The following is a 54634-nucleotide window of genomic DNA, read 5'->3' as shown; positions in this document are numbered from 1 at the left end:
CAGCTAATCGTCTGGCCCATCGTTATACTCGCCATCGGGCTGAATGTCAAGGACCAATGGCTCCTGCCTCTCTTGTCGATAGGAGCCGGGATGACAGCTCTCGCCGTCCTTGGAGTCCTGTTCAAAGAGAGATGGCAGGAAAACGCTATGGTTGGAGCCGTAATACTGCTCTCCAGCATTCCATACCGGATGGTTCCCATAACAAAGGGAGCTTACACTACACTCGTCCTTTCGGCGGCTTTTGGGTTTGCTGCATACTGTAGCCTGAGAAAAGCGATGAGGGAGTGAGATGCTCGATGAACTGGCCAAGCTTTCAAAATCGCCTCTTGGCAATCCGACGAGGCTGGCAATAGCCCTCTACCTCCTGTCGAGGGAGAGAACAAGCTTCACCGAGCTTAGAAAGGCTCTAAAGCTAACCGCCGGAAACCTTGAGTTCCATCTCAAAGCGCTTGAAGATGCCGGAATCGTGAGAACCTACTACGGCTTCGGCAGAAGGCCGAGGAAGTTTATCGAGATAACGGATGCGGGTGTTGACGAACTAAAAAACGTTCTCGGAATCCTCAGGGAGGTTGCTGGCTATGATTGAATTTGCCATCTTGCCTGAAAATCCTGCTGAAAAATTTTTCCTGCTTCTCATCATGGCGCCACTAAGCGAGGAGATTCTGAACAGAGGATTGATTGAAGGGTATCTACTTCAACACGGTTACCTATGGAGCGCAATACTCTTCCCGGCCTTCCTGTTTGCCTTACATTTTCCTTTTTGAAAGCCTCGCCCTTTAGGGCGGGATGCAGTAAAAACCCAAACAGCCTCTTAACAGGAAAGCAACAGAAAATATTAAATACACTAATCACTCATACTCACCATTAGGTGGGTAACGGTGGGAAGAATCGACATCTACCTGAGGGACGACGTGGAGAAAAAGTTCAGAGAACTCGTTGAGAAGCTCTATGGGGGAAGAAAAGGAAGTCTGAGCATAGCCGCCGAGCAGGCAATCCTCGACTGGATTAAAAAAGTTGAAAGCGAGGAGTAATGAAGCGGACGATAACCCTCAAACTCCAACCCTCAAAGGAGCAAGCAAAAACCCTTTCCGAGTTAGCCGACCTTGGGGCTAAAGTCTGGAATAGAGTAAACTACCTCCGCAGGCAACAGTTCTTTGAGGGCAAAATCGTGGACTTTAACGGCACGGAGAAAACCATTTATGAAGAGTTCAAAAAGGAAATCGGCTCTGCGACAGTCCAGCAAATCTGCCGGAAGAATGCTGAAGCTTGGCGTTCGTTCTTTGCCCTCCTTCGGAAGAAGCGGAACGGTGAACTTCCCTCGTGGTTAAAACCAAAACCGCCAAACTATCTCAAGGAAGACGGGAGAAGAAAACCCTTAATCGTTTTGAGAAACGACCAATACAAGATTGAAGGCAACAAACTAATCCTTAAAGGCCTTGGGAAGTTCAAACGCCTCGAAGTTCAGTTCAAGGGGAGAATTCACCTGAAGGGCAGGCAGGGGCGGTTAGAAATAACCTTCGACCCTGTAAAGCAGAAATGGTATGCTCATCTAAGCCTCACAGTTGAGGGAAAACTCGAAGGGGAGGAGTGGGTTAAACTCCCGAGGACTCCAAAAGGAAGTCTCTCGGCGGGAGTTGACTTGGGAGTGAACAATTTAATGGCTGTTTACGTTGAAAACGGCCAGAGCTTCCTCGTGAACGGGAGGCCTTTAAAGAGCATTGACTTCTACTGGAGGAAAAAGATTGCAGAATACCAGTCCAAACTCAACAAGAGTGGAGCCAGAACGAGCAGAAAACTCAGGAGAATGCACGAGAAAGCGAAACTTCAGGCGAAGCACTACATTAACACGGCAGTTAGACAAACTGTTAAAAGGCTTTATGAGCTTGGAGTCTCAAGGATTGTCGTCGGTTATCCCAAAGGCATTGCAAGGAACTCTAATAAGGGTAAAAAGCAAAACTTCATTCTCTCTCACGTCTGGCGATTCAATTACGTTATCAAACGCTTGAAGGAAGTTGCTGAAGAGTATGGTATCTCTGTTGTGGTTGTCAATGAGGCTTTTACTTCAAAGCTTTGCCCCGTTTGCGGGAAGCCCCATGAGGGGGCAAGGTTTATCAGAGGATTATTTAAGTGTCCCACAACGGGGCTTGTCTTTAACGCTGACTTAGTTGGAGCGTTTAACATTTTGAAGAAAGCGGTAAAAACGATAACCCCGAGCCTGCCTGCTCTGGCAGGTAGGGGTAATGGGGGGAAGACCCTCCCCGAGGGGTTCAGGGAACCCTTGAAAGGGTTCCCGATGGAGACCCCTCAAACCTCCCCGTCAATAGCGAGGGGTTAGCTCGTTGGAACCCTCGCCCTTCAGGACAGGGAGGAGGTCAGCCCATGGAGTCGCTTTTGATGAGAAAAAGATGTTTGTTCTGGGTGGCGCTTTTCTGCTCGGTTCATTAACCGGCTATCTCTTTGCATTAGGGGGTATAATTCCGGCCTTCATTGCTCACTCTTCCGCAAACCTCGCCGGAGTTCTGAATCCCAGAGAAAGGCCGGGTTATAAATAGGTGGATGCTCAATGTTAATTGAGGTGAGAGCATGGAGGAGGTTAAGGAACTTAAGAACGTCCTTGAGAGGGTTGAGGGTAAACTGATAGCGGCCGGCAGCATATACGGCGCCATAAACTTTGCGTACTGGCTATTTGTGATGTCGCTCTCCTACGTCATAAACGCAGTCGTGAATCTCCCCGCTGTGCTGGTGGGTCTCTACTGGGGTGCGGCCATTCTTGGGGGCATCGCAGTTGCTGGAAGGACCTTCAGGAGGCTCATAAACCTCTACATAGCCTCAGGAAGGAGGGTAAGGGGCTTTCCGATGTGGAGGCTCATGGTTCCGTGGGGCACCGGGGCGGTAGCGGGATGGGGAGTTATTCCAGCGCTCATGAGCGGCACCCCTGATGTCAGATTCGCGCTCGGGCTTCTCTCGTTCATAACCATAGCCCTCTTCGGCCAGTGGGCACTGGTAACCAAGGACAGGGAGTCCGTGCCCGCATTCCTGATACCGGCACTGGCAATACCCCTTGTCCGTGGAATGGAGAGCGATGCAGCCGTGCTTGCGGGCTTCGCAATAGCCACCGGCTTCGCCCTGACGATACTCCTGTACCTCCACTCGGCCTTCAGAGCCATAGAACGGTGATAGCATGGAAAAGCTGAGGGAGCTGACGAAGAACAGCGTGCTCGGTAACCCCACACGGCTGGGAATAATGCTCTACCTGCTTCCCAGGGAAAAAGCCCTGTTCAGAGATATCCTTGGAGTTCTTGAAATCACCCCCGGAAACCTTGACTCCCACCTGAAAGCCCTTGAGAGGGCGGGCTACGTTAGGATTTACAAGGTCTTCGCGGACAGGCCGAGGACAGCGGTGAGGATAACGGAGAAAGGGGCGGAGGAAACGGGGAGATATCTGAGGATGTTAAGGAGCATTCTTGGAGATGCCATTTAACCTCAAATTCAGATATTGGGTTCTAACAGTCGGGGGCTCAATTACGAGGGCTATCCCCTCTTCTCCCTCGGGACGATAAGCATTGTGCCATTCCGTGATTATATATAAGCAGTTTCTCCTCAAGGGAATCTCCTTCAGCCCGGCACCATTCTCACTTAAAACCAGTGTGATGGCACCTTTTATCAGAAGAAAAGCTTCGGGATGATCATGTTTTTCGAGATACTCTATCTCACCAGCGGAGGTAAATTCTGGCCGGTATATACCGCACTGCCAGGCCATTGTCTTAAAGACCACTTTCCATCTTGAGTTTACGGAAAAAGGGATTTCAATCATACCCCTCCCTCAGCTCGTACCCCTTCACTCGCCTGAACAATATAATATCGGGGATTCCATCTGAAACGCTTTTTATACTCTCTCAAAATAGCTTCTGCTATTTCTAAATCCTTCCCTTTTTCTACAATTATAATGGCAGCTCCCCCAAATCCGGCACCTGTTAATCTTGCTCCATATGCTCCTAACTCGCTGGCTTTTCTCACGATGAAATCCAACTCCTTACAGCTGACTTCATAATTTTCTGATATATCCCAGTGTGCTTCACTTAGGATTTTACCAAAACCCTCTATATCTCCACTTTTGAGAGCGTCCTTTGCGGACAACACTCTACCATTCTCCCTAACTATATACCCCATACGCTTTCTATGGGTTGATGGCAACGTGTTCAAATCTTTAAAGGATACTTCTTTTGATGACGACTTACCAAGCATTTTAAGAGCCTCCTCCACTATTCTGCGTCTTTTAATATATTCAGAGCCTGCGAGGGTTCTTTTTATTCCGGTGTGAAAAACCACCAATCGAGCGTCACTGGGCATTGGAATATATTCATACTCCAGCGTTTCCGTATCAAGAAATATCGCGTGGCCTTTTTTCCCAAAAGTTATGGCAAATTGATCCAAAATGCCACACGGAACATTCACGAATTCATTTTCCGCTTTTTTGGCTATAAACACCTTTTTAATCCTCGACAGTCTAATGGAATATGCCCTATTGAGAAATTCCAAGATTGCAAGTTCAAAGCTTGCCGAAGAACTCAGACCAGCGCTTACAGGGAGATCTCCATAAATCCTTCCCTGCATACCACCGACCTGAAAGCCCTCTTCCCTCACAGCCCAATAAATACCCTTAACGTAATCTATCCATGTCCCTGTTTTAATGGAAATTTCATTTAAATCAAAACCCCTTTTTTCCTTGAAATACTCGGAGTATAGCTTTACAGTTTCTGATATTTCCGCATCAAGCACGGTATATAGAGTTACAGCCAGTGGCATTGCATATCCTTTGCTGTAATCTGTATGCTCCCCAATCAGGTTTATTCTACCCGGGGACAACACCTTCAAAGTCATTCCCCCCTCACCTGCATTTTCCGTTCTTTACGAGGTGGGTTCTTCTGCAGGCCTCTCTAAGCCTTTCTGCATTCTCCTCAGGCAAACCATCATATGTGAACTCCCAAGTTGTGGTTTCTATACCAGCAGCATATTTAATCTTGCTTGCATCCCGAAGTATAGGATAGAATTCAATATGAAGATGATAGAACTCCGTCCTCTCATTAAAGGGTGCCTGAAATATCCCCATTATATACGGCATCTGCCTTCCGAAGAGCGTGTTAAGTGTGGCCGTTGTTACTCGTATTACATCAGCTAAGTTTTCAATCTCTCTCCTGTTTAACTGGGTTAAAAACTGCACATGTCGCTTGGGATATATATGACTCTCGAAAGGCCAGTTCGCAAAGAAGGGCATGAAGAGGACATAATCCTGATTTTCATAGATAATCCTTTCATTCGAAGCAAGCTCCTCCTCCAGAATACGACAGAAGAGGCACTTTCCGTTATTCCTGTAATATTTCCTAGAGTTATCAATCTTTAAACGAACCTTTAGTGGAATAAATGGAAGGGCATAAAACTGTCCATGTGGATGAGTTAGACTAACTCCTATCTCCTTTCCTTTGTTTCTAAATATCATCAGATATGCTATACGTTTATCTTTTGAACTCTGCTCAGTTATTCGCATCCATGCTTCCACAACTCGCTTCATCTGTTCAAGAGAAAGCTCATCTAAATCCTCCACATTATGTTCAGGAGTTTCAACTATAATGCCACACTTTCCTACTGCCCTTGCTTTTTTATAGAATCCTTTATCTTCAGGGTTTTCAGGGTTATCAGCAGATAAATCCAGAACCGGATATCTATTGGGTAGAACAAGCACGTCCCACCCATATCCAGTTTCTTCGGCTCCAGGACAAAAGGGACAATAGCCTTCAGGCCTCCAAGGCCTTTTTTTCCTAACTGCAGATACCATCACCCACTGCCCGGTTAGAGGATTATACCTGAGCTCTCGCATTGTATCCCCCCAGCAGTTCTTTTACTGTTTTCCTTACCGCTTGATAGCTGTTCAGTTTTGGTTTCCAACCTGTGCGTTTAGCCCTCTCTATGCTGAGGAGCATGAGCTTAACGTCACCCTTCCATCCTCTACCTCCGTCAACTCCTCCTGTAAATCTAAACACAGGGCTAAGACCCATTTCCTCACTCACTATCTTGGCAATCTCCTTAACAGTAATCCAATCTTCATTGCCAAGATTATAAACCTCAAAACTCTTGCTCCTTTTCATGAAATGTTCAAAAATGTGAAGGATTCCCTCTACAGTATCACTCACATGGAGATAGCTCTTCCTTTGCGTTCCATCCCCTAGAATCTCAAGGCTCTTTGAGTTCTTCCTCAATTTTTTTATGAAATCATAAATAACACCATGAGTGGAACGTTCTCCAACTATGTTTGCCAGCCTGAATATTAAAGCTCTAAAGCCAAAGGTATGGGCGTAGCCGCTTATCAAAGCCTCAACTGCAAGTTTGGCACCACCATAAACGCTGATCGGCTCAAGCCATGCATCTTCAGGCGTGGGGATAACTCTGGCATCTCCATAAACCGTTGAAGAGGATGTGAAAACGAGGTATTCTGTCCCAGAATCCTTAATCGCCTCAAGAAGATTATACGTGATAAGAACGTTAGTCTCGTAGAGCAACTTAGGATTCTGGTCACCAATCCTTACCTCAGGATTAGCAGCAAGATGAAAGACAGCATCAACCCCCTCGACAGCTTTCCTGACGGTATTTAAGTTTCTCATGTCTCCTTTAATGAATTCAAAACCTTCATGAGTTACCCACTGTTCTATATTCTCCACACTCCCCGCGCTTAGGTCATCTAGCACCCTAACTTCATGTCCCTTTTCCATAAACCCATCAACCAGATGAGAACCAATGAATCCAGCACCACCAGTAACTAAAATTTTCATCTCAGCACCTCCCTATATACACAAGGGATCATATTAAACTTCGATAAACTCAAAGCCCATTAAATCAGCAAATCTTCTCAAAGTATCCTTGTATCTTCCATATACCAACACGATATGATGGCCAAATCCCATCCTACTGATGGTCTTAGAGTCTTTCACTTTAACCCCTATTGCAATACGGCAGTGAACTGTATCCTTGGTCCAAGCAATTTCACCTTCAGTAGCCCATATCTTGTTCATATTCCAGTGTATTCCTGCCACTGTAACAGGAGCTCCTTCTATGAGATCCGAATATAATGTTGCCCCTACTTTCATCCCATGATAGTCCTTCACCTTAATCCTACACATTGGACATGCGTATGAGGGAGGAATAACATCATGATTTATTGTTATGATGCCCTTCTCAATATCCCAGTGAGTTACATTTTCATTTAAGTTACCCATCAAAGCCCCTTTGCCGGAGATCGCCATTAATACTGTCATTGTAAAGAGGGCAGGTAAATCTCCCTCACAGCCACTTGGTATTCCATCGTCTATGAGGAGAGAAAACGCCATACATGGTACGTATTCAATTGCAGGTATCGCCGGACATTCTACCGTCAATGCATTCGCATTATATTTCTCCAGTAATTTTCTTAGTGCCAGATATATTTTGGCAAATTCTGTGAAGTTTGTGCCTATCTTGTTTTCTATTTCAAACTGGGTTTTCCAGTTTTCTGCAAGTTCCTCAGCTTTACTGTCATCAATTTTCCATATTGTATCTAGATATTCATCCATGTCTATAACCCGAATCTCAGGACCTATTTTTTCGTGTATATATCCAAGTGTAATTTCTTTGGGTACAGCAACACTCCTGGGAGGGTATTTACCTATATAAAGGACTTTTAACGTTTTAAGAGCCTTAACTCCTTTAATTGCCGAAATTGTACTAAGAACATCATCTGCCCCCATAGGAATGATATGTTTAACATCTGAATATTTATCAAATCTAAATTTCGAAAGCCTGCCATGAATTGAATATCCCCATGAATCCCATTCTGGCATGATAGGCTTTTTTAACAATGCCAGTTCATCAAGTATTTCCTCCGGAGCCATCCAATCCTCCATATCACCAATCACTAAGAGATCAGCATCCTCAGGGATATTCCTTACATCCTCACGTTTTTTTATTTTTATCTGAGGAAGCACATGTATAAGGCCGCTTTCTACAAGCTTTTCAATATGGACATCCTTCGGAGGTAATTCCTGATTTCTCAATTGATCCCTTGGTTTTTTAGGGCCAAAAACCCATGTCTGCTTGGCTATCGGAGTTTCATCCGATAACCATCTTTCTAAGGCACTTTCCATTTTCAATGGCTGTAATAAAACAGGTAAGTCCCAAATTTTTTTAAGAGTCATGGCTTCTTCCTCCATAACCTGTTCTATAGTTCTTGACCATCTTTAGTTTAAATGTTTATTTTACACATTAGACAAGTTTTCTCCTCAGATAACTTCACATTGTACAAATAAAAAATATAAATGTTTAACCTCAAAGGGATATCGATTGTCGTATGGGGGTAGACTCCAATGAGACTCCTGCACAAAAAGGTTTTGGGGACTTTAGTTGTGTTGTTTTTAGTGGCTTTAGTAACTTTCTCAGCCGGCTGCACAACAACTTCTAAGAGCTCCAGCACAACTTCTTCCACCACATCATCAGCTCCCGCAATCAAAAAGCCCGGAGAAGGCATGACAGTTTACTGGATTGGAGGAGCTGCCGGGGATCCCTTTGATGCGAGATTGTATAAAGGAGCCAAAGATGCTGCCGCCCTGTTAGGAGTTAAATTGATTTATGTCCATACAAAGTGGGACCCAGACAAAATGGTTCAGGAATTTAAAAAGGCAATATCAATGGCACATCCAGGAGATGGTATTGTCGTCATGGGGCACCCAGGATATGATGCCCTCGCTCCACTCTTTGAGGAGGCTGCAAAGAAGGGAATCTTTGTAACACTGGCAAATGTTGACATACCAAAACTTAGGGAAAAATACTGGTTCACAGGTTATGTTGGGCAGAATGTGTATCAGGCAGGTTATAATTTAGCATCTGCGGCCCTTGAAAAGTACAAGGATCGTCTTAAGCCTGGAGCAAGGGTAGCTATATTCTCAGGGAGCTGGGAGCAGCCAGCTAGGGCTCTCAGGGCAAGAGGAATGGAAGATGCGTTTAAGAAAGCGGGCCTGATAGTTGACGAAGTTTCTCATCCTCCTGAGGTCTATGGCAATCCTTCCGAGGGCATACAATACGTTACAGGCTATCTGGCCAAGCATCCAGACGTTGCATTAATAGCATTTGATGGTGGTGGCACCACAGCCACAGCAGAAAACTATATGAAAGCTGCAGGCAAGAAGCCAGGAGATATTATTGTCATTGGATTCGACTTAACTCCCGGCTCAGTCAAGGGTATAGAAGATGGATATGTGCAGATGGTCATTGACCAACAACCGTACCTTCAAGGATTTATGACAGTTTTGAATCTAGTCCTGAGCAAAGATTACAAATTTGCTGGTTTATACATTGATACAGGGGGATCAATAGTAGATAAGAGCAACGTTGGAACAATAGCCAAACTCGTCCAAGAGGGTTATCGTTGATTATCCTCTGCTTCATTTTTATTTATTTTAGTATATTGGCTTGACTGTTATGAGAAATTTAGTGCTGCATATAAGAGGGAGGGATTATGATGAAGGCAGATTCAAAGCATGACTATGTGATTTATGCTAAGAACATTACAAAAAGATTCGGGAACATAATAGCACTCAATAATGTAACTTTTAAAGTTAGAAAAAACGAGATAGTTGGGGTTGTTGGGGATAATGGTGCAGGAAAATCTACCTTAATGAAAATACTCTTTGGGATACACAAGCCAGATTCAGGTGAGCTGTATATTAAAGGCAAACTGTATAATAATCTCACTCCCAAAAAAGCCTATGAACTGGGAATCGTGTTGATACATCAGGAGAGAACCCTATGCTCTCATCATTCTGTATGGCGAAATATATTCATGGCAAGAGAAATCACAAACCGTTGGGGATTTCTTAAAATAAATGAAATGAGGAAGCGCTCAGAGAATGCACTGAAAGAGCTGGGTCTTACATCGAGAATATCTTCTGTAGACACTCCGGTAAATTATCTCTCCGGCGGTTATCAGCAGGGAGTTCAAATTTCGAGAGCATTAGTGTTTGATGCCGACGTTGTCATACTGGATGAACCCACTAACGCCCTTTCCCTTAAAGAGGTTCAGAAAGTCTTGGAATATATCCGACAGCTAAAAGAAAGAGGCAAATCTGGAATTATGATAAGTCATAATGTATATCATGTTTATCCAGTTGTGGATAGATTTGTTATTCTCAATAAGGGGAGTATAGTTGGAGAGTTCCAGAAAAAGGACCTTGATATTGAGGATCTCTCTCACATAATGCTATCTATAGCAGAAACCGGAAGGATACCTCCCGAGTATTCCAATCTGAATCTGGCTGAAAACTCTGAGGCATAGAGAGGTGGTGAGGTATGAAGAACATCAAAAAGGTTATTGAGGCTCATAAACTCCAATTCGCCATACTTGGGATATTCTTGACGCTGTGGTTGATATTCTATGTAATCAATCCATATGCATTTTCAAATCCCTACACCTATACTGCTCTGTTATCCGTAACTCCATTTACAATACTTCCTGCTCTTGGTTTGACATATATAATAATAGCCACCGAAGTGGACCTATCCTTCTCTGCGATAATGGCGGTTGGAGCAGTAACCTTTGCATACGTGTGGCAGAACACCGGTTCATGCCTGCTGGGCCTTGTTGCCCTCTTGATTGCCGGGCTCATTGCAGGTGCATTCAATGGAATACTTGTGGCAAGGCTCAAAGTGCCATCATTAATAGGGACAATTGGAACAATGTTTTTCTGGAGAGGAATTGTCTTAGTAGTCACCGGGGGATATGGGATAAGCCTTCACAATATTGAAAAGACATATATACAGAAACTTTTTGTGGGGACTCTTTTAGGGATCCCTGTCCAATTTCTCTGGACAATTTTAATAACCATCATATTTTGGTTAATCCTTAATAGACATAGGTTTGGTGCATACGTTTATTACATTGGTGACAACAGAGTTGCCGCAAAGATGGTAGGAATAAACACAGAAAAAACACTGCTATACATCTTTTCCCTAGAAGGCATGATTGCCGCCTTTGCAGGATTCTTAGTTGCCCTATCCTTGGGCACCGTATGGCCAGCTCTTGGTGATATCTACATGCTAAAATCTATAGCTGCTGTTGTTATTGGAGGAACCCCCCTGACAGGTGGAGTTGGGACAATCTTTGGAACATTCATGGGAGGGCTTATGCTAGATTTAATAGAAACAGGGATTCTAGCAATAGGAGTCTCGGGATTCTGGATAAAGGTTGTCGATGGAGTAGTTATAGTGATAGCACTGGTGGCCCAGGCCCTCATAAGAGAGGGAGAGCTGGCGAAGATAAGGAGGAGAAAAGAGGCCTTAGCAAAAGAGTAATCCTTTGCCTTTGTCTTTTTAATTTTGTAACAGTTCATTTAAGGACATCCAAGAATACAACCCCCTCAGATTTTAGAGTTTTGACTCCCATCAGTAGTATATAGTCCTGGATGTATTCCCTTCCACGTAAGATGCTGTCGATCTCTCGAAGTAGGGATTCCCGTTCTTCAGAGAACACCCCCACTAGCAGGGTATAGTTTCCCAAAAGCTCCACTAACGTAAAAACACTTTCCATATCCATAAGTTCTTTTTCAAACAATAGCAGTTCTCTCCGTGAAATATCAGCCTTAATTTTCAAGAGAATATACGCATATGGATACTTAAGCTTATCAAATCTCAAGAATGCAGTGACTTTTAAGTATCCCTCATTTTGAAGGTTCATTCTCCTCCATCTTACTGCAGACTTAGACAGCCCCAGTTCTCTTGCAAGTTCTGCATCACTTAGCCGGCCATCGTCCCGAAGCAGCCTTACTAACTCCCAATCTCTTTTTGTCAGGGCTTTCATTTTTAAGTTAGCCCCCAAAGCATGAATACTGTTATTTAATACACTTCCCCAACTAAAATTTAAATTTAAACTTTAAAGATTTAACTGCATGAACTAACTTCGAGTTCTGGTTTTGGCTTCATCCTCAGCCCTCCTCATGAGTTCCTTAACACGCTCTATTCTGTACTCCTCAACAACCCTCAGAAACTTCTGAAGCTCCCTCTCCCTGTCCTCCTCATCCCAGATGGCAAGCCTGTGTTCTATGGCCCTTTCGAGCTCCTCCCTGTCGACGATTGCAAAATCATCGACCCTCTTCACTTCAATCTCATCCGTATAGAACACGGGTAAATGGGCTTCCCTGAAGACCTTAAACGCATCATCCGGGAATGTTTTACCGCTCACAATTGCTCTTATCCCCTTCTCAACAAGATACTCGGCTATGCTCCTCCCTGCCCCCGCGGGATTCACCACGAAGAGAACATCACCCCGCTTTATACCGGTCTCCCCCTCAACCCTCTCCACCTCACGCCAGCTAAGGGCCTCAAGAACCTTCAGCGGAAGAGCCGATCCCCTGAGCTCAAGAAGGTGCATCCTCCTTGCAAGAACCAGATCCCTGCTCAGCTTCTCAATTATGGCCTTTGCATCCCTCAGTTCTTTCTCAAGGGCCTCTATGCGCTTCACCTTGGCCTCGAGCTCCCTCTCCTTCATCACCCTCGCCCTAATCTCATCATCATAATCAATCAAACGCCTCTCCAAGCGGCCTATGATCCTCTTCTGCTCCTTTATTATTTCCCTGAGCTCATTATTCTCACGCTCAAGAGTCTCCACGCTCCTCTCCAGCTCGCGGATTCTCCTCAGATATGGCTCGATATCCACACTCCTCTCAGGTGAAGGTTTTTCCTCCTCCTTCGGTCTTTCACGTGCTGTTATTCTCGTTATGGCCTCACCGAGGTTGTAGCCCTGAATCACAAGTGCCTTAACCTCCTCTCCCCTTCCAGAAAGTCCCAGCTCCCTTAATTTTGCTTCCACGTGCTCCAGCTTCGGCTTCAAACGGAGATAGGCCTTGTATGCTGCGGCCAGCGCATCACGCTGGTGGTCGTCATCAACCGATATCCCAAGATTTCTCAGCAGCTCATTCTTCTCATCCACCCTGAGACTTTCCCTTGGGACGAAAAGATTGGCTTTAAACGAGCGGGCAAGCTTCTCCACAAGACCTGGGGCTGGACTGACATCGGTGGCGATTATTATGGGATGCCCGATGTCGCTGATGAACCTGAAAATTTCGCTCACGGCCATGTTCCTCTCGCTGTAAACGGCAAGGATGTTCCCGTTCAGGTCTATCGCAGCTATCCCAACGGTTATTCCCGGGTCTATCCCGACTATCACACTCTTCCGTTCTTCTATCGCTCTCTCGCTCTTCAGAGGGGCGAATTCGAGGCTTTTCCTCTCCACAGGATAAATCCTTATCTCAACATCACCGCCATGGGCAGGCCTTATGAGCCCTGCGAGCTCTTCCCTGCCGGCATACACCCGGAACTCTCCTCTGGCAAGTCCATAGTCCTTCTCCTCAACCTCCAGATCAAAGGGTATATCGGCTTTCCTCAGCCTGTCCTCAATCTCCCTCACCTTATTCTGGATCAGGTTGTGGACCCTCCTCCTATAGCGATCCTGACTCCAGCCTCCCTTCCCCTGGCTCCTCCCGCGTGAGACCTTTATGACAACCTCATCCTCGAAGGCGAGCACCTCGTAACCAACACCCCTGGAGGCCAGAAGCGCACAGACCTTGGCCTCCTCATGGGGGTCAAACCTATCGGTTACCCTTATTCCGTTCTCCCTCGCAAGAGCCCAGAGGGGCTTCTGCTCCCCCGGCCTGCCCGTTACCTGAACCAGCTTCGTCCCCTGGGGCAGGGCGCGGAGGAACTTTCTCAGATCATCTCCGAGCTCATGTATATTATCCATGGCAACTAGCTTCGGCCTTTTTGCCTTTATAAAACGAATCAGCCTGTAGAGGGTGAACTCACCCTTCTTCTCAAGCCTCCCGTTCATCCAGCTCACAACTGCAAACCTCTTCGGGTTCTCGCCGATTACATCAACACCAAGGATTAGAATAGGCACCACCTCTGCATCGTTCACAGCTCTGGAGAACTTCTTAAAAATTTATCTAAGGGAGCAGAGAGGTTCGAATTGAGACCTCAATGGCCTTTTTTATAGTTTCAATGGGCATGGACGGCACTGTTCTTTCAAGAGCCTGTTCATATGAATAGGGCACGTGAATGAAACCCGCTTTCACCGGCAGATTCCTGATCGCTATTGTGTGGAGGGCTGTGAACATCGCTGTGTTGCACACATAGGTTCCGGCGCTGTTTGAAACCATTGCGGGAATTCCCTCACTTCTCAAAGCTTTTACAATCCTCTTTACAGGTATCGTGGCAAAATATGCCGCCGGAGCATCTTCAAAAATTGGCTCATCCTCGGGTTTGTAGCCTTCGTTATCTTCCTTTGTTGAGTCCATAACATTTACTGCCACCCTCTCAACGGTAATGTTCGGCCTTCCCCCTGCCTGACCGGTTAGAATCACAACCTGCGGACCGATTTCTTCGATAAGCTCCGGAATAAGGGCTCTGACGCCCCTGAATGTCACCGGGAGCTGTTTCTTTACTATCTCTGCCCCGTGGAGCTCATCCGGCAGTTCCCTGACTGCTTCCCATGAGGGGTTGAGCTTTTCCCTGCCAAACGGCTCAAAACCCGTTACCAGAACCCTCAACATCACCACCATTAAAGTTAAGCTTCACAGAATTTATAAGGTATGATGTTAATTGCCGGCTGTTATTAATAGATGCAGAATCCTCAATCGTTCTGGTTGTCCGCTACGTTTGGCAATCCCACCCCATCACAATTAAAGCTAAACTTTATAGGGTTTAAAAGGAATAGGTTCTGGGGAGGGCTATGAAGTATGATTACGATGTCGCAATTATCGGAGGCGGACCGGTTGGCAGCTATCTGGCAAACCTTCTGGCGAGAAACTTTGATGTTGCTGTTATTGAGGCAGGGAATTCATTCGGGGAAAAGGCATGCACAGGGATAATCGGTAAGGAGAGCTACGATGATTTGAAGCTCCCGAAAAAAGCTGTTCTCAACGAGCTCAGGGGAGCTGTTTTCTACTCCAAGATACAGAGCTTTGAGATTAAGAGAAGCTCGCCTCAGGCATATCTCGTGGATAGGAAAGCTCTCGAAAAAACACTCGCAGAGAAAGCCATCAAAAAGGGGGCGGAGTACTTCATGGGGACGCGCTTCATGGGCTTCAAAAATGGCAGGGCAGTTCTTCAGAGGTTCAACCGGCAGTTTGATGTTGAAGCCCAGTTTTATGTCGGCGCCGATGGAATCAGGAGCAGGGTTGCTCAGGAAATGGGAGCAAAGACGAAGGCGGAGTTTTTAAGCGGGTATGAGGTTGAGGTCGTCGGGGAGTTTGAGAGGCAGGATTTTGTTGAGGTCTGGGTAAACAAAGAGCTCAATGAAGAATTTTTCTTCTGGGTCGCACCTGTAAACGAAAGTCTTGCCCGTGTAGGCACGTTTGGAAGCCTCGATTCCCTGTTCAAGTTCCTGAAAATGAGAATGCTGAAGGCCGGGAACATCGTGGAGTTCAGGGCGGGAAGTGTGGGATTTGGCTGGAGAAAACCGTGGATTAAAGGCAATCTCGCCCTTGTCGGCGATGCCGCACTCCAGATAAAGCCCACCACTGCAGGGGGAATAGCCTACGGTATGTTCTGCGCCCATGCACTGGCGTATTCCCTCATAAACGGCAGACCCGGTGAGTATGAAAAGCTCTGCAGGGACATCAAAAAGCAGATTTCCTTCGGAATGAGAGTCAGGAAAATGTTTCTGGGACTCACCCAGGAGCAGATTGAAAAGATATTCGAGGTTCTCGGGAGCAGAGAGGCCGTTGAGCTGATTGAGAGGACAGCAGATTTCGATGACCATGTAAAGACCGTGAAGGCCATAATAAGGAGCCCCCGGCTTCTGGCAAGGCTTCTGAAGATATCGCCAATGCTACTGAGGCATCTGGTGTGAGCCATGGAGTGGAGAATGGGACTTCAGGAGGAGTACCTCAAAGCCATAGCCGAGGGCAGGAAGAGGATTGAGGGCAGATTATACGACGAGAAGAGGCAGGGGATAAGGCCGGGGGACACGATAATCTTCGAGAACAGGCTGATGTGTGTTGTGAAGGACGTGAGGGTTTACTCGTCCTTCAGGGAGATGCTGGAGAAAGAGGGACTAGAGAACGTCCTCCCCGGAGTGAAAAGCATCGAGGAAGGAGTAAGGGTTTATAGGCGCTTCTACTCCGAGGAGAGGGAGAGGAAGTACGGCGTTGCGGCGATAGAGGTCGAGCCGGTGGGGTGGATCGAGGAGCCGTTAAGTGAGGTCCCAAAAAGTTAAAGTCTCCTTTCCTATTTTTAACATGGTGTGCGGTATGAGAGAGAAGCTCCCCATCATTCTTCTTCTGGTTTTCATCCCCGGTTTCATATTGCCGCCAGCTGGAGCCAGTTCATTAATTGGCAGAGGTGCGGAGCACTACATAAACGAATATCAGCTCCGAACCCTGAACCATGCGTGGAACACCGAAAGCGTCTCCGGATGGGAGGCATTCAGGGAGAAAGAGACGTTCTACCTCACATGCCTCAAAGTTATAGCCCTCGCAAGGAGCGGCTACCCGAGGAACTCCACGGAGTTCCGGGAACTCGTTGAATGGATAAAGTCAAAGCAGAGCGAGGACGGTTCCTTTCCGGCAATAATAACCGACGACTATCCAGAGCCGGACTCGGAGTGGTTCTACTGGGAGCTTTCAAAGTCAGCTGGAACCGGACTGGCGATTTTAGCCCTCCTTGAGGCGGGAGAAAGCCCCAATTCCATGGAAATACAAAAGGCTGCCCAGTTCCTTCTGAGGAACGAGAGCGGGAACCACTGGGGGAGCACGGTTTACCTGTTCTGGGAGCAGACGGGGCTCAACAGGGTCAACGAGTCGCCAAGCATCGTTGCCACGGCTTACGCCGTTGCGGCGCTCTCAAGGATGGGATACGACGTCTCCAGGGAATGGGAATGGCTGGAGGAAAGGCTGAGGCCGGAGAGGCTCGTGGGGCCGTATCTGGACAACTTCTTCACGGGCTTTGTCTCCCCCATGCCCTACCGCGATATTAGGGCTCCATACGAGAGCATAGTCCTGCCGTTGCTCTTTCTGAGGGAGGGGAAGGTGAGCCCTCCGAAGGAGACGCTTGATTTTATATCCTCTCTTCTCGAAAGGACGCAGTACATTGGAAACGCAACGCTGAGGCTGAGCTTTAGGGGGATTACCAAATACACGGTTGAAGAGAGGATTTATACCGCAAACGGCTGGGAAACCCTCAGAACATGGGGCGGAACCGGAAGAAGGGCCGAGATAAACGTCAGCCTGGGGCCCCCAGACCGGGGGAGTATCTTCCTGATACGCTCGGGGAAAGCCCTCCTAGAAAACGAGTCCGGCTTCTTCAGGGACGGGATGAAGCTCTACCCAGAGCTTCCGGAAAACTACTTACTCCTCATCGGAACCTCATATGCCGAAAGGGAGCTCTTCCAGTTCAGAGGCAGAGAGAACTACGCGGTGATTGAAGCCCCAACTCTCGACGGCTCCTGGAACCACGACGTCTACTCCACGGCGATAGCGCTGATATGGCTCCACATGGCCGGTGCGAAGAGAGGGAATGTAGACGAGGCGTTGAGATTCCTTGAGCTCGCAAGCCCAAGGAATAGCATGACCCTCGACGGCGATGCCTACGCGCTGATAGCCCTGAGCCTGTACGGAGGAAAGTGGGAAGGCAACGGACCTGAACCGGTGGAGAGTGAGTCAAAGGCCCGACCAGAGATTTCATGGAGCCTGCCGGCGGTTTTTGCCGTTGGTGTTGTTATCGGAATCATTATTGGATTAGCAGTCAAAAAAGAAGGTTAAGACCGTTTCAAGGTCATTACATCAAGTCCCATCTCTTTCAAGACCTCAAAGTCACTATCTAAAGTTATTACCGGCAGGCCATTGAGGATCGCAATTGAGGCTATGAACAGGTCCCTAAAAGACATGGGACTTCCTTTTCCTTGAAGTTTTTTGTGGAGGTACGCCGCCACCTCTGCACATTTTCTATCAAACGGGAGCTCAATGAGTGTTTCAAGCCATATGAGCTCGTCTTTCTTGGGCATTCCGAGGAGAATCTCGAACTTGGTTATTGAGGTTATGTAGAAAGTGTTGTCCAAAGCCGTGATTTTTTCAAAGACTTCATCGTTGCCCCTGGCGATCTCGATTATCACGTTTGTGTCAAGGACTGCCCCCATTTTTCAAACTCCTCCTCGATCTCTTTGAGCTTCCTCTTTGTTTCCCTGTACTCCTCCTCACTCAATATCCCATACAGGTGACGCAGGGCGTCGACGTTTCCCTTTCTTTCCCTTAAGAGCTCCCGAAACAGCTCGCTGAAGGATTTTTGCCCCTAATCCTGACGGACTAACCATAAACGTCATTCAAAATCATTATCGTCTGACCAATACACTATTTGCATGCGTCATAATTTAAGGCATTATGAGATACGAAAAAGCATATTAAGGTCAATCCCTAATATACAAACATGATGATTGACGACAGAATCGAGATAAACCCCAAGAAGATGGGTGGGAAACCCGTGATAAAAGGGACGAGGATTCCCGTGTACTTTATCCTTGAACTGCTGGCCAACGGCTGGAGCTTTGAGGAAATAATTGAGAACTATCCCCAGCTGACGAAAGAAGACATACTCGCGGCCATAAGGTACGCCAGTATGATATTGAAGGAGGAACAGTACGTTGAAGTTTCTGGCTGATGAGAATATTCCATACTCAGTCGTTAAACGTCTCCAAAAAGAAGGATTTGACATACTGTCAGTCTATGATGTAAAAAGAGGAATTCCCGACCAAGAAGTGGCCAGAATATCCAGCGAGGAAGACAGAATCCTCATAACCTTTGACAAAGATTTCGGAATGATACTATTCGTTGAAAACCTTAAAATGCCCGGATTGATACTTCTAAGATTCCCTCCAAAGAGTGCTGAGTATATTTACTCAAAGCTCAAGACAACTTTGTCGATGGGAGTTGATTTTAGGGGCAAAATTGTAAGCGTCCACGAAGATAAAACAAGGGTTGCAAAAATATGAAAATCACAGATACCTCTCCTTCACCCACCTTATGAAGTAGTCCGGGTTCAGCTCCTCGCCGATGGACTTCTTAAGAAGCTCCTTCGGCGGGTAGATTGAGCCGTACCTGTGAACCTTCTCGCGGAGCCAGGCCTTTATCGGCTCGAAATCCGCATTGGCGATGTGCTCTTCCACGTTGAGGTCCCTCTTCATGTGGTAGTAGAACTGCGCCGCCAGGAGCGTTCCGATGCTGTAGGTCGGGAAGTAGCCGACCGTTCCGTGGGCCCAGTGGATGTCCTGGAGGATTCCCTCGACGTAGCTCTTGGGTCTTATGCCGAGGAGGTTCTCCATCTCGTCGTTCCAGAGCTCCGGGAGGTCTTTTGCCTTAACACCCTCGTTGAGCATCATCCTCTCAAGCTTGAAGCGGAGCAGAATGTGGAAGTTGTAGGTGACGACGTCGGATTCAGTCCTGATGAAGTCCGGGCGAACCATGTTGAAGTAGAGGTAGACGTCATCCGGAGTGTAGTCCGCCATGAAGGGCAGGTTCTCCCTCAGGACGGGGTGAATGAGCTCTGCAAACTCCCTGGAGCGGCCCACGATGTTCTCCCAGAACCTGCTCTGGCTCTCGTGGATGCCGAGGCTTACTCCACCCGCAATCGGGCTGAACATAAAGCGTTCATCCTGCTGGAGCTCGTAGAGTGCGTGGCCGAACTCATGGACGGTGCTGAGTATAGTCCTCCTGAAGTCGTAGCCTTCGTATCTGGTGGTTATCCTGACATCACGGATACCGAACTCGGTGGTGAACGGATGAGCCGAGACGTCTAAGCGCGAGCGAACGCCGAGCGGGTAGCCGAACTTCTGGAGTATCCAGACGTTTACGCGCTCCATCCACTCCTTCTCATAGCGCTCCTTCTCAAGCGGGTGGCTCTGCGGGACTTTACCCTCTTCCATTATCCTCTCAAGGAGCGGCTTGAGCTCCTTCTCAAGCCTGCCAAACATCCTCTCAACTTCTTTCGTTGTCAGCCCTTCCTCGAACATGTCGAGGAGAGCGTCATAGGGCTCGTCTTCGTAGCCAAGGTAGTCTGCGGCGCGCTTTGCGAGATCTATAATCCTGTCCAGCCACGGCTCGAACTTGGAGAAGTCGTCCTTTTTCTTGGCCTCCTCCCAGGCCTTGGTGGCCTGACTGGTCACCTCGCTCATCTCTCTCAGGAATTCCGGCGGGAACGAGCGGCTTATCCTTATCGAGCGGTCGAGAACCCTGACAACGCCCCTCTCGTACTCGTTGAGGTCTTCTATGGATTTGGCCTTCTCGACGAGCTCAACAAAATCCGGCTTGAGGAGGAACTCCTGGGAAAGCACGGAGAGCTCGCCCTGGGCAACGGAGCGCTCAAGGATTCCCTCCTTCGGCATGTTGACCTCCATATCCCAGCCCAGGACGCTCTGTGCATGCCCTATTGCCCAGATGCGCCTGTATCTGGTTAAAATTTCCCCGACAACCTTATTCTGAAACGCCCCCTCCATTCAAATCACCTCTTCAGTTTGACAGAATTTTTGAGCTGAGCTTTTTAAACCTTTTCGATGAACATCTAAACGAAAGGGTAGAAATCTATTACTCCCACCGCAAATCGCTTAAAGGGTTGCCCTGCTAACTAACCCAAGGTGCATGCTCATGAAGCTTGACCTGGCTGTCCTCGGTCACGTCTCAATAGACCACATCAGATTTCCCGGACAGAGAGAAATACTGTACCCAGGGGGAGCGGCCGCGGCGGTAGCCACATCGGCCGCCTTGGCGGGGGCAAAGGTGGGCCTGATAACGAAGGTCGGTGAGGACTTTCCAAGGGAATGGCTCGAAAAACTCTCCTCGGTTCTCGACATTAGGGGCGTTCAAATCCTGCCCGGCAGGACGATTCACATATACATGATTTACCACGAGGACGGAAGCGTTGATGCCCCTGTTGAGATAGGAGTCGCTCGGAAAATGGGCGAGACCCCAATTCCGGAGGAATACATGGAGGCAAAGCTGTTCCACATAGCCCCTATTCCACCGGAGGAACAGCTCAAGGCTCTGAAGAGGCTCGAAGGCAAAAGGCTAAGCCTGGACTTCAACCCGACCTACATTGAGGACTACAGGAAGAAAACCGGGCTTATGAGGGAGATAGTATCGAGGGTCGATGTCCTGTTTCCCAACGAGAGGGAGGCCTTAACGATAACCAAAGCCTCAACTGTGGAAGAGGCCGCCAAAATTCTGCACAGGTGGGGGGCAGGGCTGGTTGTAATAACGCGCGGTGAGAGGGGGGTTCTCGTCTACGATGGCGAGTTCAGGGAGTTTTCCGCGCTCCCCATAAGCCCGGAAGAAATCGTTGACCCCACTGGTGCCGGGGATGCCTTCGCGGGCGGCTTTCTGGCGATGTACTCCAGGGGCGCAGCCGTTGAGGACTGCGTTAAAAAAGGGCTGGAGAGGGCAAGGGAAGTGCTGAAAAAAACCGGGAGCTGGAGCGTTTAGTCCGCCACCACCTTTGAGAAGGCATAAAGCAGCACGAGAATCAGGGCCGCCAGCGCTGTGGCCTCAAACCCCGGCATTAGGGGAGCTATACTCTTCATCAGGACAAATGTTGGCAGGGAAAGAAGAACGGCCAGCAGGAGGATGGCATAGTGCTCCAGCGGGGCTTTTTCCCTGTCGAGGTAGGCGGATTCCACGAAGAAAAGGGCCAGCGCCATTATTCCCAGTCCATAGATATCCCCCGTTTTGTGGTAGATCAGGAAGAATGCGGTCAGTATGAGAAAAACCGAACCTACAAAATACGAAAAGAAGGCAAGAAATGCCAGAGGAATCAGGAATACAAGTCTTCCGTTAAGGGCGAAGAGGAATAGGATGACCACAAACGGAATCAAGGAAACCCTCGGCCTGAGCTTCATAGCTTGATCACCTCGGCTATCGCGGTTTTCAGGGGTTTATTCACGTCCCAGTCAACGACCACACCGTATGCAGAGAGCTTTTTGAGATGGGCCTTTCTCTGAAGGGTCAAAAGCTTCAGGGCAAGCGCCTCCTCCCTGTTTTTCGGCTCAATCACAGAATACGGATTCGGACTTATAACAACAACGTTGTAGCCGTAGCTGTAGAGTATCCTCAGGGCGTCCTTGCTCTCCGGTGTTATCAGGGGTGAGAAGTAGAGAATCTGGGCTCTGGCAGGGAAGCGGCTCCTTACAAGGTGCTCCACCTGGTATGCTATCATGTTGTTCTTATCCGGCCTTGCGGTGCTGAGGAGGTCTATGCACTTGAAGAAGTGCCTCTTCCCGTAGTCTATCCGGACCCACAGGGGCACCTCCCCCGCAAGCAGAAGCCCGAAGCTCGTGCCGTTGTTGAGGCTGTCGAGCATAAGCGAGGCGGCCGCCCTAACGAGGTGATCAAAAACCTCCTTCCCGGCATATGCCGCATCCACTATGAGGATAACATCCACCTTCCTCTCGCTTTCGTACTCATTCGCCATTATCCTCCCTGTTCTGGCCGTTGCCTTCCAGTTTATTATCCTGAGAGGGTCTCCGGGCTGGTACTCCCGTATTGCATGGAACTCAACACCCTCGCCGACCCTCGGGGAAGGCAGAGGACCGACGGTTATCTTCGTCCCCTTCGTTGAATAGGGTGTTTGAACCTCCTCAATCCTCGGGACGCCAATAAGCTCGCTGTAAAGCTCCACAGTTTTTTCCTGCTCAAAGAAGCCGAAGGGGTCTCTGTATCTGAGCTTCACAAAGCCGAACTCATGTATGCCCCGCCTGACCTTCACCCTGTATGAAAAGACCCTCTCCTCGCCGCGGCTGAACGACGCCACAAATGACGACCTCCCCTCAACGACCTCAAGTCCTTCAGGGAGGTTATCCTCAATCTTCAGGCTGGGTATTCTCTCATTGGCTTTTATTCTGAGCCTTATCTCAACGATCTCCCCTTCGAGGATTCTGTCATGGGATAGAATCCTTTCAACCTCAACATCCAGCGCGGGCTTGAAGAATGCTACTGCAATGAATAACAGCCACAGCATCGGGAGGGAGAGATAGGCCATATCCCACCTGAGGAAGAAGAAAGCTAGCACCACAACTCCCCAGAGAGCTATTAACAGATGAACCGCCTTGCCCGTTGGATAAAACTCCCTCTCCATGTCCATCACTCAAACTTTGGAACAGGAACCTTCTCAAGCAACCTCTGCATCACATTCTCCTGGCTCACCTTGGTATACCAGAGCTCCCTTTTGAGGATGAGCCTGTGGCTTAAAGCAGGAATTGCCACCGCCTTAACATCATCGGGAATCACATAGTCCCTGCCCTCCAGAGCCGCATATGCCCTTGACAGCTTTAACAGGGCCAGACTTCCCCTCGGGGAGGCCCCGACGTCTATCTCCCTCTTGTTCTCTCTTGTTGCGCTTATGATGTCGGTTATGTACTCAAGAACCGCATCGCTCACATAGACCTCTTCTATTGCCCTCTGCATATCAACAACCTGCTCAGGGGTCGTGATACGGTCTATATTCACACCCTCCTTTTTCCTCGCAATCCTCCTCTTCAGGATTTCAATCTCCTCGTCTTTTGATGGGTATCCAACCCTGAGCCTCACCAGGAACCTGTCGAGCTGCGCCTCGGGCAGGGGATATGTTCCCTCCTGCTCTATTGGATTCTGGGTGGCTATAACTATGAAAGGCCGCTCCAGAATGCGGGTTTTTCCCTCTATGGTAACCTGCCGCTCCTGCATTGCCTCAAGCAAAGCGGACTGTGTCTTCGGAGGGGCACGGTTGATCTCGTCCGCCAGCAGTATGTTCGTGAAGATTGGTCCCTTTTTGAACTCGAACTCAAGGGTTTTCTGGTTGAAGACGCTAACACCCAGAATATCCGAGGGCAGCAAATCAGGCGTGAACTGAACCCTTCTGAACCTGACTCCAAGCGCCGAAGCAAAGCTCTTGGCCATGAGTGTCTTGGCCAGACCGGGAAGGTCTTCGATCAGGATATGGCCGTCAGCGAGGATTGTTGTCAGCAGAAGCTTCAGAACTTCTCTTTTTCCAACTATTGCCTTTTCAACCTCCGCCAAGATGCGGCTTCCTATTTCATGCACTTCCTCAACTTTCATTCAGATCAGCCTCCAGAATTTCTAAAGCCTTTTCAAGATTATCGAGGAAATCTCCATCCGAATGCAGGGCCCTGAGGGCTGCGTTGGGCTCTGATTTGAGCCCGGAAACCTCACGGTTGTAGTCATCAGCCAGCACCGCATATGAGTCAATTATCTTCTCCTCAATCAGCGCTCTGGCCACAGCTCCGGAGCGGGCCCTGGAAATCAGCATAACAGTCCTTTCAAATTCCGACTTCCTCTCCCTGGGAATGAAGCGGGTTCTGGGCAGATATCTGAGCTTGATTTCAAAACCGAAAAGGGCAACACCCAGAATCAGCGCTGCCAGCACAACAGCCATCCATCTCAGAATGTATGAGCCGGCGAATATGGCAATCAGAACGAAAGGCAGGGCCGCCCAGCTAACCCTCACCTTCACCACCCCGTATTTTCATGTAGAGTTCATGCGCCTTGTATGCATCCTCCCTCGTGACCCTCTCGGGGGCATATCTGGCTTTTTCAAATAGTTTCGTGAGCTCGATAAAGGCGTCGTGCTTGTACCTGACCCTATCCGCATGCTCCCAGTGCGTCCAGCTCTCTTTATAGGGGATTCCAAGTATCTCAAGCCAGAGGACGGCGTTTTTATAAAGTTTCACCACAGCCTCATCCGGGTCACCGAGAAAATCTATGCCCTCCTCCCGGAGCCTCATGTCGAAAGCTTCCACCTTTTTCCTGAGTCTCTTTATTCTCCTTTTCGCGAGCATGTCCCTGTAGAACACGAAGGCCGTGTATGATGCGGCAATAGCAAAAACTGCAAAGAGCCCGTAGAGGTAGAGGGAGGGGTTGCTTACGGCAAATCTCCCTGTGGGCTGCCCGAGGGATTTGTTGTAATACGAAACATGGTAGGTGCCGTTTATCAGGGTTTTATTTACGGTGGCGTTCCCCTGAGGCGGCAGGGGTTTTGTATAGGCATAGTAGAGGAGGGGAGAGAAAACCAGGACGGCTGCAACCGCTGAGTAGACCACCCATTTAAGGACGGAGTAGTTATAGCTGTCGAGCCTTTTGCTTGCGACAAAATCCCCCTGTCCGATGAGAATAACGAGTATGAAAACAGCTGCGGCTATCACAAACAGTCCAAAAAACGCTCCGATAAAATAGTAATTCCCGCTCCCCCTGCGGATTTCCGAGATGGAAGAGTTGTAGTTCAGCATCAGGGTCATCAGTGCAAACAATGCGATGAATAAAGGAAAAGTTCTGACCCTCGGGTTCATTTTAATCCACTAAGGTTTTGAGGATTATATTTAAAAGCTTTTACATGTTAGTAAAACGGGGGTGGAAAAATGGAAAAAATTCCCGAGCTTTATGTTGAGACTGATCCCGGGAACCTCATTGAAAACGGAAAAACGCGGGAAAAGTGCATAATCATTCAGGGGAACGTTGAGGTAATCCTGAAAAAGGGCGAAACCCTGCCGGAATTCATTGATATCAAAAAATCAAGATTCCTCAAAAAAGAGGTTTATGACAGGTTTCACCTCTATGTGGATAAGCACTCCCAGGAAATGCTCTGCGATGCCGTAATAGTTCTCCCGGACAGAAGAACCAGGATAATGCTCCGGAAAGGGGATAAGCTGATGCTGCTGCCGGTGGAGGGGTTTGTAAAAACCCTGATAGCGGATGTGGGCAACAGGGTGAGGAAAGGCGATGCGTTTGCCGCGGTAACAACCAAAAAAGGCGAGGTGCATTATTTAAAGCCCCCCAGGAACGGGACGGTGATTTACATAGACGAATTCACGAACAAGCCGCACTACATATACTACCTGCTCCCTGAGGAGTGATCACTCAATTCCCTCGATTATCGACTTTATGTTTGCCTTTATCCTCATCTTCATGCCCTTCATGTTATCCATTCCCCTGATGGTTCTGGTGTTTCTGGCGCTTGTTATTATCAGAGACCATAGGTATATTCCTCCCTTCTTTTCCTCACTCTGAAACATGGCCAGAAACTGCTCTTTACCCACGAGAACCTCCAGTATCTCCACGCTCCTCTCCCCAAGCTCCGTGGAATACACCTCATTTACCTTCAGGTTTCCAAATTCCTCCTTAAGCATGTCCAAAAAATATCCCATATTACTCACCCAGTTTTAGTATATTTTCAACCCTTATATAGTTTCCCCAGCCTATTCCCTGAGAAGTCCCGTCGGGGGAGCAGGGATGAGTTTTAGAAAACCCCTTTGAAAAGGCTGCATGGAAACAATGCTTGGAGGTGAAAGCTCCACAGATGCCTGAAAAAGAAAAAAAATATTCGGGCAAAAACGTTATAAGCCCCGGGGATAACGGACTGGCAGGTGAGTTTGATGAAGATTGAAAAAGGAGATTTTGTGGTTTTTAACTACACCGGAAGGTTTGAAAACGGAGAAGTTTTTGACACGAGTTATGAGGATATCGCAAGGGAAAACGACATATACGTTGAGGAGAGGCAGTACGGCCCCCTTGGGGTCAATGCCGGAGTGGGAGAACTCATTCAGGGTCTGGATGAAGCCCTCATCGGCATGGAGACGGGTGAGAAGAAAACCGTTATTATCCCCCCTGAAAAAGGCTACGGGATGCCAAATGAAGACCTCATCGTTGATGTCCCCCGCTCTGAATTCGAAAACGCCGGTATAGAGCCGGTAAAGGACATGTATGTGATGACGGACAGCGGAATGGCCAAGATAGCGGATGTGAAGGAGGAAGCCGTTTCTCTGGACTTCAACCACCCTCTGGCGGGCAAAACACTCATATTTGAAATTGAAATCGTGGACGTACAGAAAGCAAATTCAGAAGCTTAGGTTTATCAGTGCTGAGCCCTTGAATACCAGGAGACCCATGATGGCAAGGAATGCACTGTATTTAAGACCGGCGCTGAATTTTCCCTCCCTTATCACCCCTATACCAAGCCCCGAAACCATCGCCTGAATAACTATGAACATCATGACCAGAAACCTTATTGACTCCACCGGAAGGGAGATGGAAACTGCGCTGCCGCTTATGCTGTCCATGACCTTAATCACAATACCGAGGATCATGGGGCCTATAATCCCGCTGGACATTATGAAAAACATCGTCTGCATACCTGTTGATGCCTTTCTTTCCTGTTTTATCTTGAGTATTTCACGCACATCGTTTGCAACCGAGACCAGCACATCAGCCATTGGAGCACCCCTGTCCAGGGCTTCAATCAGAATCTTAACTGACCTGTAAAGGACGGCCGATTTCTCGTTTCTGATGGCAAAAGCATTGAGGGCTTCAATAGTTGGTCTGCCCTTCTTGATTTCAGCGACGACCCGCCTGAACTCCTCGGTTAGAGGTCCGAATTTTGAGGTGGTTAGCTCCTCAAGCGCCTCGGAGAAGGAGATTCCAGCCCGCAGGGAGCTTGCCAGGTAGAAAAAGGCATCCGGCAGCATCTTCTCCATTTCACTGATGCGTTTGTTTATCCTCCAGTAGGGATATATGACAGCCATGCCGACAAACACCGCCAAGAACGTAACCGCTCCGTAAAAGGTGTTGAAGAATGCAACAGCTGTGCCCACAATGATGCCGAGCAGCAGGGATATGGTCAGATATTCAACAGCTAAGAAACCGATTCCGGCGGAGTATATGAAAATTTCATACCTCCTCAAGAGTCTGGAGGGTATTATCCGCCTCAGGATATTTATCAGTGTGGATGATATGGATGCCATTTTTATCACCGGGGCTCTCCGCGTTTTATCATTATCACCATCAGCACGGACAGGGCGGGAAATGCAAAGAGGAGTATGAGGGCGAGACTTTCCACGGGCAGGATGAGGCTCCGGGCCATTATGGAGCCCGCCAGTATTCCCACGACAAACATCGTTGGCATGACTATCGTGAGGAACATGTACACGAAGGAGATACCGTTTATCTTCTGGACATACTCAACGAGCTTCATCCTGTAGTCGAACGCAAAGTCCTCTGCAAGCTTGTACAGTATATCCGCCAGGTTTCCGCCGAATTTTATCGCCCTTATCATCTGCTTGACAGTCCTGCTGACGCTTTCAGAATCCATCTTCTCCTCAAATTTTGCGAGGGCTTCTTCGAGGGATGCACCTGTGTGCATATCCCTTATCATCAGCTCGAACTCCTCCGAAATCACACCATAGTTGGCAGTTGCCACCGAGACCATGGCCTCCGTGATGCCAACACCAGCACTGAGGAGGGATGCCATGTGTCTAAGCGCATATGGTAATTCCCTTTCAACCTCGGCAACACGGGTTTTCCAGACGATTTTTGGGTAAATCCTCATATACATGAAGCCAAACATAAATCCCAGCAGACCGAAGAGCAGGGAAAGGGTGTACGGGAAGTAAGCCAGCACACCAACCGCAAATGCAAAGAGGGAAAGAAAGACCGAAACAACAATCGTGAGGGCGACGTAGCTGTCCCTGCTCATTTTCATGTTTGCCCTGTACAGGTCATAATCAAGCCCCCTGAATGAGGCTGAGAGCGTTCTAATCGGGCCGCTGAAGTGTTTTAGCATGCCCTCTGCAAGCCTCTCAGAGAAGGGCTTCTGAAGTTCCTGCCTCCGCCATTCAATAATCTCCGCCATTTCCTTTTCCGATTCCTTGATCTTTTCCTTTTCAACCTCTATCTGCATCTGCTTGAGAACCCTCAGACGATCCTGAATTGACCTGCCGGAGGGTATGCGGGAGATAGGCCTCTCGGCCACCTCAACGGTTTTCCCCCCGATCTTCTCTAGGATGTTAAGGAAGACATCAGCAACTCCCATTGAGTATCACCTTCAGAGCAGATCACCAACCTTGCTGCTGCTCGTGCTTAAGAGACCCGTATCCGCTTCTATCCTTTTCAGGAGGCTCTCCTGATCTATGTAGAACTGCCTTATATAATGTCCCACCTTTTCAATTCCCCTTATGCCCCTCTCAATCATCCAGTCGAGTATTATCTTACGTTTTTCCCTTTCCACCTCAAGCTCCGCTATGCTCATGCCGGTGTGGTGGGCAAGATCAGCCATAAACCTGCTCGGGACACCCGTCGACTCAAGCTCGTCCTTGGCAGGGTCATACTTGTAAAGTTTATTTAGCTGCACGCTCTCACCCTCTATCCCCGAAACCTCTGCAATTTCCGTAACACGCCTGATGACGCCCTTCTTCCTGCTGTTAAAACGAATGAGCATCAGAATGATATCCAGCGCCGGGATCATAATCCTCGGAACATTCATGGGCGGGCTTTCCAGCCTTATTATGGTTTCACGGGCGGAGTTGGAGTGGATTGTTCCCATGCAGTTGGAGACGAGTATGCCGTTGGCAACGTAGTTGTGATCTCCGTCAACCGTCAGGTCATAGAGGTATTCGATTCCAAGGGCTTCGGGGTCAACCTCCTCAACGCTCACAACCTCGTCCCAGTAGACGTCTCCCTCGGCTATGAGCTGAAGCCTCTTTGCCTGAACCCATGAATCTTCATCTCCTACGTCCTCAGCCACCCTCTGGAATGCCAGCGCTATGCCCTTCAAAGCGGAACGCCTTATCTCGCCCACCCTGCCCTTTTCGATGTGCCTTATGAGGCTCTCCGAGACTTTTTCACCGGCGTAATGTGAGGCGAGCTTTGAGAGCTCTGCAACAGTTAGACCGAGCTTCTTCCTCAGGGGAAGGAGCATGGAGCCTGAAATCGGCACACGATATGTCCTTCTTCCGCGATAGGGCTTTTTGCTTCTAAGTATCTCCTCAAGCTTTGCCCTTTTCCTTGAGTGCTGAAGCGGTATTAACCGATGGAACTTTTTGAGATCGTCAATGCTGCTTATCACGATGCGGTATATGATATCCTCCTTGAAACCTCTGTTCCTCACCCTTGAGACCGTGCTCACTATGCCAAGCCTCTGGAGGGCATACCATATCTTTCTCGCCGCCTTCTCGCTCTTGGTGGTCAGGATCACCGAAGGTCCACTCTCATCCACATAACCATCCGCATCGAAGAGTCCTGCAATAAAGTATCCCATTAGCTCATCGTTGGACAGAACAATATCGGGAACATCCCATATCTCCGACTTCCTGCCCTTGGGTATCCCGAATATCCTTGAGAGCATTTCGGCGAAAATCTTTGAACCGATTGTAACGACAGTGCTTGTGCCATTGGTTTTTATCTGGGGTGAATACCCGGGAAGGAACTTTGAGGTGGCGTTTATGAAAGCATTCATATAACCTTCATCATCAAAGGTCGCCGAGATGTAATACCCGGTTGATGCTATGTATCCGTCGCCCAGCAGAACCCCCGTGAGGTATGCCAGGTCTTCATTAACCTCTCTTACGAGCTTTACAGGATTGGAGTTGACGGAGAGCAGGAACCGGGCTCCCTCCGGTGGAATTCCATCGTTGGGAACTTTAACCCCGTTGGGAACGAGGTAGTAATCGCTTATCCCCTTGTAGAGCCCGGGATTGATTGTGGCCCTTTTCTGGGGCGGCCTGGGAGGCCTCATCATGATTGCAACTCTATCGCCCGGCTTCAGCTTCCCCGCCTCTTTCCTCATGACATCGCCATCGGAAAAGACGAAGAAAGGATGCGTCTTTGTGAGCACCACCTCATTGCCCGTGTGCGTCTTTATACGCATCAACCTCTCGCCCTTTCTAACCCTTCTGCGCCAGACCCTTGAGACGACATGCTTCCCGGCCTTCAGGTCGGTGCCGACGCTAACGACCTCGAAACGATCCTCCTCGTCGAGAACTATATACTCCAGATCCCTGTATGTCTCAATCCTGTCAGAGTACTTCTCAAAGAGCTTCTCCACGACATCCCCTATAAGCTCAAATCTGCCGTCGGGGAACTGGATCACCGAAAAATCATAGAGCGCGCCATTATGCCCGGTGTTCATTGCTGTGAACATGGTTCTCGCTTCGGGGCCACGAACCTCACCGACTATAATCCTGTCCGGACGCATACGGAGGGTGTTCCTGACGAGGTCATCCATTGTGACCTCTCCCCTGCCTTCGAGGTTGGGTGGCCTCGTCTCAAGCCGCACCCAGTGTTCTATGGGCAGCTGAAGCTCCGCCGTGTCCTCTATACTGATGACCCTCTCGCTGGGAGGTATGAACATCGCCAAGGAGTTCAGCATGGTGGTCTTTCCGGAACCGGTTCCGCCGGCAACCAGGATATTGGCGGGTTTAACACCGAGGCCGTCAACGAAGATCCAGAGCAGGGCCGCTATATCCGTGTTCAAGGTACCATATTTTATCAGATCGATTATGGTCAGCGGGTCCCGCTTGAACTTTCTAATTGTTATGGTGGGCCCTTCAAGGCTTATCGGCGGAATGGTGGCGTTGACTCTGGAGCCATCGGGCAGACGGGCATCCAAAAGAGGGCTCTGCTGGTCTATTCTCCTCCCAACCTCCCTCGCAATCCTCTCTATGATGTTCATAATCTCCTTCTCGTTCTCAAAGAGGATGTTCGTTTTGCACATGTTAAAGCGCCTGTGCCACACATAAACTGGCTTGCTGGTTCCTATGACCATTATCTCCTCAAGGTTATCGTCCCTGACAAGGGGATCGAGCCTGCCGTAGCCTATCATGTTCTGGACAATGTACTCAGAGAGAAACTCAATCCTCCCCTCTGACATGTGGGGATTTACCTCCTTTATCATGTCGCGCACGGCTTTCAGAAAAACCCTCCGCCGCGTCTCGAAATCAGGTATGCTCTCGGGATCAATCTGAATCTCGGAGATAGCCCTCTCCTTTATCTTCTTCAGAAGCCTTTTTTCATCGTCGCTCAATCTGGGCATGCGGAGCTCATATATAGGAACAGGCTCTCCCCTCACCTTAAGTATGCGCACATTCCCGTATACATCGAGAACCTTAACTTCCCCGGAGTAAGTTTGATAGACTGACTCGGTTCCTTCCCTTTTTGCCGTTCCGAGGAGGTCTCCCAGTGAGGGGGCGGGTTTGGCAGGCTCGGAACTCTGGAGGATGCTCTCCAGGGAGCTTCCTCCCTGCTGGTAATAAGGAGCTATCGGCTTTCTCTCTTCTTTTTCTCTATGTGGGGCCCTTTTTTCAACCCGCTGCGCCTCACCACCCTTAAGAATGTCCGCAAGCATGATGTGGCCTGAAGGCATGGTTTTTCTGACTTTCCTCTCCTTTCCGGCCTCTTTCCCTCTCTCCTCTTTTCCGGTATTATTCGAGAGTATCTCCCCGAGGGTAAGGCCACCGCCCCCCATGAGGTTCCCGAGGGGGGGCTTTTTTTCTTTCGATTCCTTCTCCTCACCCTTCTTCTTTTTCAGGATGTCTTCAAGAGGGGCACTATCTTCGTTCAAAATTTCCTCTATCCAGGATAACCCAGACTTTTTCTTTTTCTCCCCCACTTAGGCTCACCTTTTCATTATTATTCCAGCTCACGTGATATTTAATATCCAGACTCTTACCGAGCCAGATTATCCACACAGGATAGTCAAGGAAAGTGGTGTTTTCCCTCTTCACAGGCCGGGGCTGTGTCACAGAGACTCCTGCAAGCAGACTGCCTGTAAGGGAGAATAGATTATCTGAAACCTGCAGGGTTTCGGGTTTCTTCTTCTCTATCCCAACACCGCGGTATTCATCCACGAACTTCTCCATGTACTCATTGTATGTCATCGTGTAGTTCGGCTCAAAATCATAGTGGGCCGCACCGGCAAATATCACGGGCAGGGAAACCGCAAACACCGACCAGAACTCACCGCTTTCATCGGGCACGTTTATCAGCCTGAAAGTAACTGTTCCGGAGTACTTCAGTATTTTAACATATCCATCTATCAGGGGAAGCAGGCTCGTTATATCCACAACCTCGGGGGTGTTGATGATCTGCGGGTAGAGCACATCACATATCGGGTTTGAAAGCCCCTCATTTACGGAAACGGTGCCGTTGGAAACAGTCCCGTTTTCAAAGGTCAGATCCGTTATCTGCCCTCCGCCGCAGAGGCTCCGGTAGTCCTTCATCTGGGGAAGATAGGAGGTGCTGTTTGTGATTCTGAAATTGACAACGACAGTCTCGTACGGCCTGATCCAGAAGCCGAGGTGATAGTTAAGCGTGTTGGCGCTGAGGTTGTTTATGTGATACACTGTTTTCCCGCTCGTGTCTCTGATGCCGATTACGTATTCCCCGTTGTTCCTCCGGTAGACTGTAAAGTCATACCTCGGGTTGACCATGACGAACTTCGGAAATGGAGCCGTGTTGATTAGGGTGACATTCAGATTTATCATGACCTCTCCCCGGATTCCGATGTTGTTGTGGTGTTTGTATCCCTCCGTGGGGTCTGTTCCGGGGAGTGTGTATGAAGCTGCCAGCACTGGTGCCGCCAGAAGGAGGATCATGAAAAAAGAAAGCAGAGGGCGTTTCATTGCAACCACCTCATTTGGATACCTTTGCAATGTAGATGAAGTTCTGCTGGGAGAGTATATCAGGTACAAAGACCGATGGGACTTTGATTATCACCATAACCTGCGTGTTTGCATCCATAACCAGCATTCCCGAGAGCTTCTCCAGGTCTACTATCTCCCATCCATAGCTCTGAAGCTCCTTTTTAACCTCATCGGCAGCCTTTATCTTGCCAGCCGCCACGGCTTTGAGAATCTCGGAAAGGTCAACATTGTAGTTATAAGATGCGGATGAGGACTGGCTTGAGCTCTGTGATGTGGAGGTGGTATCACTTGAGCTCTCTCCGTTAGAAATTGATGTTCCTGCCGGGGTGTATGCTCTCGAATGCTGTTCCGAGTAGGAATCCGATGAGGAGGTGCTTGATGAGCTTGACTGGGACTGGGACTCCCTGGCGGAGATTATTCCAGCCTGCTTTGGCAGCAGAACGAGTTCAACATACCCCATGTTGGCTATCTCCCTGTACGGACTGCCGGTTGAATTCTTGGAGAATATGACTATCTTGTCCCCAGGAGATAGAAACGCACCGTTTATCCTGTCCCTGGGCAGGACGAGGGCTATGTCAACCATCTCAACCTTGCTAACGCGGTACTGCATTATTTCGTTGTAATCCAGGAAGCTCCCTATCAGGGTCTTCGCTTCATCCTTTGTGTATATCTTTTTCATGCCTCCCTTTTCCAGAAGGACATTCTGTGTGGGGGTGCTGTCAATCAGGAAGTAGTAGTAGTCCTTCCAGAGTTCAAGGAGATACGGGGCTGCGCTGGTTGAGTTGACCTCCTGCACGGTTTTGGCGCTCATAATCTGATTTTCAAGAGACTGGAGAACCCCAAGGGCTTTTTTCCTGATGTCCTCCGGGAGGGGTCTGGAAAGCAGGGGCTTGAATTCAAGCTTGATTTCGTCAATCTTCTTCCTCTTTGTTTCATTCAGGATTTTTTCCTGCTCCATCCGTCTCTGCTTTTCAAGTTCCTGCTGATATTTCTGAAGGACATCCTTATACGCGGCCTTGACGTCTATTTTGTTAACCTGCTCAACAGACTGCGCTGCGGCTATTTCATTGAGAAGCTCTGCCTTCTTCGTTTGTGCATAGGAAAAGTTCATGATGTTGCCCTTGAAATAGGCATCAACCTCCGCAATCTTCGCTTTCTTGGCCTGTTCAAGTTCTCTGGCTCCCGCACCCTTGTAATATGAGTAGACTCCCCATGATACAGCGAGAATGATTATTATTACGATTGTGGAGCCAATTAAAATCCTTTTTCTGCGTTCTCTTTCACGGACGCTCCCTATACGGCTTATCCTCCGCGGAGGTTTGGCGGGTTTGGGTTTTACAGGCTTCACAGGCTCGGATTCGGCGCTCGCCTTACCAAGCTCCCGTAAACGCCGAATTTTAGCTTCAATATCCTCGGACACGTTGAGCACCACCATCAGCAGTTATCATGAAAAGCATTCCCCTCTAAGTTAGCTTTTTGAATTCAATACTTTATTTAGATTTCGGTGGTTGCATGGAAAGATTAACCGTGCGGGTGGTTGAGATTCGTGGAAAATGCCCTGTATTCAAAAGAGGGGATAGAATAGTCATCGAGGGGCCGAAAATAAATCTTGAGGAAACCGACGCGATATGCACCCATGCATTTGCATCGCTGCTCCCGTACATAGTCGCTCTCCGAAAGGGTATTAAGCCGAGAGAGCTAGGCCTAGGCAGGGGAGAGAAAGCTTACATCCAGTGCCTCGACCCCGGGCCGCCATACACCGACGGCGGAACTGTGATATTCGAGATAACGGTGGTGAGAGATGAAGCAGAGGAAGGCGTGGAGAGTGGTGAAAGAGGTAGTTGAGGAGGCCGATATCATTGTTGAGGTAGTTGATGCGAGGGATCCGATAGGGACGAGGAACAGAAAGCTTGAGAGGCTCGTTCAGGAGGATGGCAAGCCACTCCTCATCGTTATGAACAAGGCAGATTTGGTGCCCAAGGAGTGGGCAGAGGAGTACAAGAGGAGGAGCGAGATACCGCTTGTTTTTATCTCCGCCCGTGAGAGGAAGGGGACCGGAATCTTAAGGAAAGAACTCAAAAAGCTCGCAAAACCCTTGCTAGATGAGAGGGATAAGGTTAAGGTCGCCCTCATAGGCTACCCCAACGTTGGGAAGAGCACGATAATCAACACGCTGAAGGGCAAGAAGGCCGTCGGCACCGCCCCAATACCGGGATACACGAAGGGGAAGCAGCTGATAAGGCTCAGCAAGAAGATATGGCTCCTCGACAGCCCGGGAGTTGTTCCCATCGATGATTTCGACGAGCTGGTGATTAAGGGCGGCTTTCCAGCCGATAAGATAGAGGAACCTGTAAAGCCGGCCCTCAAGCTCATAGGCAGAATCCTCGAAACGAGGAAGGAAGCGATAACCGAGAAGTTCGGAATAGAGGAGTTCGAGAGCGAGGAGGAAGTCCTCAGAAAGATAGGGGAGAGGAGGGGTTTGATAAAGGCCGGAGGAGAGGTTGACATCGAGGAGACGGCAAGGTGGTTCCTGAGGGAGTGGCAGACGGGCCGCTTTACCCTCTTCGGGAAGGGGGAGAAGAGAGGGGAGGACTTTACCTGGGACTTCGAGGACGTCCTCGACGGAATCGAGAAAGACCTTCTCCTCGACCCGAGGAGAATTCTCTGGAAATACGGGGACGAACTCAGAAAAAAGCTCGACAACCGGAAGCGCGTGGGGATAAGGGAGATAGAGGGCTTTACCGTCGGGATAGCGACCGGCTTCAAGAAGTGCGACGGCGGGATAAAGCTCCTCGAAAGGCTCACCGGCAAGCACGTTTTAGCGAGCGAGTGCTTTGGGAAGAAGTGGAAAGGGGTCGTGGCGATTCTCGATTAGGCCCTTAAAGCGTTAACCACGTCCAGCCTTCCCATAATCCTTCTAACCACCAAGACAGTAAGCAGGGCATAGGCAAAGTAGAGGACCGGCAGGAGAGGAAGAATCCGCAGGGCATCGCCGAGTGAGAGGTTGACCGGCAGAAGTATGTTGCCGATGTAGTAGCCCACCCTGATTGCCGGCGCGAGAGCCAGCAAAGATCCGATGACTGCCGAGGGGACGGTTTTTGCCAGAAACTCCCGCTCGACGTGCGAATCCGGAATCCCTATGGCCTTGAGCGTGGCGTAGACCTTCTCGTTGCCCTCGACCTCGAGGTAAATCAACGTAAAGATAGCGAAGACGCTGACGAGGAAGGTAACGAGCATAACCGTGTAAACAGGCGTTTTGAAGAGCACGAGATTCTGCCGGGTCATTCTCCTGAGGTCCCCGAGCGTGTAGACCTTGAATCCCTGAGCTTCAAGCTCTTCCTTGACCTTCTCCGGGTCGCTTACTTTCATAAAGTCCATCGTCGGCTCGACGAATCCCTGACTCGGGAGGAAGAGGGCACGGTAGTTGTGGAAGAACGCATTACTGATTCCGACCACACGGTAGACCCTGTTAACGCCGAGAAGGTTCACCCTAATCCTATCTCCAACCTTGATGTGGAGCTTCCTCGCGAGGCCGACCTCAACGACAGCCTCGTCCGACCTTTCGAACCACCTTCCTTCGAGGAGAGTTTTCTCGAAGATGCTTTTGCTGTCGAAGAAGTAGATTTCCGTCGTGATTCCGTTCACGCTCTGACCACTCAGGTAAGCAACTTTCTCGCCCGGGAGCTTTGCTACCTTCTCAGGACTGCCAATGACCCAGATGTTGAAGGGCGCACTGAAGTTGGCGAGCTTCTCTATACCTGCCAAGGCAAAGTAGGCCGAGCTCGATGCCAGGAAGGCTATGAAGAAGACGGCCAGGAACTTGACGATGGAAGACCTCTTGGGGAAGAAGCGCAGGGCCTCAATCGTCCTGATCCGCGAGATGTAGAGGTAGGGCAGAGAAACCATTAGGATTACGGCAAGGGTTATCAGAACGTCGAACTTGAGAGGGTAGAGGTAGTTCGGCCTCAGCGGGATTGATGCAAAAAGGCTCGAACGGCTTCCGAGAAGAATTCCGGGAAGGATTCCGGCGGTGTAGCCGAGGAGAGCGACGATTAGGTAATCGCCGACGAAGAGCGTGAAGACGAAGGAATCGGGAATGCCCAGTGCCTTGAGAACGCCGACCTCCCTCGTGCTACCCCTGATGTGGGCGACCGTCACGAGAACCTTGACGAGGAGTGCCGTTCCGAGGAGGAGATAAAAGAAGCTCATGACGAAGTTTTTAACGTTCCCAATCTCATCGGCGTAGGGAACGTGGCCGTTCTGATAGACCATGAAGTAGCGAATCCTCGCGTGTCTCATCAGGAACTCGGCCAGAGCTTTCGTGTCGTTGCAGCGCATAAAGACGTAGAGGTAATTGCCTTTCTCCATCGTCAGGACTACCGGCTTGCCCATCAGATAGTAGTATGACCCGAGAACCGTGTAGGTCTTCCCGTTGACCTCGATTTTATCGCCCCTCTTCGCCTCCGGGAAGGCCAGAACGTAGACGCCATTCGGAGAGCTCTGAACTCTGGGAACCTTGAAGCGTCCGTAGCCGATTAAGGCGTTGTAGTTTTTCCCGTTCAGCCTGACCATGCCCTCGTGGTAGTACATGTAGTTCACGATCTCGCCGAAGCGCGTGAGGTTTTCAACGGTCACGCCCTGAGCAATGAGCTCAACGTTGCCGATGTGTGAGAAATCGTTTATAGTTCCCACAAAGCTCCCGATTCCGCCGAGCGTGAAGTTGATGCCGAAGCTGAGGAAGGCGAAGATTAGAAAAACCGTCACGGCTCTTTTTTTCTCGCGCCTAAGCTTTGCGAAGGTTACCTTTGACATCATGAACCTCACCGTCCCTCAGGAGGATTAAGACGTCAGCAAAGCGGAAGAACTCCCTCTCGTGGGTCGCCGCTATTACAGTTACGTCCTCCTCCCTGCTTATCCTCTTCAGAAGCTCCCAGATTCTAACTTTGTTCTCCCAGTCGAGGTTCGCCGTCGGCTCGTCCGCGAAGAGGTACCTCGGCCTGTTCGCCAGTGCCCTCGCTATGGCAATCCTCTGCATCTCTCCACCGCTCATGTGCTTCGGAAGTTTGTCGGCGAGGTGCTCGGCGTTGACGAGCTTCAAAAGTTCTCTCGCCCTCTTCTCGGGGCTCTCAACCTTCCTCGAGTATTTCATCGGCAGGAGGACGTTCTCAAGGCCGGTAAGGTACGGCACGAGGTAGAAGAACTGGAAAACGATTCCAAAGTTTTCGAGGCGATAACGCCTTAGCTCCTTCTCCTTCAGTGAATGAATCTCAACGCCGTCAACGAGAACCTTGCCGGAGCTCGGCCTGTCTATTCCGCTCAGAATGTTGAGGAGCGTCGTCTTACCGCTCCCGGAGGCGCCAGCAATAACGTAGAACCTCCCGTCCTCGAAGGTCAGGTTTATCCCCTTAAGGGCCGTCACGTTTCCGAACTCGTAGTGCTTGGAAACGTTATAAACCTCAATCACGCGTCATCACCTTACATGAAGAAGTTATATGAAAGACATTAAAAGTTTTGTTTCGAAGCCCATTTAAACCCCCCATCAAAGTTAGAGCCATGAGGCTCCTGCTGACGACTTCACGGGGAATAGAGGACATAGCCAGAGCTGAAGTAAGTGCACTGCTGGACAAACTTGGAGTTTCATTTCGGGTGGAGGAGAGGCCTTTGGGCGTCGAGGGTAGGGTTCTGGCTGAGGTGGGCGAAGCTTTCTACACCGACGAAAAGGGACGGAAGAGGGAGCTGAGCGTTTCAACCTATCTCAACGAGCACTCAAGGCTCCTGCACAGAGTAATAGTCGAGATAGCGAGCGGGAGGTTTGAGGGAATATGTGAAGAAGAGCCCGACCTTGCCCTCAGGAGGATAGAGGAGTTTGTCTCGGAGCTCCCGGTGGAAAGGTACGTCAAGGTGAGCGAGAGCTTCGCCGTGAGGAGCTTCCGGAAGGGGGAGCACGGGATAACGAGCATCGATATATCCAAGACCGTCGGAAAGGCGATATTCGAGAGGCTTGAGCGCTTTGGCAGTCCAAAAGTGAACCTCGACCATCCCGCGGTTATTTTCAGGGCGGAGCTCGTTGGAGACGTCTTCTTCCTCGGGATAGATACCACCGGAGATAGCTCGCTCCATAAGAGGCCTTGGCGCGTTTACGACCACCCCGCCCATCTGAAGGCGAGCATAGCGAACGCCCTCATAGAGCTGACAGAGCCGGACGGAGGGCCCTTCATCGACCCCTTCTGCGGGAGCGGGACGATTCCGATAGAGCTGGCCCTGAGGGGCTACACCGGAGAGATAATCGGTCTTGAGAAGTTCAGGAAGCATCTGATCGGGGCAAAAATGAACGCCCTCTCGGCCGGGGTTTTTGACCGGATAAACTTCATTCTCGGAGACGCCACGAGGATGAGCGAGTACGTTGAGGGCGTTGCCTTCGCCGTCAGTAATCCCCCCTACGGCCTGAAAATCGGGCGGAAGAGCATGATACCAAAGCTCTACATGGACTTCTTCGCGGAGCTCGCCAAGGTCCTCGAAAAGCGCGGGGTCTTCATAACCACCGAAAAGAGGGCAATTGAGAGAGCAATCAAGGAGAACGGCTTCGAAATCAAGCACCACCGGCTCATCGGACACGGCGGACTGATGGTTCATCTATATATTATTACGTGATCTATTTGTTCTATATACTTATACCCACATAAATATAGTTAAATATATTGAACTATATTCTATTGCGGCAATCTTTATATTTTCACCGTTTTATTCTCAAAACGGTGATACCATGAAAAAGGCCTTCGCCCTGATGGCTGTTGGAATCCTCCTATTTGCCGTCCTTTCAAGCGGCTGCATAGGAGGCAGTACCTCGACCCAGACTCCCACGACGGTTACCCAGAAGGAGACCGTCACAAAGACCGTCAGCACAACAAAGGTTGAGGAAAAGACAACAACTGTCACAGCAAAACCGGTTGTTTTGAGAACCACAGGAGCAACATTTCCGATGTACCAGATTCAGAAGTGGATTGAAGTTTACCAGAAGCTCCATCCCGATGTTAAGATCGAATATGAAGGTGGAGGCAGCGGGCACGGACAGGAAGCTTTCCTTAAGGGCTTAACCGACATCGGAAGAACCGATCCTCCAGTTAAGGAGGATGTGTGGAAGAAATTCCTAGCCACAGGAGATCAACCGCTGCAGTTTCCCGAGGTTGTTGGAGCAGTTGTTGTATCGTTCAACGTTCCGGGGGTTAAAGAGCTCAAACTCAGCAGGGAAGTTTTAGCTGAGATATTCCTCGGTGAAATTCAGTACTGGGATGATCCAAAAATAAAGAACCTCAATCCTGATGCAAAACTTCCGCACGAAAAAATCATAGTCGTGCACAGGAGTGATTCAAGCGGAACAACCGCCATATTCACAACTTACCTCAGCCTGATAAGCAAGGAGTGGGCTGAAAAAGTCGGTGCTGGAAAAGTAGTAAACTGGCCCGTCGACAAGATGGGCAGGGGGCTGGCAGGAAAGGGCAACCCCGGTGTCGTTGCAATTCTCAAGCAGACCAAATACAGCATAGCATACACGGAGCTCTCATATGCCATTAACGAAAACCTTCCAGTCGCTGCCCTTGAGAACAAGGCCGGCAAGTTCGTTAAACCAACGGGGGATACCATCAAGGCAGCTGTTGCAAACGTCAAAGCGTTCATACCAAGCCCCACGGAGGGCTACAAAGAAAACCTCAAGCAGCTTCTTGATGCTCCGGGTGATGAGTCCTACCCGATTGTGGCATTCACCCATATGCTGGTGTGGGAAAACAAGAACGGAAAGCACTACGGTCCGGAGAAAGCTAAGGCCATAAAGGCCTTCCTCAAATGGGTTCTCACGGAAGGCCAGAAACCGGAGAATCTCGCTCCCGGCTACGTTGGTCTCCCGAAAGAAGTTGCTGAGATAGGTCTCAAAGCAGTTGATATGATACAGGGGTGATTTTTCATTATTTTCACTTTACCTTTTTGACTGGAGGGTAAAGAAATGAAAGTCGGCGTAAACTCCTTCATAATCAGGGAGATTTCAGGCCACGGCTTTTCTGTAGATGAGCTTCCACTTGATGTAATCGAGCTGGGCTTTGATGATATGCCGGTTTTAACTCCCTCTGGGATAAACTGGGAGGTACTGCACGAGCTCCTCTCTCTCAACGTTGATTTCACGCTTCATGCTCCCTGCTCCGATGGAAAGAACATCAAACTTGATCTCGGGGTAAATTCGAGAAAAAATATCAGGATAATGGAGAACGTTTTCAGAATAGCCCAGATCCTTGATGCTGAATACGTTGTTGTTCATGGAGGAGATATCGGGAACAACTATCACAGGGCATTTATAAACACAAAGAGGCAGCTCATGGAAATAGCAACGATAGCCGAGGAATATGAAGTGAAGCTCGTCATGGAAAATCTAACTGACAACAGAATCGGGGCTTTTCCACACGAGCTACTCCCGTTCCTCGAAAAAAATGTTTCAGTATGCCTCGACATAGGACATGCATTTCTGACATCACTGAAATACGGGCTTGATATCGGGGAGTACTTCCTGCTCGATGATATAGAGCATGTGCACCTTCACGACAACGGCGGCGCGAGAGATGAGCACATGGCTATGGGGGAAGGCCGCATCGATTTCAACAATATTCTTCCAAAAATACTGTTTAGAAAGCCAAAGAACATCATCTGGGAGATCAGAGAGTATCAGAAAGAGGATAATGTACTCAGAAGCATTCTATCAGTTAAAAGTCCCAAAATCAGGGTGGTTCGATGAGATTCGTACATGTAACGGATGTACATACAGTATCAACGGAGAGGGAATGCCGGGAATTCTACGGCGTATCACTCAATCCAAGAATGACACTGCTAAAGGCAGCAAAATGGATCAAAAAATTGGATCCAGAATTCGTGGTGGTCACGGGGGACATAGCGGCCATGGCAGATAAGAGCTATGCAGACCGAGTGCTGGGCTGGTATCTCACATTCAAGGAGTTTTTTGTGGGGCCCCTTGAGAGGGGAGGGATTAAGGTGTTCCTGATTCCGGGAAATCATGATGTCAACAAATCTTTCGGGCTTGATGTTTATAAAGCCCTCTTCGGACAGGATAGCTATTTCGTTGATATCGATGGAACGAGGCTCATCTTCATAACGCCTAAGATGAGGACAAGAAAATGCAGACCAACAGATGAACTGATAAACTGGCTCAGGGAGATTGTAATCCCAAGATCCATCATATTCTCCCATTATCCACTTTCTCAGTGGAAAAGAAAGGAGGAAATACTTGACATTATTGACGGAAATGTGATCGGATTCTTTTCGGGCCATCTTCACAGAAACAGCCTCAGGCTTGACAATGGCTTTCCGGAAGTGCAGACCTCAGCGCTCTCCGGCAGCTGGTGGAATTTGTGGGGGGATGAGGGAAGCATCAGAATAGTCCGGGTGGATCAGAGAGGAATCTCCTCAAAAATAGTTTCGGCAGGTGGTTGATATGAGGGACAGACTGAAACTGATCCTGTTTCCTGCGGTAATTTTTGTTTTTGTGCTCTTTGCCCTGATGCTCGGGGTTTACTTTTACAACTCAATGCCGATATTTCACAGGGAGGGCCTTGATATATACCTGAAGAACATCTGGAACGCTGCGGAAGAGGCGGAGAAAGAGTACTACGGAATTCTGGCGGCAATCTGGGGAAGTGTCTATACATCCCTCGTGGCACTCATTATAGCTCTTCCCCTCGCAATCGCATACTCAATATTCGTCGTTGATTATTCTCCCAAAAAGCTCAAGAACATCCTCATAATACTCTCGGACGTCATGGCTGGCCTGCCGACGATCATCTACGGTATATGGGGTGTGTTTGTCCTCGCACCACTCCTGAGAAGATACATCATGCAGCCCCTCCATGACCACTTTTCATTCATACCTTTCTTTTCTTACCCCCCTCTATCCGGCTTTTCATACTTCTCGGCCGGAGTCCTTCTCGGAATAATGGTAACACCCTTTGCCTCTGCCATAATAAGGGAAGCATATCAGATGATACCCTTCACATACAGAGAGGCAGCCTACAGCCTCGGCACCACCAAACTTGAGGCAACAAAAATACTCCTCGGATACATACGGCCGGCAATATATTCCGGGACAATACTGGCATTCGGCAGAGCTGTCGGAGAAACGGCGGCGGTTAGCCTCATTATAGGAAACACGTTCAACCTGACACTCGCTCTGTTTGCACCGGGATATACGATATCATCATTGATAGCAAATCAGTTCGGGAACGCCTTTATCTACAGCTACATGACATCCGCACTGTTTGCCGCAGGTCTTGCACTGTTTGTTATAGGACTTGCCGTCAATATCCTCGGAATTCACATGCTGAGGAGGTGGGAACGCAATGTCAAGCTATGATTACAGCATAAGGAAGATCAAAGAAAAGGCATTCCTGCTCATCGTAGCATTTCTGACGTTCACAATGTTCATTCCACTGTTCCATATCTTCCTCACCGTTTTCATCAGAGGATTTCCGGTTCTGGCTGAGAACGGGACAAAATTCATAACCGGCACCTTTCAGGACAGAGGAATAGGGCCGGCCATCCTCGGGACACTGATGCTCGTTGTTCTCGCATCCCTCTTGGGACTGCCGGTCGCATTGCTCGTTGGAATCTATGCCTATGAATACCCCCGGAGCAGCATCGGAAAGATAACAAAAGCCCTCCTTCAGATAATGCTGGAATTCCCAACAATACTCGTCGGAATCTTTGTAATGCAGATCCTCGTGGTTCCCATGGGCTCATATTCCGCCCTGGCCGGGGCTCTGTCACTGGCAATAATAATGATGCCATACATAGCGGTGTATACAACGGAGGCACTCAGACAGATACCCTTCACCTACAGGGAAGCCGCATTCGGTATGGGTCTGACGAGGATTAAGGTGGTTTTCAGAATTCTTATTCCCATGGCAAAGAGAGGTATCCTGACAGGTGTCCTGATAGGGATTGCAAAGGTTGCCGGAGAAACCGCACCCCTCTTATTCACCGCCGGCGGAGCATACCAGACGTACTATCAGGGCATCACAAAACCCGTGGGTGCAATTCCCCTTTTGATATACCAGCTCATCCAGAGTCCGAGCAATGAATACCATGAGATAGCCTGGGGGGCTTCACTTGTGCTCCTAATGATATTCCTCGCACTGTTCATTCCGGTAAGACTGAGTCTTAAGGAGGTGAAATTATGAGCATAACCTCGGCCGAGCTCGCAATTGAAACCGTCAGGCTGAAGATATGGTACGGGGATAACATGGTTATAAAGGGGATCAATCTCAAGATTCCAAAAAACGTTGTATTTGCCCTGATGGGTCCGAGCGGATGTGGAAAATCAACCCTGTTAAGGGCGTTTAACAGACTCCTCGAACTCAGAGATAACACAAGGGTTGAAGGTGAGGTCAGACTGTTCGGGAAGAATATTTACAGGGAGGATGCGGATCCCATTGAAATAAGGAAAGACGTTGGCATGGTCTTCCAGTATCCGAATCCCTTCCCCCACCTAACGATTTACGACAACGTTGCAATTGGTGTTAAGCTCAACGGACTTGTTAAGAACAGAGAAGAGCTTGATAAAAGAGTTGAGTGGGCTCTAAAAAAAGCAGCGCTCTGGGATGAGGTGAAGGACAGGCTCAGGGATTATCCTGCAAATCTGAGCGGGGGGCAGAGGCAGAGACTCGTCATTGCACGGGCACTGGCCATGAAACCTAAAGTGTTGCTGATGGACGAACCCACAGCAAATGTTGACCCTGTCGGCACAAAGAAAATTGAAGAGCTGCTTTTCGAGCTGAAGCAGGATTACACAATAGTCCTCGTTACCCATTCACCCGCCCAGGCCGCCCGTATAAGCGATCATGTTGCATTCCTCTACCTCGGAGAGATCATTGAGATGGGCCCAACAAGAAAGGTTTTCGAGAATCCTGAACATGAGCTAACCGAGAAGTATGTAACGGGGGCACTTGGATGAAATCACGGCTTTTCAGGGAAATCCAAAATCTCTTCAAGGAACTGGGGAATACCGCTATGGATGCACTTTGCCCTGAAACGATTGGGGATGAAGTCAGAACGGAGGAACTTCTATGGAAAGCGGCTGATCTGAGAGAGAAACTCAATGACAAAACCATAGAGGCCTTAATACGATATCAGCCCCTAGCAAGGGATATGCGGTTCATAAGGGCGGTTCTCGGCTCGACGTATGACACATACAGGGTGGTGCGTCATGCCTCACGGATCAATGTTGTCCTGAATATCTCCCCCGACGAAAAGGCTGAGCATGTCGCGCGTGATGTGTTTAACCTGATCCGCCCGTGGTTAAACCACGGAATATCCGCGATTGGCAGGGACGCCCGGATACCCGTGGATGATCTTCCCTTTTTGAGTCTTCGTTCGAGGAACTGTGGGAGCATTTCTCGAAAACAGATGATCCAAAAATTATGGCCGTGCTCATTCATGGAGAGGGAATATCCAATCATACAAAACACATTCTAAGCTCCGCCCTGTATTATCAGATGGGGAGGAAGGGGCTGGAAAAGTCCCCCATACTTTTGATAACCTGAAACATTAAGGTGGTGGCTATGAGAAAGCTGCTTGAGATTGGTATGGATCAGATAAGAAAGCTGCTAAGGGAAATGGGAAACCATGCACTAGAGTCCCTCAACTCGGTTGAAAAAAGCATAGATGGCAGATTTGACTCCACAGAAGAGATTGCAAGCAGACTCCATATACTTAGGGGAGAGGTTCTTGACATCGCTACAGAGCTGCTCGTCAGGTATTCCCCGATGGCAGGTGATCTGCGCTTCATACAGAGTGCAATAGATGTTAGCTATGACCTGTACAGGATATCAAGGTATGCCATGGAAATAGAACGCACCCTTAAGATTACCGGTGTCAGCTGTGCCTTTGAAAGCTCAAGGTATGCCCTCAAAATTGTGAGGGATATGGTCGAGCTGGCGGTTAATGCTTTCCTCGAAGGGGATGAGGTGGCGATTGGAAGGCTTATGGAGATGGACAGGAAAGTCGATGGGCTCTACATAAACTCGATAGAACTGCTGACAGAGGACTCAAGTCCATGTGTGGCCGTTGAGGCTCTCATAATACGGCACCTTGAGAGGATAAGCGACCATGCCAAGTATATAGGCGAGGCTACAATCTATGTAAAGGAGGGAAGAAGGATTTAGGAAAAAAGAGCTCAAAACCTCATTGATGTTCATTCCCCATTTTTTCGGCCAAGACGTCCTCCTCAAAAGGGACTACAATGGACAGATAACCTGCCTTGAGAAGTTCAGGAAACTAATCTCCCCTACGGGCTGAAGATTAGGCGGAAGAGCGCGATTCCAAAGCTCTACATGGACTTCTTCGGTGAGCTGGCAAAGATTTTGGGGAAGAGGGGAGTCTTCATAACGACGGAGAAGAGGGCAATTGAGAGAGCAATCAAGGAGAACGGCTTCGAAATCAAGCACCACAGGCTCATCGGCCACGGCGGGCTGATGGTGCACACCTACGTGATTGAGTAAAACTTTTAAGCAAATTTTTCCTACTTTACTGGGTGGTTATATGAAGGCCAGAGCAATCGTTTTTGGCCTCACCGTTCTGGTGGTGCTTCTCGCAGGAGGGATATACTACGCCTTTAACTACAGGAGCATCAACTACGAGTGGAAGACCAACCTTGAGGACTACAAGGAGTACCGGCTCATCGGAGACTCGACTCTGAACGGCTACGTTAAGGCCGACGGCGAGATAAGCGTCTATATCCTGACCAAGGAAGACTTCGGGAGGCTCAAAAAAGGTGAGCCCTTCGAGTGCTACAAGGCGTGGGAGCATGTGAGAAGTGTCGAGCTAGATCACCTCAGGATTCCTGATGGGAACTACGTTCTTATCGTTAAAAACGAAGAGAACCACATGCAGTGGATTTCTGTAAAGCTCGTGGACAAGAAGTAAAAATCAGCACAGGATTGAGTCCTCCACCAGAACGTCGAACTCGACCTTCCCAATTCCCTCAATCCACGCCTCTACATGGTCGCCGTGCCTCAGCGGGCCTACTCCTGCTGGAGTCCCGGTCGCTATTATGTCGCCGGGCTCAAGGGTCATTATGGCCGAGACGTATTCGATTATCTCCTGGACTTTGAATATCATCTCGCTCGTCCTTGCAAGCTGTCTGAGCTGGCCGTTTACCTTAAGGCCGATTTCAAGGTCATCTATGCTCAGTTCGCGTTTATCAACCACCCTCGGGCCGACCGGTGCAAAGGTATCGAAGCCCTTCGCTACCGTCCAGGGGAGGCCCTTTCGTTTGGCCTCCCACTGCAGGTCTCTGGCCGTTATGTCGAGGAGTATCGTGTAGCCGAGGACGTAATCCATCGCCTTTTCCCTCGGAATCCTCCTTCCCCGCTTTCCTATTATAACCGCCAGTTCGACCTCGTGGTGGACCTCCCTGCTTTTTCTCGGGAGGATTATGGCTTCGTTCGGCCCTATAAGCGAGCTCGGCGGCTTGAGGAATATTACGGGCTCCTTCGGGACGTCATGGCCGAGTTCCTTCGCGTGCTCCGCATAGTTCCTGCCGAGACATACTATCTTGCTCGGCTTAAGCTCGTAAAAACTGTCGCGGAATGGAAGGCGAACCATCTTCAACACCAGACATAGTTGAACGCCCGAAGTTATAAAGCGCTCGCAGAAGAAGAGTTCGAGGAAGGTGAGGTTCAGGAGTTAAGGACCCTATGGAAAAGCCTACTGAAAATAAACAGAAGAACCAAGAGGACGAGTGAAGTCAAGAGCGAAACGAAGGCCAAAAAGGCCCCGTAGGAAGGCGTTGCCGTGCCCAATAAAACCGCGGTAAGGGCTATCACCAGGGGCGGCAGGAGGAGCGCCAAAAGTCCCCAGAGGGGTTTCCTCTCAATGAAGAGTGCAACGGCAGACCAGAAGAGTGTTATTTTGGCCGAAACGCCCAGGGGAGGATAATAAGTGACCGCACCGAGGATGAGGAAAGAGAGAGCTGCCGAGCCCACCGGCCTAAGAAGTCTCTTTCTCCCGGGACGAATACGATAGACCACCGCGAAAGCCGTTACGAGGATTATGGGCCCAAGGCCGCCCATCGTGAAAATGCCTCTCCACAAATCCATCACCGAGAAAAGGCTGCCGTAGGCCCTGAAAAATGTCACCAAACCCGGTTCTCCGGGTGTGTAGATGTAACCGTTTATCCGGGGAAATATTTTGGAGTAGAACCCCGTTGCGGGGCTTCTCACGATAGAACCTTCGCTTGAGTCCACAGGGACGAGCGCCGGGTCGCCGAAGAGAACTGCCTTAGGCCTCACCCCAACCTTCAGGAAGTACGCGTTACTTATCTGGACGAGCTTTCCCAGGGGATAACCCGAGGCCCAGAACCGCTCCGGGAGGTAGGAGACGCCGCCCATGTCTATTGAAGCAACTACTGCAGGAGAGCCCCTCCTGAGGAGGGCAAGCACAAGGGAATCGTTAGTCTCCCATACCCTTCCAACGTCGCAGGACTCCAAGACAAAGGCCTTTCCAGAGGGGTCGCCGAGACTGCCGGGATAGAATCCCCAGGAGCCCATATCCACGCCAGAGGGGCTGCCGTGCCCTTCAAGCCATATGAGGGATGCGTTTTCAGAAAGCCTCAGGTACTCATCGTAGCCAACTTTTCCTGCCCGGAGGAATATCGCCCCATCCGGCCTGAACTCCTGGAGCGAATACATGAGCGGAGCTATATCGGGCGAGCCTCCGACCGGCAGGAAACCGACGGCCGGGTCGTAGATTCCGTCCCCATCAAAATCCAGGCTGTCGTAGAGGGAGTAGACAAAACTCTCGTTAAACTTGGAATAGCCCACGACCAAGAGGGCGTAGTCATCGGAGTTTAGAAAGCTGAGGTTTGAGAAGTTCGAAACGACTACGGTTCCGTTGTGAAGTTCGGCAATCTCAAGGGCGTACGGCCGGAGATGAGGGAGATTTTCGTCGAGAATCACATAGTAGTGAGCCGAAACTGTGGGAGCAGGGAGGATAAAGACAAGAATCATGAGAAACGCAAGAACCGCCTTCCTCACTTTCAGCCCACCAGTAAAAGTTAACCCCGACAAGTATAAAAAAGTTTCGAGAAAATGGATTAAAAATCCTGATCAGCCCCTCAGCGGCTCCGGGATGCTCTTCTCCCACTGCTCCCTCGCCAGCTCGCCGGTGTACTTGAACTTCTCGACCTTCTTCTCGGCCTCCTTCCTCTTCCTCTGGTGCTCCTTCAGGAAGTCCCGGACACGCTTTATAAGGTCGCGCTTGCACTGCCCGCAGAGGAGCTCGCCGTTCTTGCATGCATGATAGCGCTCCATGAGCTTCTTGTCGTCCGGCTCGAAGAATATCTCGAACCACTTGAAGACGACGCACTTCTCCGGCTCCCCACCGTTCTCGCGCTGCTCCTTTGCTGTCGCCCTTCCACCTGTTAAAGCATACTTCCATATCTTCTTGCCGGCCTCCTCGGGGTCGTCGGTGAGGTAGACGGCAGTTTCGGGCTTGCTGGCGCTCATCTTGCCCTCAAGGCCCATCAGGCCGGGCACGAACTTGGAGTGAATTGCGGCCGTCTTGTAATAGCCGAGGCTCTCCGCAAAGTCCCTCTGGAGCCTCCAGTATGGGTCCTGGTCTATCGCCGCTGGAATGAGACAGCGCTTCTTCTCGAAGAAGGTTGGAGCAGCTTGAATCGCCGGGTAGAATATCATTCCTATCTTGCTCTGCTCCGTGAAGCCGAAGACCGCTTTGGCCATCGAGTAGTTTATCTTCTTCGCTATCGGTATCGCCATCTCGTAAATCTTTGTGAACTCGCTGTCCTGGAAGATGAATGTTTTATCGGGATCGAAGCCGACCGCTATGATGTCAAGGATGTTGTCGTAGGCCCATCTCTTGGTGTCGTCGAAGGTGAGCTTCTCCTTGAAGAGGAACTTCTCGTCGTCGGTTATCTGGACGTAGAGGTTGACGCCGAATTTCTCCTGGAGCCACCTGGTGGCGAAGAAGGGAATTATGTGGCCTATGTGCATCGGCCCGCTCGGGCCCCTCCCCGTGTAGAGAAAGAAGCCCTTTCCGCTCTCGTAGTCGGCCAGAACTTTATCGTAGTCCCTGTGGGAGAAGAAAAACCTTCTCCTGAAGTAGATGGGCAGTTCGCTCTTCGTGAGCTTTGCCGTTTTCTCAAGAAGCTCGTCCGTCAGCGGGCTCGTTCCGAACTCCTCTATCAGCTTCGCATAGTCAACAAGACCTTCAACGTCCCATGGGGTGACCTTAAACTCGTCGTCCATTCAAAACACCTCCATTTCCAGTGGAAACGAAACTCAAGGCTAAGCCCAAGCAGAAGAGGACTTCACCAGGGCCAAAAGCAATCACCGGGCATAGGTTAGAAAATGTGAAAAGAGGATTTAAAGTTTTTGGAGTCTCACTTATAAGCAGAGCCTCTCCACTCAAAGCGAAGAACTCTGACCCGAGAATTAATCCAATCAATAACGTAGATCAGACGGTAATCTCCAACTCTCACGGGATAAACGGACAAATCCCCCGTTCCCTTGAGCTTTTTCACATCATAGATGGCAGAGGGCACCGGCTCTTCCCGGAGGATTGAGAGAAAGTCGGGTATCCTCTGATACCGGGCGGGCTTTAGATTCGAGATGGCTTTAGCAACGCGGGGGTGAACCTCAACGGGGAAACCCATTTTCAATCCTCCGGTTTTGGTAGTTCCTCAAGCTTCACCCACTCAACAGACTCATCCCTGGCCTCTTTTATGAGTTCTTCAATTTTCCCCTCGCTCAGTTTGGAACTTTCTTCCATCAAAAGGTCTTCAAGCCTCTGAAGCTCACGCCGTATTCTCTTAAGTTCAGCCAGCACTAGCTCAACCGTTGTCCCGCTTACCTTCTCCAAGCCCACCACCGTGTCATGCTATACGGTGAAGAGTCTAAACGGGTTTTGCTACTGAGAGCGTTTATGAGAAGGGAGCACGGTTAAGGAAAACCTCCACAAGCTGGCTTGGCTCCGGAGAGAACCAAAAGACGACAGGAAAACGAGTAAAACACACAAAAAATCATGAGCTAAAACCACAACTGAGGGACTTTCTTATAGTACCTCCTGCCACAATAGATGCAACGATAAAGGGTGTAATCCCAGCCTTTGGAGCCCTCTATCGTGCCCTCGTACTCAAGGGGCTTGCCACATACCGGACAGGAATCCCGACCACGGTATTGCCCACACCATCATTAGCCTCAAAAGCAGAGTTCCATTGGTGAGACAATGGAGGTCACAGTCGAGGCCGTTTATGAAAACGGAATTCTAAGACCCAAAAAACTCAACATTCCCGAAGGGAGTAAGGTTACCCTCAAGATTCTGCCAAAGAGGGTATCGGAGAGGAACCTTTGGGATAGTCAAAATGGAGAAGGATGAGATCGATGCAATAATAGAGGAGATCGAGGATGAGTGGCAGGCCTAACGTTTTCTTTGACTCAAACGTTCTCATATACCACGGGTATAGAAAAAGCCAGATCTCTTATAGAAAGCGTTGAAAACGGCGATATAAGGGGATTCATAAACCCAATAGTTGCCCCCGGAGGTCATGTTCTTCTACATAAAGGTCAAAACGGGAATGAAATCCTACGAAATCAGGAGAACCCCTAAGTTCTGGCCAAGGTTCATCTGGAGCCGCTCTTTGAGCTCTTTTCCATATTCGGCATGCTGGATGTAAACTCTGAGATATTGGCGAACTCAAAGAATGCCATTGAAAAGTATCATTTGCTTCCAAATGACGCCTGATAGTCTCAACCTGCGAGTTCTACAGATAGAAACAATGGCGACCTTCGATGATGATTTTAAAAGAGTGGAGACGCTGAAGATACTGAAATAAGCGTCAGGTCTCAACAAGCTCTAAATCCCAGAATTCTAACCATGTTTATATAATCGTGCTTAGAAAATTTGTCGGTAGAATACCAAAAGGAAATAAAAAGCCATCAAAGCCTCCCATTCTCCCTCAGCCACTGGCCGTATTTCACGAGGGCATAGATGGCGTCGATGCCATCCCCAACTGTTTCATATACGGGAACGCCCTTTTCCTCAATCCTCCGGGCCATTCTTTCCGGATAATCCCCTCCCGGAGCGACGAAGACTATCGGCTTGCCGTATTCCTGCACCCGTTCCATAACATCAACTATGCCCCTCATCCAAAGCGGGGCTCTGGAAGAGCGCTATGACGACGAGAGCGTCGACGTTTTCATCCTCCAGCGCGTAGCGCATGGCAAGCTCGTACCTCTTTGATGGAGCATCGCCTATGACGTCAATGGGATTTCTGTAACTCATGTGATGGGGCAGTTTTCCTCCTCCACCGCCTTCGCAAACTTCTCATTGGTTTCTTCGCTCAGCTCGGCAAGCCTGAGGCCCTTCTCAAGCAAACCGTCGCTCATCATGACTCCAGCTCCACCGCCGTTGGTGACTACGGCAACCCTGTCTCCCCTTGCCGGTTTCTGCATTGTTAAAGCCTTCGCATAGTTGAAGAGCTGGCGCATGCTTTTGGCACTCAAAACGCCCGCCGTTCAAAAGCGGCCTCATATATTCTTGTAGGAACCGGCGAGGGAACCTGTATGCGATGCGGCAGCCTTCGCTCCGGCCTCGGTTCTTCCGGCCTTGAGAATCACAACCGGCTTGACCACCGTGGTCTCCTTGGCTCTCTGGAAGAACTTCCGGCCGTCCTTTACACCCTCAAGATAGGCAGTTATAACACCCGTCTTGGATCATCCTTCAGATAACTCATAAAGTCGCTCTCGTCCAGATCAGCCATGTTTCCCAGGCTGATGAACTTGCTCATTCCGATTTCATGCCTCGCAGCCCAGTCAAGGATGGCGGCCCCAAAGGCACCGCTCTGGCTCATGAAGGCTATTCCCCGAATTTCGGTCTCGCCTGCCTCTCCGGAGGATTGAAGTTGCAGTCGAAGCCGTTCTCAATGTTTGTAACACCGAGACAGTTCGGGCCAAACCACTCTTATTCCCCACTTTCTTGCCCTCTTCACGAGCTCCTCCTCAAGCTCAAACGTTTCCGGCCTCCTTAAAGCCCGCAGAGATGACCACAGCGGCTTTAACACCCTTCTGCCCGCATTCGTCAATGACATCAGGCACGAATCTTGCCGGAACTGCTATAACCGCAACGTCAACCTCGTCAGGTATATCCCTGATGCTCCTGTAGGATTTGAACACCTTTCCATTTACCTCAATGTCCTCCCCCTTTATGTTGACCGGATAAACCTTTCCGGTGAAGTGCATTGTCACGGAGCGCATTATCGAGTTTCCTATTTTCCCGGGCTTGTTTGAGGCCCCTATGACAGCAACACTCTCAGGGTAGAACAAAAAGTCGAGGTTCATGTCCCCACCTCCAGAGCCGCTTGGACTTTTACATTTATAAAACTTTCCAGCTTGGATAAATTATCCATAAAGGGAAAAGGTTATATTGCAGAACGCTCAAATTCAAATTAGAACGTTAAAATAGGTGAGCGGAATGACGAAGAAGGTTAAGGTTATTGCAGACCCGAAGTAATAAAGCTTATGCTCGAAGATACGAGGAGAAAGATTCTTCAAGCTGCTCAGAAACAAGGAGATGACTATTTCCCAGCTCTCGGAGATACTCGGCAAGACCCCCCAGACGATATACCACCACATCGAGAAGCTCAAGGAGGCCGGCTTGGTCGAGGTCAAGAGGACGGAGATGAAGGGCAACTTGTGGAGAAATACTACGGGAGAACAGCCGATGCATTTTACATAAACCTCTACCTCGGCGATGAAGAGCTCCGCTATATGGCGAGGGCAAGACTCAGGACAAAGCTTGAGGTCTTCAAGGCCCTTGGGTATAAATTCGACGAAGAGAAGCTTCTGGACACCATGGACAGGCTCCTGGAAAAAGAGCACGAATACAAAACCGAAATTTCCAACGATATAGAAGCCAGAGAGGAAAAACTGAAGGATTTCTCCAATGAGGACATTATACACGCCATAGAGTGGCTTTCAATGGCCAAAATCGGCCGGGACAGGGAGGCCTAAAACTGCTTGAAAGCCTGGGAGAAATCCTTAAGAAATGAAACACAAA

60 protein-coding genes and 3 pseudogenes (1 of these 63 cut by a window edge) are annotated in these 54634 nt (G+C 49.3%); 34 read left to right on the top strand and 29 right to left on the bottom strand.

All coding sequences use genetic code 11. The features are described 5' to 3' along the window. The 8 genes from ACYQ27_RS00320 to ACYQ27_RS00285 all read left to right on the top strand — a co-directional run. On the top strand, positions 1-288 hold the 3' portion of the coding sequence (locus tag ACYQ27_RS00320) for a hypothetical protein (RefSeq protein ID WP_460040734.1). It extends 294 nt beyond the left edge of the window; 288 of the gene's 582 nt are visible here — the last part of the coding sequence; the start codon falls outside the window, past its left edge; it ends in the stop codon at positions 286-288. A 1-nt stretch (position 289) separates the two neighbouring features. Beyond that, complete coding sequence (locus ACYQ27_RS00315; RefSeq protein WP_460040733.1) at positions 290-586, top strand: transcriptional regulator; 297 nt, start codon at positions 290-292, stop codon at positions 584-586. After that, complete coding sequence (locus ACYQ27_RS00310; protein ID WP_460040732.1) at positions 579-764, top strand: CPBP family glutamic-type intramembrane protease; 186 nt, start codon at positions 579-581, stop codon at positions 762-764. The genes ACYQ27_RS00315 and ACYQ27_RS00310 overlap by 8 nt, the downstream gene beginning before the upstream one ends. Before the next feature lie 114 nt (positions 765-878). Next, positions 879-1031: a hypothetical protein gene (locus tag ACYQ27_RS00305; protein ID WP_460040731.1), complete on the top strand. Its 153-nt coding sequence runs from the start codon at positions 879-881 to the stop codon at positions 1029-1031. Next, positions 1031-2335, top strand: a complete 1305-nt coding sequence (locus ACYQ27_RS00300; protein WP_460040730.1) for an RNA-guided endonuclease InsQ/TnpB family protein — start codon at positions 1031-1033, stop codon at positions 2333-2335. Before ACYQ27_RS00305 ends, ACYQ27_RS00300 begins: the two co-directional genes overlap by 1 nt. Before the next feature lie 4 nt (positions 2336-2339). Next, positions 2340-2552, top strand: coding sequence for a hypothetical protein (locus ACYQ27_RS00295; RefSeq protein WP_460040729.1), 213 nt, complete (start codon positions 2340-2342; stop codon positions 2550-2552). A 31-nt stretch (positions 2553-2583) separates the two neighbouring features. Further along, positions 2584-3177 (top strand): hypothetical protein, encoded by a 594-nt coding sequence (locus ACYQ27_RS00290; RefSeq protein WP_460040728.1) that lies wholly within the window; start codon positions 2584-2586, stop codon positions 3175-3177. A gap of 4 nt (positions 3178-3181) precedes the next feature. Next, positions 3182-3481 (top strand): transcriptional regulator, encoded by a 300-nt coding sequence (locus ACYQ27_RS00285; protein ID WP_460040727.1) that lies wholly within the window; start codon positions 3182-3184, stop codon positions 3479-3481. Here ACYQ27_RS00285 and ACYQ27_RS00280 read toward each other — a convergent pair. Genes ACYQ27_RS00280 through ACYQ27_RS00260 form a run of 5 tightly spaced genes read right to left on the bottom strand, consistent with a single transcriptional unit; the run spans position 3452 to position 8237 of the window. Further along, on the bottom strand, positions 3452-3814 hold the full coding sequence (locus tag ACYQ27_RS00280; protein ID WP_460040726.1) for a hypothetical protein: 363 nt from the start codon (positions 3812-3814) through the stop codon (positions 3452-3454). The two genes, ACYQ27_RS00285 and ACYQ27_RS00280, sit on opposite strands and share 30 nt — an antisense overlap. Further along, positions 3811-4881, bottom strand: coding sequence for a galactokinase (locus ACYQ27_RS00275; RefSeq protein ID WP_460040725.1), 1071 nt, complete (start codon positions 4879-4881; stop codon positions 3811-3813). The genes ACYQ27_RS00280 and ACYQ27_RS00275 overlap by 4 nt, the downstream gene beginning before the upstream one ends. Positions 4882-4888: 7 nt before the next feature. Then, on the bottom strand, positions 4889-5875 hold the full coding sequence (gene galT, locus ACYQ27_RS00270) for a galactose-1-phosphate uridylyltransferase (protein ID WP_460040724.1): 987 nt from the start codon (positions 5873-5875) through the stop codon (positions 4889-4891). Further along, positions 5856-6824: an NAD-dependent epimerase/dehydratase family protein gene (locus tag ACYQ27_RS00265; protein ID WP_460040723.1), complete on the bottom strand. Its 969-nt coding sequence runs from the start codon at positions 6822-6824 to the stop codon at positions 5856-5858. The genes galT and ACYQ27_RS00265 overlap by 20 nt, the downstream gene beginning before the upstream one ends. A gap of 33 nt (positions 6825-6857) precedes the next feature. Continuing rightward, positions 6858-8237, bottom strand: coding sequence for an L-arabinose isomerase family protein (locus ACYQ27_RS00260; protein ID WP_460040722.1), 1380 nt, complete (start codon positions 8235-8237; stop codon positions 6858-6860). 153 nt (positions 8238-8390) lie between these two features. Between ACYQ27_RS00260 and ACYQ27_RS00255 the strand changes: the two genes are divergently transcribed. The 3 genes from ACYQ27_RS00255 to ACYQ27_RS00245 all read left to right on the top strand — a co-directional run bounded on the left by ACYQ27_RS00255 (position 8391) and on the right by ACYQ27_RS00245 (position 11370). Continuing rightward, positions 8391-9452: a sugar ABC transporter substrate-binding protein gene (locus ACYQ27_RS00255; protein ID WP_460040721.1), complete on the top strand. Its 1062-nt coding sequence runs from the start codon at positions 8391-8393 to the stop codon at positions 9450-9452. An 86-nt stretch (positions 9453-9538) separates the two neighbouring features. Continuing rightward, positions 9539-10354 carry an ATP-binding cassette domain-containing protein gene (locus ACYQ27_RS00250; protein ID WP_460040720.1) on the top strand — a complete coding sequence of 272 codons (816 nt, stop codon included), beginning with the start codon at positions 9539-9541 and terminating at the stop codon, positions 10352-10354. A 14-nt stretch (positions 10355-10368) separates the two neighbouring features. Beyond that, positions 10369-11370, top strand: a complete 1002-nt coding sequence (locus ACYQ27_RS00245) for an ABC transporter permease (protein ID WP_460040719.1) — start codon at positions 10369-10371, stop codon at positions 11368-11370. 34 nt (positions 11371-11404) lie between these two features. Here the strand turns inward: ACYQ27_RS00245 and ACYQ27_RS00240 are convergent, their stop codons facing one another. The 3 genes from ACYQ27_RS00240 to pcp form a co-directional block, all read right to left on the bottom strand. Next, positions 11405-11875: an Lrp/AsnC family transcriptional regulator gene (locus ACYQ27_RS00240; RefSeq protein ID WP_460040718.1), complete on the bottom strand. Its 471-nt coding sequence runs from the start codon at positions 11873-11875 to the stop codon at positions 11405-11407. Positions 11876-11968: 93 nt separating this feature from the next. After that, the gene (locus ACYQ27_RS00235; protein ID WP_460041743.1) at positions 11969-13969 is read right to left on the bottom strand and encodes a DUF460 domain-containing protein; all 2001 of its coding nucleotides are present in this window, start codon (positions 13967-13969) and stop codon (positions 11969-11971) included. Between the two features lie 46 nt (positions 13970-14015). Then, positions 14016-14618, bottom strand: coding sequence for a pyroglutamyl-peptidase I (pcp, locus tag ACYQ27_RS00230; RefSeq protein WP_456453904.1), 603 nt, complete (start codon positions 14616-14618; stop codon positions 14016-14018). 182 nt (positions 14619-14800) lie between these two features. Between pcp and ACYQ27_RS00225 the strand changes: the two genes are divergently transcribed. Genes ACYQ27_RS00225 through ACYQ27_RS00215 form a run of 3 tightly spaced genes read left to right on the top strand, consistent with a single transcriptional unit; the run spans position 14801 to position 17831 of the window. Further along, positions 14801-15922: a geranylgeranyl reductase family protein gene (locus tag ACYQ27_RS00225; protein ID WP_456394749.1), complete on the top strand. Its 1122-nt coding sequence runs from the start codon at positions 14801-14803 to the stop codon at positions 15920-15922. Positions 15923-15925: 3 nt separating this feature from the next. After that, positions 15926-16288: an ASCH domain-containing protein gene (locus ACYQ27_RS00220; protein WP_460040717.1), complete on the top strand. Its 363-nt coding sequence runs from the start codon at positions 15926-15928 to the stop codon at positions 16286-16288. 34 nt (positions 16289-16322) lie between these two features. Continuing rightward, positions 16323-17831 (top strand): prenyltransferase/squalene oxidase repeat-containing protein, encoded by a 1509-nt coding sequence (locus ACYQ27_RS00215; protein WP_460040716.1) that lies wholly within the window; start codon positions 16323-16325, stop codon positions 17829-17831. Here the strand turns inward: ACYQ27_RS00215 and ACYQ27_RS00210 are convergent. Then, positions 17828-18205, bottom strand: a complete 378-nt coding sequence (locus ACYQ27_RS00210) for a type II toxin-antitoxin system VapC family toxin (RefSeq protein WP_460040715.1) — start codon at positions 18203-18205, stop codon at positions 17828-17830. The two genes, ACYQ27_RS00215 and ACYQ27_RS00210, sit on opposite strands and share 4 nt — an antisense overlap. A 287-nt stretch (positions 18206-18492) precedes the next feature. Here ACYQ27_RS00210 and ACYQ27_RS00200 point away from each other — a divergent pair, with 287 nt between their 5' ends. Next, positions 18493-18723, top strand: coding sequence for a DUF433 domain-containing protein (locus tag ACYQ27_RS00200; RefSeq protein ID WP_456453042.1), 231 nt, complete (start codon positions 18493-18495; stop codon positions 18721-18723). Beyond that, the gene (locus ACYQ27_RS00195) at positions 18707-19054 is read left to right on the top strand and encodes a DUF5615 family PIN-like protein (RefSeq protein ID WP_456453044.1); all 348 of its coding nucleotides are present in this window, start codon (positions 18707-18709) and stop codon (positions 19052-19054) included. Before ACYQ27_RS00200 ends, ACYQ27_RS00195 begins: the two co-directional genes overlap by 17 nt. Before the next feature lie 3 nt (positions 19055-19057). Here the strand turns inward: ACYQ27_RS00195 and ACYQ27_RS00190 are convergent, their stop codons facing one another. Then, positions 19058-20554, bottom strand: a complete 1497-nt coding sequence (locus tag ACYQ27_RS00190) for a carboxypeptidase M32 (protein WP_460040714.1) — start codon at positions 20552-20554, stop codon at positions 19058-19060. Positions 20555-20702: 148 nt separating this feature from the next. Between ACYQ27_RS00190 and ACYQ27_RS00185 the strand changes: the two genes are divergently transcribed. Then, positions 20703-21536: a carbohydrate kinase family protein gene (locus tag ACYQ27_RS00185; protein WP_460040713.1), complete on the top strand. Its 834-nt coding sequence runs from the start codon at positions 20703-20705 to the stop codon at positions 21534-21536. Here ACYQ27_RS00185 and ACYQ27_RS00180 read toward each other — a convergent pair. From ACYQ27_RS00180 to ACYQ27_RS00160, 5 genes are read right to left on the bottom strand one after another with little or no spacing between them, the layout of a single operon-like run. Beyond that, on the bottom strand, positions 21533-21949 hold the full coding sequence (locus ACYQ27_RS00180; RefSeq protein ID WP_456394440.1) for a hypothetical protein: 417 nt from the start codon (positions 21947-21949) through the stop codon (positions 21533-21535). The genes ACYQ27_RS00185 and ACYQ27_RS00180 overlap by 4 nt on opposite strands. Next, positions 21946-23184, bottom strand: a complete 1239-nt coding sequence (locus tag ACYQ27_RS00175) for a DUF58 domain-containing protein (protein ID WP_460041742.1) — start codon at positions 23182-23184, stop codon at positions 21946-21948. Before ACYQ27_RS00175 ends, ACYQ27_RS00180 begins: the two co-directional genes overlap by 4 nt. 5 nt (positions 23185-23189) lie before the next feature. Beyond that, positions 23190-24143 (bottom strand): AAA family ATPase, encoded by a 954-nt coding sequence (locus ACYQ27_RS00170; RefSeq protein ID WP_456453050.1) that lies wholly within the window; start codon positions 24141-24143, stop codon positions 23190-23192. After that, positions 24133-24558, bottom strand: coding sequence for an SNARE domain-containing protein (locus tag ACYQ27_RS00165; RefSeq protein WP_460040712.1), 426 nt, complete (start codon positions 24556-24558; stop codon positions 24133-24135). Before ACYQ27_RS00165 ends, ACYQ27_RS00170 begins: the two co-directional genes overlap by 11 nt. Beyond that, positions 24542-25339 carry a DUF4129 domain-containing protein gene (locus ACYQ27_RS00160; RefSeq protein WP_460040711.1) on the bottom strand — a complete coding sequence of 266 codons (798 nt, stop codon included), beginning with the start codon at positions 25337-25339 and terminating at the stop codon, positions 24542-24544. The genes ACYQ27_RS00165 and ACYQ27_RS00160 overlap by 17 nt, the downstream gene beginning before the upstream one ends. A 120-nt stretch (positions 25340-25459) precedes the next feature. On the opposite strand from ACYQ27_RS00160, the gene ACYQ27_RS00155 reads away from it, so the two are divergent. Beyond that, on the top strand, positions 25460-25954 hold the full coding sequence (locus ACYQ27_RS00155; RefSeq protein WP_456453056.1) for a DUF2118 domain-containing protein: 495 nt from the start codon (positions 25460-25462) through the stop codon (positions 25952-25954). On the opposite strand, the gene ACYQ27_RS00150 is transcribed toward ACYQ27_RS00155, so the two are convergent. Beyond that, a complete protein-coding gene (locus tag ACYQ27_RS00150; RefSeq protein WP_460040710.1) occupies positions 25955-26245 on the bottom strand; it encodes a hypothetical protein in 291 nt (96 codons plus the stop codon). It lies immediately after the preceding gene. A gap of 228 nt (positions 26246-26473) precedes the next feature. Here ACYQ27_RS00150 and ACYQ27_RS00145 point away from each other — a divergent pair, with 228 nt between their 5' ends. After that, positions 26474-26947: an FKBP-type peptidyl-prolyl cis-trans isomerase gene (locus ACYQ27_RS00145; RefSeq protein ID WP_456453058.1), complete on the top strand. Its 474-nt coding sequence runs from the start codon at positions 26474-26476 to the stop codon at positions 26945-26947. On the opposite strand, the gene ACYQ27_RS00140 is transcribed toward ACYQ27_RS00145, so the two are convergent. From ACYQ27_RS00140 to ACYQ27_RS00120, 5 genes are read right to left on the bottom strand one after another with little or no spacing between them, the layout of a single operon-like run. Next, positions 26936-27838 carry a type II secretion system F family protein gene (locus ACYQ27_RS00140; RefSeq protein ID WP_456394432.1) on the bottom strand — a complete coding sequence of 301 codons (903 nt, stop codon included), beginning with the start codon at positions 27836-27838 and terminating at the stop codon, positions 26936-26938. The two genes, ACYQ27_RS00145 and ACYQ27_RS00140, sit on opposite strands and share 12 nt — an antisense overlap. 5 nt (positions 27839-27843) lie before the next feature. Next, entirely contained in the window at positions 27844-28905 is a 1062-nt protein-coding gene (locus ACYQ27_RS00135) for a type II secretion system F family protein (protein ID WP_456453060.1), read from the bottom strand. Positions 28906-28917: 12 nt separating this feature from the next. Continuing rightward, positions 28918-32478, bottom strand: coding sequence for an ATPase, T2SS/T4P/T4SS family (locus ACYQ27_RS00130; protein ID WP_460040709.1), 3561 nt, complete (start codon positions 32476-32478; stop codon positions 28918-28920). Next, the gene (locus ACYQ27_RS00125; protein WP_460040708.1) at positions 32417-33490 is read right to left on the bottom strand and encodes a hypothetical protein; all 1074 of its coding nucleotides are present in this window, start codon (positions 33488-33490) and stop codon (positions 32417-32419) included. The genes ACYQ27_RS00130 and ACYQ27_RS00125 overlap by 62 nt, the downstream gene beginning before the upstream one ends. 10 nt (positions 33491-33500) lie before the next feature. After that, entirely contained in the window at positions 33501-34931 is a 1431-nt protein-coding gene (locus tag ACYQ27_RS00120) for a DUF515 domain-containing protein (protein WP_456453066.1), read from the bottom strand. 92 nt (positions 34932-35023) lie between these two features. Between ACYQ27_RS00120 and ACYQ27_RS00115 the strand changes: the two genes are divergently transcribed. Beyond that, positions 35024-35356, top strand: coding sequence for a TIGR04076 family protein (locus tag ACYQ27_RS00115; protein WP_456394427.1), 333 nt, complete (start codon positions 35024-35026; stop codon positions 35354-35356). After that, positions 35313-36386, top strand: a complete 1074-nt coding sequence (locus tag ACYQ27_RS00110; protein ID WP_460040707.1) for a GTPase — start codon at positions 35313-35315, stop codon at positions 36384-36386. Before ACYQ27_RS00115 ends, ACYQ27_RS00110 begins: the two co-directional genes overlap by 44 nt. Here ACYQ27_RS00110 and ACYQ27_RS00105 read toward each other — a convergent pair. Both ACYQ27_RS00105 and ACYQ27_RS00100 read right to left on the bottom strand, forming a co-directional pair. Next, positions 36383-38326, bottom strand: a complete 1944-nt coding sequence (locus ACYQ27_RS00105; RefSeq protein ID WP_460040706.1) for an ABC transporter permease — start codon at positions 38324-38326, stop codon at positions 36383-36385. The two genes, ACYQ27_RS00110 and ACYQ27_RS00105, sit on opposite strands and share 4 nt — an antisense overlap. Beyond that, the gene (locus tag ACYQ27_RS00100) at positions 38295-38975 is read right to left on the bottom strand and encodes an ABC transporter ATP-binding protein (RefSeq protein ID WP_460040705.1); all 681 of its coding nucleotides are present in this window, start codon (positions 38973-38975) and stop codon (positions 38295-38297) included. Before ACYQ27_RS00100 ends, ACYQ27_RS00105 begins: the two co-directional genes overlap by 32 nt. An 89-nt stretch (positions 38976-39064) precedes the next feature. On the opposite strand from ACYQ27_RS00100, the gene trm14 reads away from it, so the two are divergent. The 11 genes and pseudogenes from trm14 to ACYQ27_RS00045 all read left to right on the top strand — a co-directional run bounded on the left by trm14 (position 39065) and on the right by ACYQ27_RS00045 (position 47485). Continuing rightward, positions 39065-40162, top strand: a complete 1098-nt coding sequence (trm14, locus tag ACYQ27_RS00095) for a tRNA (guanine(6)-N2)-methyltransferase (protein WP_460040704.1) — start codon at positions 39065-39067, stop codon at positions 40160-40162. 112 nt (positions 40163-40274) lie between these two features. Then, the gene (gene pstS, locus ACYQ27_RS00090; RefSeq protein ID WP_456454248.1) at positions 40275-41462 is read left to right on the top strand and encodes a phosphate ABC transporter substrate-binding protein PstS; all 1188 of its coding nucleotides are present in this window, start codon (positions 40275-40277) and stop codon (positions 41460-41462) included. Positions 41463-41507: 45 nt separating this feature from the next. Next, positions 41508-42287 carry a sugar phosphate isomerase/epimerase family protein gene (locus tag ACYQ27_RS00085; protein ID WP_460040703.1) on the top strand — a complete coding sequence of 260 codons (780 nt, stop codon included), beginning with the start codon at positions 41508-41510 and terminating at the stop codon, positions 42285-42287. Continuing rightward, positions 42284-43000 carry a metallophosphoesterase family protein gene (locus ACYQ27_RS00080; protein ID WP_456454238.1) on the top strand — a complete coding sequence of 239 codons (717 nt, stop codon included), beginning with the start codon at positions 42284-42286 and terminating at the stop codon, positions 42998-43000. Before ACYQ27_RS00085 ends, ACYQ27_RS00080 begins: the two co-directional genes overlap by 4 nt. Position 43001: 1 nt before the next feature. Further along, positions 43002-43916 (top strand): phosphate ABC transporter permease subunit PstC, encoded by a 915-nt coding sequence (gene pstC / locus ACYQ27_RS00075; protein ID WP_456454240.1) that lies wholly within the window; start codon positions 43002-43004, stop codon positions 43914-43916. Next, positions 43903-44742 carry a phosphate ABC transporter permease PstA gene (gene pstA / locus ACYQ27_RS00070; RefSeq protein WP_456454242.1) on the top strand — a complete coding sequence of 280 codons (840 nt, stop codon included), beginning with the start codon at positions 43903-43905 and terminating at the stop codon, positions 44740-44742. Before pstC ends, pstA begins: the two co-directional genes overlap by 14 nt. Then, entirely contained in the window at positions 44739-45515 is a 777-nt protein-coding gene (locus ACYQ27_RS00065) for a phosphate ABC transporter ATP-binding protein (protein WP_456454244.1), read from the top strand. The genes pstA and ACYQ27_RS00065 overlap by 4 nt, the downstream gene beginning before the upstream one ends. Further along, on the top strand, positions 45512-46036 hold the full coding sequence (locus ACYQ27_RS00060; RefSeq protein WP_456454246.1) for a phosphate signaling complex PhoU family protein: 525 nt from the start codon (positions 45512-45514) through the stop codon (positions 46034-46036). Before ACYQ27_RS00065 ends, ACYQ27_RS00060 begins: the two co-directional genes overlap by 4 nt. 86 nt (positions 46037-46122) lie before the next feature. After that, entirely contained in the window at positions 46123-46725 is a 603-nt protein-coding gene (locus tag ACYQ27_RS00055; RefSeq protein ID WP_456454252.1) for a phosphate signaling complex PhoU family protein, read from the top strand. Positions 46726-46836: 111 nt separating this feature from the next. Next, positions 46837-47061, top strand: a pseudogene (locus ACYQ27_RS00050) (class I SAM-dependent methyltransferase); the annotation flags it as partial. A gap of 40 nt (positions 47062-47101) precedes the next feature. Further along, positions 47102-47485, top strand: coding sequence for a hypothetical protein (locus ACYQ27_RS00045; protein WP_460040702.1), 384 nt, complete (start codon positions 47102-47104; stop codon positions 47483-47485). 3 nt (positions 47486-47488) lie between these two features. On the opposite strand, the gene ACYQ27_RS00040 is transcribed toward ACYQ27_RS00045, so the two are convergent. The 5 genes from ACYQ27_RS00040 to ACYQ27_RS00020 form a co-directional block, all read right to left on the bottom strand. Continuing rightward, positions 47489-48166: a fumarylacetoacetate hydrolase family protein gene (locus ACYQ27_RS00040; RefSeq protein WP_460041741.1), complete on the bottom strand. Its 678-nt coding sequence runs from the start codon at positions 48164-48166 to the stop codon at positions 47489-47491. Positions 48167-48240: 74 nt separating this feature from the next. After that, the gene (locus ACYQ27_RS00035; RefSeq protein ID WP_460040701.1) at positions 48241-49596 is read right to left on the bottom strand and encodes a hypothetical protein; all 1356 of its coding nucleotides are present in this window, start codon (positions 49594-49596) and stop codon (positions 48241-48243) included. A gap of 72 nt (positions 49597-49668) precedes the next feature. Further along, entirely contained in the window at positions 49669-50826 is a 1158-nt protein-coding gene (locus ACYQ27_RS00030) for a tryptophan--tRNA ligase (RefSeq protein ID WP_460040700.1), read from the bottom strand. Positions 50827-50960: 134 nt separating this feature from the next. Then, entirely contained in the window at positions 50961-51233 is a 273-nt protein-coding gene (locus ACYQ27_RS00025; RefSeq protein WP_460040699.1) for a type II toxin-antitoxin system RelE family toxin, read from the bottom strand. 2 nt (positions 51234-51235) lie between these two features. Then, a complete protein-coding gene (locus ACYQ27_RS00020) occupies positions 51236-51448 on the bottom strand; it encodes a hypothetical protein (RefSeq protein WP_460040698.1) in 213 nt (70 codons plus the stop codon). 357 nt (positions 51449-51805) lie between these two features. On the opposite strand from ACYQ27_RS00020, the gene ACYQ27_RS00015 reads away from it, so the two are divergent. Beyond that, complete coding sequence (locus ACYQ27_RS00015) at positions 51806-51955, top strand: antitoxin AF2212-like protein (protein WP_460040697.1); 150 nt, start codon at positions 51806-51808, stop codon at positions 51953-51955. A gap of 560 nt (positions 51956-52515) precedes the next feature. Here ACYQ27_RS00015 and ACYQ27_RS00010 read toward each other — a convergent pair. After that, positions 52516-53916, bottom strand: a pseudogene (locus ACYQ27_RS00010) (acetate--CoA ligase family protein). Between the two features lie 133 nt (positions 53917-54049). Between ACYQ27_RS00010 and ACYQ27_RS00005 the strand changes: the two are divergent. Then, positions 54050-54626: pseudogene (locus ACYQ27_RS00005) on the top strand (winged helix-turn-helix domain-containing protein). The last annotated feature ends 8 nt before the right edge of the window (positions 54627-54634 follow it).

The organism is Thermococcus atlanticus, from assembly GCF_054657855.1.
This window is presented reverse-complemented; position numbering and strand designations above follow the sequence as displayed.

What these genes read in the sequence shown, in the direction of transcription:
- ACYQ27_RS00315 (WP_460040733.1), top strand. Translation starts at nt 290, where the DNA reads ATGCTCGATGAACTGGCCAAGCTTTCAAAATCGCCTCTTGGCAATCCG.
- ACYQ27_RS00310 (WP_460040732.1), top strand. Translation starts at nt 579, where the DNA reads ATGATTGAATTTGCCATCTTGCCTGAAAATCCTGCTGAAAAATTTTTC.
- ACYQ27_RS00300 (WP_460040730.1), top strand. Translation starts at nt 1,031, where the DNA reads ATGAAGCGGACGATAACCCTCAAACTCCAACCCTCAAAGGAGCAAGCA.
- ACYQ27_RS00290 (WP_460040728.1), top strand. Translation starts at nt 2,584, where the DNA reads ATGGAGGAGGTTAAGGAACTTAAGAACGTCCTTGAGAGGGTTGAGGGT.
- ACYQ27_RS00285 (WP_460040727.1), top strand. Translation starts at nt 3,182, where the DNA reads ATGGAAAAGCTGAGGGAGCTGACGAAGAACAGCGTGCTCGGTAACCCC.
- ACYQ27_RS00280 (WP_460040726.1), bottom strand. Translation starts at nt 3,814, where the DNA reads ATGATTGAAATCCCTTTTTCCGTAAACTCAAGATGGAAAGTGGTCTTT.
- ACYQ27_RS00275 (WP_460040725.1), bottom strand. Translation starts at nt 4,881, where the DNA reads ATGACTTTGAAGGTGTTGTCCCCGGGTAGAATAAACCTGATTGGGGAG.
- galT (WP_460040724.1), bottom strand. Translation starts at nt 5,875, where the DNA reads ATGCGAGAGCTCAGGTATAATCCTCTAACCGGGCAGTGGGTGATGGTA.
- ACYQ27_RS00265 (WP_460040723.1), bottom strand. Translation starts at nt 6,824, where the DNA reads ATGAAAATTTTAGTTACTGGTGGTGCTGGATTCATTGGTTCTCATCTG.
- ACYQ27_RS00260 (WP_460040722.1), bottom strand. Translation starts at nt 8,237, where the DNA reads ATGGAGGAAGAAGCCATGACTCTTAAAAAAATTTGGGACTTACCTGTT.
- ACYQ27_RS00255 (WP_460040721.1), top strand. Translation starts at nt 8,391, where the DNA reads ATGAGACTCCTGCACAAAAAGGTTTTGGGGACTTTAGTTGTGTTGTTT.
- ACYQ27_RS00250 (WP_460040720.1), top strand. Translation starts at nt 9,539, where the DNA reads ATGATGAAGGCAGATTCAAAGCATGACTATGTGATTTATGCTAAGAAC.
- ACYQ27_RS00245 (WP_460040719.1), top strand. Translation starts at nt 10,369, where the DNA reads ATGAAGAACATCAAAAAGGTTATTGAGGCTCATAAACTCCAATTCGCC.
- ACYQ27_RS00240 (WP_460040718.1), bottom strand. Translation starts at nt 11,875, where the DNA reads ATGAAAGCCCTGACAAAAAGAGATTGGGAGTTAGTAAGGCTGCTTCGG.
- ACYQ27_RS00225 (WP_456394749.1), top strand. Translation starts at nt 14,801, where the DNA reads ATGAAGTATGATTACGATGTCGCAATTATCGGAGGCGGACCGGTTGGC.
- ACYQ27_RS00220 (WP_460040717.1), top strand. Translation starts at nt 15,926, where the DNA reads ATGGAGTGGAGAATGGGACTTCAGGAGGAGTACCTCAAAGCCATAGCC.
- ACYQ27_RS00215 (WP_460040716.1), top strand. Translation starts at nt 16,323, where the DNA reads ATGAGAGAGAAGCTCCCCATCATTCTTCTTCTGGTTTTCATCCCCGGT.
- ACYQ27_RS00210 (WP_460040715.1), bottom strand. Translation starts at nt 18,205, where the DNA reads ATGGGGGCAGTCCTTGACACAAACGTGATAATCGAGATCGCCAGGGGC.
- ACYQ27_RS00200 (WP_456453042.1), top strand. Translation starts at nt 18,493, where the DNA reads ATGATGATTGACGACAGAATCGAGATAAACCCCAAGAAGATGGGTGGG.
- ACYQ27_RS00190 (WP_460040714.1), bottom strand. Translation starts at nt 20,554, where the DNA reads ATGGAGGGGGCGTTTCAGAATAAGGTTGTCGGGGAAATTTTAACCAGA.
- ACYQ27_RS00185 (WP_460040713.1), top strand. Translation starts at nt 20,703, where the DNA reads ATGAAGCTTGACCTGGCTGTCCTCGGTCACGTCTCAATAGACCACATC.
- ACYQ27_RS00180 (WP_456394440.1), bottom strand. Translation starts at nt 21,949, where the DNA reads ATGAAGCTCAGGCCGAGGGTTTCCTTGATTCCGTTTGTGGTCATCCTA.
- ACYQ27_RS00175 (WP_460041742.1), bottom strand. Translation starts at nt 23,184, where the DNA reads ATGGAGAGGGAGTTTTATCCAACGGGCAAGGCGGTTCATCTGTTAATA.
- ACYQ27_RS00170 (WP_456453050.1), bottom strand. Translation starts at nt 24,143, where the DNA reads ATGAAAGTTGAGGAAGTGCATGAAATAGGAAGCCGCATCTTGGCGGAG.
- ACYQ27_RS00160 (WP_460040711.1), bottom strand. Translation starts at nt 25,339, where the DNA reads ATGACCCTGATGCTGAACTACAACTCTTCCATCTCGGAAATCCGCAGG.
- ACYQ27_RS00155 (WP_456453056.1), top strand. Translation starts at nt 25,460, where the DNA reads ATGGAAAAAATTCCCGAGCTTTATGTTGAGACTGATCCCGGGAACCTC.
- ACYQ27_RS00150 (WP_460040710.1), bottom strand. Translation starts at nt 26,245, where the DNA reads ATGGGATATTTTTTGGACATGCTTAAGGAGGAATTTGGAAACCTGAAG.
- ACYQ27_RS00145 (WP_456453058.1), top strand. Translation starts at nt 26,474, where the DNA reads ATGAAGATTGAAAAAGGAGATTTTGTGGTTTTTAACTACACCGGAAGG.
- ACYQ27_RS00140 (WP_456394432.1), bottom strand. Translation starts at nt 27,838, where the DNA reads ATGGCATCCATATCATCCACACTGATAAATATCCTGAGGCGGATAATA.
- ACYQ27_RS00135 (WP_456453060.1), bottom strand. Translation starts at nt 28,905, where the DNA reads ATGGGAGTTGCTGATGTCTTCCTTAACATCCTAGAGAAGATCGGGGGG.
- ACYQ27_RS00125 (WP_460040708.1), bottom strand. Translation starts at nt 33,490, where the DNA reads ATGAAACGCCCTCTGCTTTCTTTTTTCATGATCCTCCTTCTGGCGGCA.
- ACYQ27_RS00115 (WP_456394427.1), top strand. Translation starts at nt 35,024, where the DNA reads ATGGAAAGATTAACCGTGCGGGTGGTTGAGATTCGTGGAAAATGCCCT.
- ACYQ27_RS00110 (WP_460040707.1), top strand. Translation starts at nt 35,313, where the DNA reads ATGAAGCAGAGGAAGGCGTGGAGAGTGGTGAAAGAGGTAGTTGAGGAG.
- ACYQ27_RS00105 (WP_460040706.1), bottom strand. Translation starts at nt 38,326, where the DNA reads ATGATGTCAAAGGTAACCTTCGCAAAGCTTAGGCGCGAGAAAAAAAGA.
- trm14 (WP_460040704.1), top strand. Translation starts at nt 39,065, where the DNA reads ATGAGGCTCCTGCTGACGACTTCACGGGGAATAGAGGACATAGCCAGA.
- pstS (WP_456454248.1), top strand. Translation starts at nt 40,275, where the DNA reads ATGAAAAAGGCCTTCGCCCTGATGGCTGTTGGAATCCTCCTATTTGCC.
- ACYQ27_RS00085 (WP_460040703.1), top strand. Translation starts at nt 41,508, where the DNA reads ATGAAAGTCGGCGTAAACTCCTTCATAATCAGGGAGATTTCAGGCCAC.
- ACYQ27_RS00080 (WP_456454238.1), top strand. Translation starts at nt 42,284, where the DNA reads ATGAGATTCGTACATGTAACGGATGTACATACAGTATCAACGGAGAGG.
- pstC (WP_456454240.1), top strand. Translation starts at nt 43,002, where the DNA reads ATGAGGGACAGACTGAAACTGATCCTGTTTCCTGCGGTAATTTTTGTT.
- pstA (WP_456454242.1), top strand. Translation starts at nt 43,903, where the DNA reads ATGTCAAGCTATGATTACAGCATAAGGAAGATCAAAGAAAAGGCATTC.
- ACYQ27_RS00065 (WP_456454244.1), top strand. Translation starts at nt 44,739, where the DNA reads ATGAGCATAACCTCGGCCGAGCTCGCAATTGAAACCGTCAGGCTGAAG.
- ACYQ27_RS00060 (WP_456454246.1), top strand. Translation starts at nt 45,512, where the DNA reads ATGAAATCACGGCTTTTCAGGGAAATCCAAAATCTCTTCAAGGAACTG.
- ACYQ27_RS00055 (WP_456454252.1), top strand. Translation starts at nt 46,123, where the DNA reads ATGAGAAAGCTGCTTGAGATTGGTATGGATCAGATAAGAAAGCTGCTA.
- ACYQ27_RS00045 (WP_460040702.1), top strand. Translation starts at nt 47,102, where the DNA reads ATGAAGGCCAGAGCAATCGTTTTTGGCCTCACCGTTCTGGTGGTGCTT.
- ACYQ27_RS00040 (WP_460041741.1), bottom strand. Translation starts at nt 48,166, where the DNA reads ATGGTTCGCCTTCCATTCCGCGACAGTTTTTACGAGCTTAAGCCGAGC.
- ACYQ27_RS00030 (WP_460040700.1), bottom strand. Translation starts at nt 50,826, where the DNA reads ATGGACGACGAGTTTAAGGTCACCCCATGGGACGTTGAAGGTCTTGTT.
- ACYQ27_RS00025 (WP_460040699.1), bottom strand. Translation starts at nt 51,233, where the DNA reads ATGGGTTTCCCCGTTGAGGTTCACCCCCGCGTTGCTAAAGCCATCTCG.
- ACYQ27_RS00015 (WP_460040697.1), top strand. Translation starts at nt 51,806, where the DNA reads ATGGAGGTCACAGTCGAGGCCGTTTATGAAAACGGAATTCTAAGACCC.